This window comes from Collinsella sp. LCP19S3_D3, from assembly GCF_052121455.1.
Taxonomy (GTDB): domain Bacteria; phylum Actinomycetota; class Coriobacteriia; order Coriobacteriales; family Coriobacteriaceae; genus Collinsella.
In genome coordinates this window covers 1-57,671 of the sequence record NZ_JBQKEF010000006.1, presented here as the reverse complement: position 1 = coordinate 57,671, position 57,671 = coordinate 1, and the positions used below count along the sequence as shown (strand labels likewise).

The window sequence follows — 57,671 nt, the reverse complement described above, 5'->3', positions numbered from 1 at the left end:
AAAGCTCGGTTGCCACAATAACGCCCTTGCCCGCGGCAAGACCGTCGGCCTTCACGACCAGCGGAGCGCCCTGCTCGCGCACATAGGCGAGAGCCGAAGCCTCGTCGGTAAACGAGCCGTAGGCGGCCGTCGGAATGCCCGCGCGCTCCATGAGCTGCTTGGAGAACAGCTTAGAGCCCTCCATCTGAGCGCCCTCGGCACCCGGGCCAAAGCAGGGAATACCCGCCGCGCGCACGGCGTCGGCCACGCCCGCCACGAGCGGAGCCTCGGGGCCAATCACCACGAGTCCGCATCCGTGGCTCTGTGCAAACGCCGCCACGGCAGCAGGATCGCAATCGTCGAGAACCACGTTCTCGCCGCAGCTCGCGGTGCCGCCGTTGCCCGGGGCGATGTAGAGCTTGCCGGCGCGCGGTGATGCCGCGAGCTTGGCTGCCAAAGCATGCTCGCGGCCGCCGCTGCCCAACAACAGGATGTCGATGGTTTGAGTGTCCGCCTTCAAGGGTGCCTCCTCTATGGATTAACGGCCCGTCAACCATGCGGGCCCATTACAAGCAAATATACCCCTCGGCCGCCCGTCCGGGCTGCGAAGGGGTATATCGCAATAACCAAATAACGCCGATTACTTCCAGAATCGGTTGATGATCTGCTCGCGACCGGCGCCAACACCGACAAACGTCACGCGCGTGTGCGCCAGATCCTCGACAAATGCCACGTAGTCCTGAGCCTCCTGCGGCAGCTCCTCAAAGCTGCGGCAGCCGGTAATATCGCACTTCCAGCCGGGAAGCTCCTCGTAGATGGGCTTGGCATGCTCAAAGCGCACCTGGTGCTCGGGCACGCTGGTGTAGCGCTCGCCATCGACGTCATAGGCCACGCACACCTTAATGGTGTCGAAGACCGAAAGCACGTCGAGCTTGGTCAGGGCGATGTCGGTAAGACCGTTGACGCGCGAGGCGTAGTTGGCTATGGGACCGTCAAACCAGCCGCAGCGACGACGGCGACCGGTGGTCACGCCGTACTCATAGCCCTCCTCGGTCAGCGTATGGCCGGCCTCGGACTCGTAGGAAAGCTCGGTGGGCATGGGGCCTGCGCCGACGCGGGTGATGTAGGCCTTCATGACGCCCAGCACGCGATCGACGTTTTTCATGCCAACACCAGAACCGGTGATCGCGCCGCCGGCGGTGCAGTTGGAAGACGTGACAAACGGATAGGTGCCATGGTCGATATCGAGCAATGTTGCCTGGGCGCCCTCAAAGAGCAGGGTCTTGCCCTCATCGATCATGTTGTTGAGCAGCAGGCTCGTCTCGGTGATGTACGGGCGCAGGCGCTCGGCCATGGGCAGGTACTCTTCACAGATCTGGTCCACGGTGTAGGTGGGCAGGCCGTAAAGCAACTCGAGCTCGGGATTCACGCGGGCAAGAGCGGTTTCCAGCTTGTCGCGGAAGAGCTCCTCGTCCAGCATGTCCTGCATACGAAGGCCAATACGAGCCATCTTGTCCTGATAGCACGGGCCAATGCCGCGCTTGGTGGTACCGATGCTCTTCTTGCCGAGCTTCTGCTCAAAGGCGCCGTCCAGGTCGACGTGATACGGCATGATCACGTGTGCGTTGCCGCTGATCTTGAGGTTCTTGGTGGTGATGCCATCGGCCTCGAACATGTCGATCTCCTCAAGGACAACCTTGGGGTTGACGACGCAGCCGTTGCCAATCACCGACACGTGGTCGGCGTACATGATGCCGGAGGGAACCTGGTGCAGGCCGTACTTCTTGCCGTTGACAACGATGGTGTGCCCGGCGTTGTTGCCGCCCGAATAGCGCACGACGGCATCGAAGTCGCCGGCGATCAGGTCGCAGATCTTACCCTTGCCCTCATCGCCCCACTGGGCACCGACCAAAACGGTTGACGGCATGTTTACTCCTTACATACATGGACTGTCTGCGCGCCACACGGCGGGCAGAAGCACAAAACATCCCCAGTATACCCGTGCAACGGGCGCCTGTCCTACTCCTCGGTATGTACCCCATCAAGCTCATAGAACTTGGTAGATGCCGGCAGGAACATCAGGTCGACGTCGCCGATCGGGCCCGAACGGTTCTTGGCCACGACAATACGCGTGACGCCCTCGTCGGGTCGGTCGTCGCGCGAGGCCTCAGCCTCGTCGGCGGAACGGTCCAGGAACATGACGATATCGGCGTCCTGCTCGATGGAGCCCGATTCGCGCAGGTCGGAAAGCTGCGGGCGCTTGCCGGTACGGGATTCGACCTGACGCGACAGCTGAGACAGCGCGATCAGCGGAATCTTGAGTTCCTTGGCCATAATCTTTAAGCCACGAGACATCTCGGAGACCTCGACGGTGCGACTCTCGGAACGGCGTCCCGGCGGAGGACTCACCAGCTGCAGGTAGTCCAAGATAATGATGGCCTTCTCCTTGTTGTGGAGCATGCGGCGGCTCTTGGCGCGAATCTCGGTCACCGTGGTGCCGGGCGTATCGTCAATCAGAATATCGAGCTTGGACAAGGTCTGCGTGGCCTCATTGATATTGGCCCACTGCTCGGGGCTAATGCGACCCATGCGAAAATCACTGATCGAAATCATGGCATAGGCGCAAATCAGGCGCTGGGCAATTTCCTTGCCCGACATCTCCAGCGAGAAAAAGCCGACGGTGTAGCCCGCAGCGGCGGCATTGAGCGCCAGGTTTAGAGCGAACGAGGTCTTACCCACGGCGGGGCGGGCGCCGATAATGATGAGCTGGCCCTCACGGAAGCCCATAAGCATGCGGTCGAGTGACGGGAAGCCCGTGGGAACGCCCGCTGCCTGGCCACCGGCCTGGCACACTTCCTCGGCCTCGTTATAGGCCTCGACCATAAACTCGGTCAGTGTCTTGTAGCTCGACTTAACCTCGCGCGCCGTAACCTTGAGCAGTTTGCTCTCGGCCAGCTCAACGACCTCTTTGGTATCGGTGGGGGCGTTATAGGCCAGCGCGTTAATCTCGTTGGTAGCGCCAATCAGCTCACGCAGCATCGAGTCGCGACGAACGATGGCGGCATGGTGCTGCCAGTTGACGAGCGACAGGGTCTGACCCATCAGCTCCAAAATGTACGCCTCGCCGCCCACGGCATCGAGCTTGTTGATGCTTCGCAGGTAATCGATCAGCGAGATGGAGTCGATGGGGATGCGACTGTTGTACATATCGACCATCGCGGTATAGATGGTCTTATGAATGGGCCGGTAGAAATCGTCGGGCTGCAGTTCGACCTGGGCTTCTTCGACCACCTCGGGCGATAGCAGCATGGCGGCCAGTACGTTGGCCTCTGCATCTTGGTTTTGGGGGAGACCCAACTTGGAGCCGCGGTCCTCGACCGTCAGCCATGTCTCCCTATCGTCGTATGCCATGAGCATCCTCATTCATATCGCTTGCGAGCATCCATAGTATCAGCCACAGCTTTAAATCGAGGCGCGCCTTAATAATCATCACCGAACCAAACGGATGAACGGTCCCTTATGTGGGACTACATCTCCATGTATGACGTGACACCCACTCAGCGCAAAAAATAAAAGGGCGCCCCGGTCTCCCAGAGCGCCCTTCTTAGAACAAGATTGTTGCGTTGCAGCAAATGCTACTCGGCAGCAGCCTCGGTCTCGACCTCGGCGGTCTCGGCCTCGGCGACCTCAGCGGCCTCCTCGACCTCAGCCTCGGCAGCGAGCTCCTCGGCGGTAACGCCGACGAGAACGACAACCTCGGCCTTGATCTCGCGGTACAGCGAGATGGCAACGGTGTGGGCACCGGCAACCTTGATGGGCTTGCCGAGCTCGACGCGCTTGCGGTCGATGTCCATACCGAGCTGATCCTTGATGGCGTCAGCGATCATAGCGGCGGTGACGGAGCCAAAGAGGATGCCCTCGTCGCCGACCTTGACGTCAACGGTGACCTGCTTGCCCTCGAGGGCAGCCTTGGTCTCGTTGGCGGTAGCCAGACGGACGGCCTCGCGCTTGGCGATGTTGTTGCGACGCTCGTCAAGCTGCTTGAGGTTGCCCTTGGTGGCGGCAACAGCGAGCTTCTTGGGGAACAGGAAGTTCTCAGCGTAACCCTGAGCGACCTCTACGACGTCACCCTCGCCGCCCTTGCCCTTGATCTCATCGAGAAGAATAACCTTCATGATGCGTCTCCCTTCTTAGCCGCGGTCGCGGTTGCCACGAGAGGAAACCACGGGGACGGTGTACGGCAGGAGAGCCATCTCGCGGGCACGCTTGATGGCGTTGGCGATGTCATGCTGATGCTGCGTGCAAGCGCCAGTGACGCGACGGGGCTTGATCTTGCCACGGTCGGTCATGTACTTACGGAGAAGCTGAGTGTCCTTATAGTCGATGAACTCAGTGTTCTCCTTGCAGAACTGGCAGTACTTACGACGCGGCTGACGTGCAGAAAAATCATTAGCCATGTCAAAATACCTTTCATTTGGCAACTTCGGCGAACCGAAGCCGCCTCTCACTCAAAAATAGGTGAACAACCCTTAAAACGGGATGTCCTCATCGTAGACGTCGACCGCGGGCGGCGTAGCCACCGGTGCGGCAGGACGTGCTGCGGGCGCGGGAGCTGCGGGGGCGTAACCGCCCTGATCGTAGCCACCCTGGCCACCACGGGAGCTCATAAACTCGATCTCATCGACGATGACCTCAAGCTTGCTCCTGCGCTGACCGTCGCGCTCCCAAGAGCTGTAGCGCAGCTTGCCCTCGATCGCGACCTTGTTTCCCTTTGCCAGGAAACGGCTCACGGCCTCGGCGCGGGTGCCGAACATAGTGCAGTCGACAAAGTTGGGATAGTCCTCCCACTCGCCAGTCTGCGCATTGCGGCGGCGATCGTTCACGGCGACGCCAAAGGACAGAACCTGGGTTCCGCCGGCAGTGGCGCGCAGCTCGGGATCGCGGGTGAGGTTACCGGTGATGTTCACTCGATTGATGCTCATTACTCACTACTTCCTCTTGGGGCACAAGCCCAGTCCAAAACGACAGTCTTACTCCTGGTCGTCGCGACGGACGATCATGTGGCGGACCACAGCGTCGGTGATGCGCAGGACGCGATCAAGCTCGGCGATCTGGGTAGGATCTGCGTGGAAGTTGATGAGGGTGTAGTCACCATCGGTGAGGTCGTTGATCTCGTAGGCGAGCTTGCGCTTGCCCCACTCGTCAACGGAGTCGACCTTGCCAGCGCCCTCAGCGATCGTGGTATCGATACGCTTCATAACAGCGAGACGAGTCTCGGGGTCGAGCGACGGGTCAACAAAGAACAGCAGTTCATAAGCCTTCATATTGTCACCTCCTCTGGACAAATGTGGCTTCAGGTCGTGAAGGTGCGCCTGAAGCAGGAAAAGACTTGGTAATAGTATCTTTCAACCTCCCAGGCTGCAAGAATATGCAGCTACAACCTCATGACCTCCACATATGTCCATACTCGCACGGCCTTTCTTGCGTATTCCAACCAAATGCTGGCCAAGAGCTTGACGGATTTGAGGACAAGGGCGGGTACATGCCGACTTTCTGCCAGATAACCGCAAGTCGCTCGCAGCATGGCTGCGGTCGCAAAATGCACACCAGTGGCTCTCCGCGCACACAAAATCCACCGGAACTTAAGTATTTGGAGCAGATAGAACCCCTGTTTGGGCGGGCATCTCGGCATCGCACCCGTCAGTCCACCCCCCTTGCGTATTCAGCCAGCACGCGCTCGAGATATGCCAGGACTCCGGCGGTGAAGTAATTAGGCTTGTAATCGGCGTTGCTCGACTTGTTGTTCTTGATCACGACGTTGACCCCGGCGAGCTTCGAGATAGGCGTGTCGTGGCTCGCCGTGATCGCAATGATCTCGTATCCGAGCTCGGCAGCGTGGACGCACGACGGAAACAGGGCCATTCCGCTCTCATTCAAGACCAAAAGCACACCATCGCTCATCGCATCCGCCACGCCATGCCCATACGGCATCGCCGATATCCCCAGCTCGCCCAAGCGGATGAGCATATATTCGAGACAGATCTCGACATCGCCCACCGAATCGATGAGGACCGTCTGTCCAGCATGGCGCTTAAGAACCGAAACGACCATCTCCACGCTCTCAGCCAACGCCCCCACAGACTCCCCCGAGCCGTGGTAGTGCCTCAGCTGCTCCGTGAAGTCGCTCCAGCTCGCATAGCCCAAGCTCACCGCAGCGCGCGCGACCGTCGAGCGGGCGACACCCGTCGCCTCCGCTGTCTCGCGCACCGTGGGCCTCTTTCCCAGTCGAGCCCTCGACCGTACGTATTCGTACACCCTGCTCTCATTTGCCTTCATCTAAGCCAGCCCCCTACTGAGCCCCGAGTAGACGGCAAATGCCTTCTCGAGCAGTACGATCACTCGAGAAACGAACATGTCCGTCTCGAGGCCGTCATTTTGCGCAATCGGGACGACCATATCGGCATCGGTGTCGCTGGCGCGGCGCCTATCGTCCGAGACCACCACGATAAAGAAGCCTGCCCTCCGCGCGGCAGAGAGCATGCCTTTGCCGTAATCGTCCACCTGTCCTCGCCCCTCTCGTCCCGGCAGCTCTTTGTGAAAGTAGAAAAAGGCCACCCCGGGCTCCAGACCACAGGGGTCCGCCATGGCATAGTCGTAGGACGGAGGAACCGATAATCCAAACGAAGCGAGCTTGCGGCTCATATACGAGGCGATGAGCGCTGCGCACCGGCGGTCCCCCGAGAAGATGAAGTTGCCCTTGCCCCGGCACGCGAGAAACACATGCGCCAGGCTCCCCGCCTGCGCGTCGGCATCTCCCTCGACGATGCGCCGGGGGAGCAGCAGGGTGTCGCTCGACTGGGCGTTGAGGCGCACGTTGCAGGCAAAGTCGTTGAAACCGCGATATCCGAGCTTTTGAACCGCCTTGATAACAGTCCCTTTTGCCACATGGCACTCCTCAGCGAGCTCTGTGAGCGTAATCTCCTCGTTTTGCGCGACATGTTGCGAGATATGGCGAAACACCGCCCGCTCGAGCTCAGAAAGATGAACCACAACAACACCTCTTTTGCACTCCGAAACGCCAAAAAGCGGCTCCATCCACAAAGGAATAGAGCCGCATCATAACGCACATCTCGATAAGACGTCCTATTTGACGTCCTATTTGACTACTTAAGCTCGGGCCAGTACTCCTTGTTTGCCGCGATGTAGTCATCGAGCAGGGCGCGGGCCTTATCCGTGTCGTTAACCAGGCGGTTGAGCGTCAGCGCGTCGAGGGCTTTGCGGTAGCTCCCCTCGAGTGCAGCATCGGCCGTCAGCTTCTCGTAAGCAAACTGGTTCTCAAGCAGGCCTTTCTGGAAGGCCGGGATCTCGCCCACGTTAAGCGGCTCGAGGCCGTTGGTGCCGGCGATGCAGGGAACCTCGACCATGGCGCCCTCGGAGAAATTGGGGATGATGCCGTTGTTCTCGGTCATGCACAGGAACACATCGTGCGTGTTGTGGGCGAGGGCGTAGGCGAGGTCGACGATATAGGTGGCGTGGTCGTCGTCCTTGAGACTTTCAAGCGTAAAGGCGTACTTGGTACCCTCAAACTTGCCGTTGGCGATAACCTCGTCAATCATCTCGAAGATCATCTTCTCGTGACCGTTCATGACCTCATCAGCGCGGGTGTAGTCGGGGTTTTCCTCGGCAAGCATATGCTGATTGTACAGATAGTACTGGAGGTAGGTGTTGGGAAGCATACCGTCGCTGCACTCGCGGACCATCTTGCGCATAAAGTGGAAGGTTGCCGACCAGCTGGCATCGAGCTCGCTGAAGGCCTCCTCGGGAAGGTCCTCAGAGAAGATCTCGCGCAGGCGCGGCAGGTAATCCTCGCCGGTCTCCTTGTCGAGCACTGCCGTGAACCAGCCATAGTGGTTCAGCCCGAAGTAACGCGGCTCGATGGAGTTGCGGGGCACGCCGAGAGCGTCTGCGTACTGGTTCATGATGCCTACGGGCATATCGCAGATATTGATGACGCGCTTGTCGCCGGGGAAGACGCGCTTGGTAGCCTCGGCGACAATGGCCGCCGGGTTGGAGTAGTTGAGCACCCAGGCCTCGGGGGAGTACTTGCGGATGTTCTTGATGATGTCGCAGACAGCGGGGATGGAGCGCATGCCGTAAGCAAAGCCGCCGGCGCCGCAGGTCTCCTGGCCGATGCAGCCGTGCTTAAGGGCGATGTGCTCGTCGGAGCGACGCATCTTCATGCGACCGGCGCGAATCTGCATAAAGGCAAAGTCGATATCGGTAAAAGCTACCTCGGGATCGGTGGTGTCAATAACCTCGCAGCCGGGATAGTACTCATTCATCAGCAGGCGGCCGTACTCGCCCACCTTGGCCTGGCGATCGTATTCGTTATCGTACAGAACGACCTTGGACAGGGGAAAACGCTCCTGCTCGGCCACGAGCATCTTAAGGATACCCGGCGTATAGCGAGAGCCGCCTCCGACGATACAGACCGTGAACTTTTTGTCTTCCATGATGTTCTCCTTAATCTTGATTAAGTCGGGGTGAAGCCTTGGCCCCACCCCGGACCGACTAACTTGAGAGGTCCGCGTATAGGACCTAGGCTCTATGAGAGGGATTAATCCCCTTCACGGCCGAGCGCGTGGTTGACGGCGTCCGCAACCTCCTGGACCTTCATGCCCACGACGACCTGGATATTGTTGGGACCACCCTCGACGATACCGCTGTTCTGCACCTTGTTGAGAGTGTCCTTGTCGACAAGGCCCATGTCGTTGACGTCAACGCGCAAGCGAGTGAAGCAGTTCATGACGCGCTTGATGTTGGCGGGACCGCCAAAGCCCTCGATAAGCGTCTGGACATCCTCCGCAGAGACGGCCGAGGACTGCTCACCAGAGCCGATCTCGCCCGAGACATCGCTGCCAAAATCGTCCTCGCGGCCCGGCGTGACGAGGTTGAGCTTGAGAATCAGGAAGCGGAAGACAACGAACCACACGAGGATTGCAATTGCGCCGACAGGAATGATTACAAACCAGTGGGAGAGGTCCGCAGGAAGGGCGATCAGGCCGGGAACCGTCTCGATGAAGCCGGTAAGCAGCGCGCGCCACCCGGTTGCGAACAGGATGCACTGGAACAGGCCGTCGAGCGCTGCGTTGACCACAAAGAGAATCGGCGAGGCCCAGAGATACATGAACTCGAACGGCTCGGTGATACCGGCAAGGATAGCCACAAGGGCGGCCGGAACGAGCATGGCGCGAACCTGCGAACGGTGCTCGGGCTTGGCCACGCTGATAAAGGCGAGGACCGTGCCGATGGTGCCAAACCACTTGCCAAAACCGAGCAGGCTGAACCTGATGGAGGGATCCATGGCGGTGATAGATGCGGTGTTGCCAAGCTCGGCCATAAAGATGTTGTAAGAGCCAGAGACAGCCTCGCCGGCGATCTGAGCGGTGCCGCCCACGGCGGAGTACATAAAGGGCATCCAGAGCAGGTGGTGCATACCTGTGGGGATCAGGAGCTTGTTGAGGAAACCGTAGACCCACTGACCGGCGTAACTGGCGGAATACATGAAGCTCTGCAGGCTGTTGATCCAGCCATTGACGACCGGCCACACATAGCACATCGCAACGCCGAGCACGATCGCAATCACGAGCGTGATGAGAAAGACAAAGCGGGTGCCGCCATAGGTGCTGATGACCTCGGGGAATTTGACATCGCAGAACTTGTTAAACGCCCAGCCGTTGATGCAGCCCAGAATAATGCCGATAAACACGCCCATATCGACCACCTGCACGCCAAGGACCATGCCTTGGCCGGTACCATAGAGGCCGTTGGTGGCATCCACCAGCATGTTGTTCTGGGTGAGCCAGAAATTGTTGGCAAACAGGAAAATCAGGAACGTCGACGCCGCAATCACGGCCGCATCGCCCTTCTTCTTATTGGCCAAGGCGCACGTGAGGCCGATGCAAAAGATCAGACCGAGGTTTCCCACGACGCCCGAGTTGACGCAATTGTACAGAAGCTGACCGAGAACGTTGAGCGGGGCGGGCATACCGTCCATTTTGAGAATGACGCTGAAGGCGAGCAGGATGCCGGCAACAGCGAGAAACATGACCGGCTTGATGATTGCGCCCGAGAAGCGCTTCATCGCTCCTTGGATATCGATTTTCACCATATCCTCCCTAAATATGATTTGAATCAACCGATATTTGCAAAGGCTTAAACCTTTGCCACTGCAGCTGCCATTTAGAATACGGGCGCGCACTTCTCGTTTTAACGCCAGGTCGATCTCGTGTATTTGTCCCAGCTATCTCGACCTTTGTCCCACTTTTAAGCCGGCCGTGGGCGCAAAACGCCCGCTCGCCCCGCAACCGCGGTGTCGACGGCCGCGAGAGTCGATTCATCCAGGCCCCGCCGGGCACCAAGGCCAAGACGGAGGCAATTTTTGCTATCCGAAGATTTTTATTTGCCAAACCCCAAACTTCATGTACAATGAATCCCGCATTTAACGGAGAGTTGTCCGAGTGGCCGAAGGAGCACGATTGGAAATCGTGTAGGCGTCAAAAGCGTCTCCAGGGTTCAAATCCCTGACTCTCCGCCAGTTAATTCCAAAGCAGGCCTTTGTGCCTGCTTTGTTTTTACCCCACGCGGAGGGGTGGCAGAGTGGTTGAATGCGGCGGTCTCGAAAACCGTTTGGCCTGTATAAGGTCACGAGGGTTCGAATCCCTCCTCCTCCGCCATTTTGGTTGAGAAAGCTCCCAACAAAGGGAGCTTTTTTGTTTTGAATCCCTTACAGACAAATACGGCGGCGGAGGAGGGGTTCGAACCGGCCGGGGCATTCAACACCAACCCAGATCTCCAAACATGTACATCACCCTCCAAAGATGTCAAAAAATGTCGTTTTTGGATGCTGATGTACATGTTTGGAACCTGTGACCGCGCCCAGTTCCGACCGTTTACCGAGCAATGGGGTCACGACCTCCCACAACCATGTACTATGTACGGGCATTTTCCAATCCAACTACCCAAAGGAACCCACCTTGCCCGTCATCGCCACTGTAATCGTTACCGCACACGCCTCGGATGCCATGGTTGCCATCCCGTTTTGGCTCGAGATGTTCGCTGTCGTCGCGGCGTCGATTTCGGGTGTACTGGTTGCGCGCGAGCACAAACTCGATCTGGTAGGCGCCGTCGCGCTCGCCGTGGTCTGCGGTCTGGGCGGCGGTCTTTTGCGCGATATGACGCTCCAGGTGGGCAACGTCTACATCCTTAACCAGCCCATGGCGCTGCCGCTGTCCATCGCCACGGCGGCCATCATCTACATCTTCCCTGCCATCGTCGACAAGCCCGACAAGCTCATCCCCCTGCTCGACATCATCTCGGTGGGTATTTATGCGGCAACCGGCGCAGATAAGGCGCTCGTGTACGGATTTGCACCGGTCGTGTGCATCATGATGGGCTTTTTTACCGCGGTAGGCGGCGGCATGCTGCGCGATGGTTTTATGGGCGTGGTGCCGGGTATTTTCCAGCGCACCAACTTCTATGCCATCGCGGCTATCGCTGGATCGGCAAGCTATGTTTGCCTTGTCATGAGCGGCTTGGTCAGCAATGTCGTCGCGCTGGTCGTTTGCGTCGCAGTGACCATGGGCCTGCGCTGGCTCTCGCTGCGCTTTGACATCAAAAGCCCCACCGAGGACGATATCGCGCGTTTCCTACATCGTAAAAAATAGATAGCACGGCCCGGCCCATCGCAAGGTGACAGCCTATCTACAACCGGCCGCAGGCCCGATATCCCACGACGCCTTACGTAGGCAATTGCCCATGCAGAATACTGCAACCGCGAGTTTCTTTTAGAGCGAAGGCGCAATGGGTACCATATTGGGCGTATGCAAATCACCAAGCAAAGGATTCACCATGCCTCACAACCAACCCGCGGCGGCACAACGTCACAACATGCGCGGACACCTCATTATGGCCTTCGCGCTTATCGCGCTGGCGTTTACCGCGCTGCCTTCCATGGCATTCGCCGGCACCGACACCGCGGGCAATGTTTTCGTGTCCAACGGGGATTCCAGTCCATCCGGCGTCGGGGGCGATCTGTACTGGGCCGGTCAAATCCTTAGCCTGGACGACGCGTCCATCGACCGCGATATCATCGCCGCCGGCGAAAGCCTGTCGATTCGCGACTGCACCGTAGGCGGCGCCGTTCGCCTGGCGGCGCGCACCATCGATATCGCCAAGACCACCATTGATGGAAGCGTGACAGTTGCCGCTCAGCACGTCGTACTTAACTCCGGCAGTACCGCCAATTGCTTCTATGCCGCAGGTGAGACGGTTGCCCTGCGCGGCTCCGCCAAGTCGGCAGTGCTCGCGGGCAGTACGGTAACCATCGACGGCACTGTCGATGGCGATGTTGAGGTCTGGGCCGACAAGCTGGTGCTCGGCAAAAACGCCAACATCACCGGCACCGTAAACGCTCATGTCTCACAGGACCCCGAACGCGCCGACGGCGCCAAAGTGGGAGCCCTCAAGATCGACCGCACCGAGAACGAGGATACCTCCACCATCAACGACGTCATCGGCGGCATCGTTGCCGCAGCTCTTTCCACCTGCTTTGTCGCGATTCTCCTTGAGCTCGTCTTTCCGCGTGCGACAGCCAGCGCGGCCGGCATGCTTCACCAGCACCCCGCCCCGCTGTGGGTGAGCGGTCTTTTGGGCACGGTAGCCGCCGCTCCCGCCATCTTGCTGCTCATCATCTCGATTGCCGGCCTGTCGCTCGCCGGAGCCCTGATGTGCGGCGTCATCGGCATCGCCCTGGTCTCTGCGGCCTTTGCGGGCACCGCGGTCGCACGCATGGTCGGGCACAGCCAGAACCGCTACGCCATGGCCGCCGTGGGCGGCGCCATCGCCGGCGCCCTTACAGCACTTCCCCTTATGGGCAACTTTATCAGCGGCGTAGCCTTCGTCTTTATGCTGGGTTATCTCATTCAGATCATCTGGCGCAGCGCCCACGTCAAACCGCAACAGGCCCCCAACACCCCGGGCCTTCCCTCCGCCTAACCGCCAACCACCGCAAAGGTGCCCTTCCTCTTTGTGGTGGTACAAAAAGGGCGCCGGCCGCGATGGTCGACGCCCTTTCTTGTGAATGCTACAGAGCTCAGCGCTTATTTGTTGACCTGACCGGCGCGAACGGCAGCCTTCTTGCGATCGGTGGCGTTGAGCAGACGCTTGCGCAGACGGATGTTCTTGGGGGTGATCTCCACCAGTTCGTCATCGGCGATGTACTCCAGCGCCTCCTCCAGCGAGAAGGTGCGAGGCGGCACCAGCTGCACGGAGATATCGGAGGTCGAGGAACGCTGGTTGCCCAGGTTCTTGGTACGGGCGATGTTGACGACCATGTCGCCGGCCTTGCTGCGCTCGCCCACGATCATGCCCTCGTAGCACTCGACACCCGGCTCAACAAACAGCTGGCCGCGCTCCTGCAGCGTGCCCAGAGCGTAGGCAACGGCCTTCTCGGTGGTCATGGAGATCATGGCGCCGTTCTGACGGTTGCCGATCTCGCCGGCGTAAGGACCGTACTCCAGGAAGGTGTGATAGAACACGCCCTCGCCGTGAGTGACGTTCATGATGCGGTTCTTAAGGCCCATGATGCCGCGGGTCGGGATCTTAAACTCAAGGTGCGTCACGATGCCCGAGGTGTCCATGCTGGTCATAATGCCGCCAGAGGTGCCAAAGACCTCGACGACCTTGCCCGAGTACTCGTCCGGGCACTCGACGACGGCCTGCTCGACTGGCTCCATCTTGTTGCCGTTCTCATCCTTCTTAAACAGAACGCGGGGACGGCCGACCTGGAACTCAAAGCCCTCGCGACGCATGGACTCCATCAGGACGGACAGGTGCAGAATGCCGCGGCCCGAGACCTCGACGCCGCTCTTGTCCTCGAGCTCCTCAATCTTCATGGTCACATTGTTCTCGGCCTCATTGAACAGGCGCTCCTTGAGCTGACGGGCGCCCACAATATCGCCATCGCGGCCGACGAGCGGAGAGGTCGAAGCCTCGAAGACGATGGACAGGGTCGGCGGATCGATCTCGATAGGCTCGAGCTCGACGGGGTTCTCGGGATCGGTGTAGACATCGCCGATGTCGGTGCGCTCGATACCCACGACGGCGGCAATGTCGCCGGCGCCGACTTCCTGGCACTCGGTGCGGCCCAGGTAGTCGAAGGTAAAGAGCTGCTTGACGGTAGCGGTGGCGCTGGAACCGTCGTTCTTGACGACCAGGATCTGATCGCCCTGGCGAATGGTGCCGGAGTACACACGGCCAATGCCGATGCGGCCGACAAAGTTGGAGTGGTCGATGGTCACGCACTGCATAGCGAGCGGCGCGGTCTCGTCAACCTCGGGCGCGGGCATGTCGTCGATGATCATGTCGAGCAGCGGGTACATGTCCATGTTGCCGTCGTTGGGGTCAAGGCGGGCAAAGCCATTCATGGCGCTGGCATAGACCACGTGCTCCATGGCAAACTCGAGCTGGTCGTCGGTGGCGCCCAGGTCGGCCATAAGGTCCAGACAGTCGTTATAGGCCTTCTCGGGGTTGGCGCCCGGACGGTCGATCTTGTTGATGACGATCATGATCTTAAGGCCGGTGTCGATGGCGTGACGTAGGACAAAGCGGGTCTGGGGCATGGGGCCCTCAAAGGCGTCGACCAGCAGCAGGGCGCCGTCGGCCATGCGCAGCACGCGCTCGACCTCACCGCCAAAGTCGGCGTGGCCCGGGGTGTCGATGACGTTGATCTTAACGTCCTTGTACTCGATAGAGATGTTCTTGGCGAGAATCGTGATGCCGCGCTCGCGCTCCTGGTCGTTGGAGTCCAGGACGCGATCCTCGACCTGCTGGTTGGCACGGAAGGCGTCCGTGGCACGCAGGAGCTTGTCAACCATCGTCGTCTTACCGTGGTCGACGTGGGCGATAATGGCGATGTTCCTCAGATTGTCTACGCGCATGTAGTTCCCCTATCTTCTATCTATATACAAACGGCACGCGTATGCGACCCGTCCAGCAACACAACGCTCGGCGGGAATATTGAGCCTTTTACCGAAAACTCGTTTATTTTAGCGATTCTAGATGAGAGGGGTTTCCTCACCTGCAGGTTCAGGGTCGCTCCACATAAAACCATCGCCGGCGCCCATGCCCTCGTACAGCACATATGCCGAAAAACCGCTCTCGAGCGTGGTCTCGAAGAAGCTAACGAGCAAAGCGTCGTGATATCCACCCTCGATCTCCACACAGCCGGTGTAGCCGATGGCATAGCGGGCGATGCGGCCCAGGCCTTCGTCCTTGAGACCCATCTTGTGCTCGGAGATAAAGTTGGTGGCAGCCTCTAGGCATGCCTCCTCACCGTCCTCGTCGAGAGCCGCAAGATAGCGGTTGGAGGCGGCATCCTCGATCGCCACGACAACGCCCGGGTTTTCACCGGCGGCAAGGTCATCCAAAAACGCACCGATCAGATCGCACACCATGGCGTCGAGCTCGGCGGAGACGTTACCGGCGTCCTGCATATCCTGTGCCATCTTTTGACCTTCCCATCGCATTCGGCGTCGTTATAACTCCTGTGCCTCGGCCGCGATTCTGGCGGCAGCGTCACGGGCGCGAACCATATCCGCCGCGCGCTTGTCGAGCACCTTGATCTGGTTGGTCAGCATTACCGCATCGACCACGCCCCAGATCACCAGGCCCGTCGAAATCGAAAACCCAAGCGCACCAACTGTACCACGAAGCCGCGACAAGATTACCGCGGCAAGCGCGGAGACAACAACCATCTTGATATAGGAGTCACGGCGCTCGCGAAGGGTGCGAGCCTGCGTCACATACGCAATGCGCGCGGCCTCAAATGCCTCGACGCGCATATGGGCCTCACGCGCGATAGCGGCTGCTTCGGTCGACACACTGGTACCCATCAGCGCTCGCCGTGCATCGTGCTCAACCGACATTTAGAAATCATCGGGCGAGAGCGTGTGGACAAACTCGTCAAACTTCTCGAACTCACTCTCGTCGTCAACCTCGTCGGCAAGCGGGGAAACGGTGCCCAAGCGATTCATGATGTCGTCCTCCACAAACATGGGGGCATTGCTGCGCACGGCAAGGGCGATAGCGTCGCTCGGTCGTGCGTCAAGCATATGCTCGCCCCTATCGGTGTGCACGACGACCGTCGCGTAGAACACCGGCGGCTCGGCGCGCACGATCTCGATACGCTCGATCTTTGCTCCCACCACTTCGATGGTATCGAGCAAAAGATCGTGGGTGATGGGGCGATCGGTGCGGCCGGTATCGATACCGCGGCTGATGGCCGCTGCCTCGTAGGAACCGGTCTGGATGGAAAGAGAGCGCAGCGGCGCGGACGAATCCGACTTACGGCAACGCTCGCGCAAGACGATCAGCGATGGCACGGGACCGGCGGCCATGACGATGGTCTCTATGTCGACACGAACCATGGAACACCTCCGGTACGTTGTGATTGGCATGCGCGGCAGCTCCGCCGCATTGAATAGCTATACTACCCAATCTTTCGCCCAGCACACAAAATCAAAGTAGTTAATTTGGGACGGGGCTTTTTTAGCTACCCAGCGGCAGGTCTAGAAACTGAGGCTGCGCAGAACAGGGTAGCTAAAAAAGCCCCGTCCCAAATTAACTGCTCCAACGGGTAAGAAAAAAGCCCCGAGGCATTGCCCCAGGGCTCTTAACGTTTTGATGGTGGACCTGACAAGATTCGAACTTGTGACCTCCCGGTTATCAGCCGGACGCTCTAACCAACTGAGCTACAGGTCCATCATGGTGGAGGTTAGGGGGATCGAACCCCTGACCTCAGGCTTGCAAAGCCCGCGCTCTCCCAGCTGAGCTAAACCCCCACGGAGACAGTAATAAACACCCCAGCGGCGACTCGGCTCTCGCTGGGGTGTTTATTGCGAAAGAAAGTGGTGGACCTGACAAGATTCGAACTTGTGACCTCCCGGTTATCAGCCGGACGCTCTAACCAACTGAGCTACAGGTCCATCGCGCAAGGGATATATTAGACGAGTCGTTACGCACGCGTCAACAACTTTTTTGAAAATCTTTAAAGGGTGTCGGCCCCGGCTGCCCGGCGGCATGCGAAGTCGCCTGCTCGGACAGTCCTGCTCGCACGGAGAGCACATTAAGTGCTCTCCGGCTCATGCGGAACTCGCGATCGACTTCGCATGCCGCCGGGCAGCCGGGGCCGACGTGGGGTTCAAAGATTGTCAAAAAAGCGGTCGGCGCACTGCGCGCCGACCGCCGATATATGGGGTCTGATGATTTTTACCAGCTAGGGCCTCTTACTCGTCTAGGAGATCCTCTGGTATGTCGTTGCCGTCGCTTGGGTCGACTGGGGCCTCTTCGGTGACGTCTGCGGTCTCGGCACTTTCGACCTCGGGCTTCTCTTCGGCGGCCGTCATGCGGGCAACGGCGCACACGCGGTCGTCATCGCTTACGGTCATCATCTTGACACCCTGCGTGGTTCGACCGGTCTGGCTGATCTCGTCGGTCTTGACGCGAATGACCGTCGCGCCCTCCGTCACGATAAACAGCTCATGCTGCGGGCCGACCGCCTTCATGGCCGCAAGGTTGCCCTTGCGCTCGGTCATTTGGATGGTGTAGACACCCTGGCCGCCGCGGTTTTGCTCCGGATAATCCGAGACCGGCGTGCGCTTGCCGTAGCCGCACTCGGTAATGACAAACAGGTCGCCCTCGCCGTTGGTGACCTCCATGCCCAGGACACTCACGCCGTCCTTCATGCCAATGCCGCGGACACCGCTGGTGTCGCGGCCGGTAGCGCGAACCTGGTCCTCGGGGAACATGATCGCCTTGCCCGCAGTGGTGGCCATGATAATCTTGTCGCCCTCGCGTACTCGGCGCACGGCGAGCAGCGCGTCGTCGTCCCTCAGGTTGATGGCGATTAGGCCATCGCGGCGGCTGCGATCATAGGCGCTCATCACGGTCTTCTTGACCATGCCGTTCTTGGTGGCAAACATCAGGTACTCATCGGCGGGGAACTTACGACAGCTAATGACGCTCGCGATCTTCTCGCCTTCCTCAAAGGGAAGCAGGTTGACGATTGCGGTGCCACGCGCCTGGCGCGTACCAACCGGCAGCTCGTGCACCTTCAGACGGTAGACCTTGCCCTTGCTCGAGAAGAACAGCACATACTCGTGGGTGGACGCGATAAACATCTCGTCGATAACGTCGTCCTCTTTAAGGTTGACGCCCGACACGCCCTTGCCGCCGCGCTTCTGGGCGCGGTAAGCGGCCACCGGGATACGCTTCACATAGCCGGTGTGGGTGATGGTCACGACCATGTCCTCGTCGGCGATGAGGTCCTCGACGTCCAGATCCTTCTCGACCTGGCTGATCTCGGTACGGCGCTTGTCGCCAAACTTCTTGGAGATCTCGCGCATCTCTTCCTTGATGACGCCCAGAATCTTCTCCTCGTGCGTCAGCAGGTCCTCGTAGTAGGCGATAGCACGGCGCAGGCCGTCCAGCTCTTCCTGGATCTTGTCGCGCTCCAGGCCGGTCAGGCGACGCAGCTTCATCTCGAGGATGGCCGTGGTCTGCTCGGGCGTAAAGCCAAAACGCTCGATCAGGCGGCTGCTGGCCTCGGAATCGGTTTGCGAGGAGCGAATGATGCTAATGACCTCGTCGATATGGTCGAGGGCCATAAGGTAGCCCTCAAGGATATGTGCACGGGCCTGGGCCTTTTTAAGGTCAAAGTGGGTGCGGCGGGTGACTACGTCAACCTGGTGGTCGATGTAGTGCTGCAGCATCTCGCGCAGGCTCAGGCATTTAGGAACGCCATTGACGAGCGCCAGATTGTTGGCACCAAAGGTGGTCTGCAGCGAGGTGTACTTATACAGGTTGTTAAGTACGACCTGCGGGATAACGCCCTTCTTGAGCTCAATGACCAGACGGATGCCCTTTTGGTTGGACTCGTCGCGCATGTCCGAGATGCCCTCGATGCGCTTGTCGTTTACGAGCTGGGCGATCTTCTCCTGCAGGGTGCCCTTGTTGACCATGTAGGGAATCTCGGTAAAGACCAGGCGGCTGCGGCCGGTCTTGGTGGACTCCACATGGGCCTTGGCACGCACGGTGATGGAACCGCGGCCGGTCTCGTAGCTCTGCCTAATGCCGGCGCTACCCATGATGATGGCACCGGTGGGAAAGTCCGGGCCGGGCATAATCTGCATGAGCTCGTCGACGGTGGCGTCGGGGTTGTCGATCAGGTAGCAGGTGGCCTCGATCGCCTCGGTGAGATTATGCGGGGCGATATTGGTGGCCATGCCTACAGCGATGCCTTGGCTGCCGTTAACCAGCAGGTTGGGGAAGCGTGCGGGCAGTACCACGGGCTCGGCGAGCGACTCGTCGTAGTTGGGCTGCCAGTCGACGGTATCCTTCTGCAGGTCGCGGAGCAGCTCCATGGCGGGCTTTGCCAGACGGCTCTCGGTGTAACGCATAGCTGCGGCACCGTCGCCGTCGATGTTGCCAAAGTTGCCATGGCCGTCGATAAGCGGCGTGCGCATGGAGAACCACTGCGCCAGACGAACCATGGTCTCATAGACCGCGAAGTCGCCGTGGGGGTGGTACTTACCGATAACTTCGCCGACCGTCCAGGCCGACTTCTTGTGCGGGCGGTTGGGGTAGATGCCGCTCTCGTTCATGGCGTACAGGATGCGGCGGTGCACCGGCTTTAAGCCGTCGCGCACGTCCGGCAGGGCGCGTGCCGTAATGACCGACATCGAGTACTCGATAAACGACTGCTTCATCTCGCGGCCAAACTCCGAAATCTGGAGCTGGCCGCCGTTGATGTCCTCGCCGGCCGAGGCACCGCGATCGACCGCGCCAAAGCTCTCCTCGAGCTCGGCGTCGTCATCCTCTTCCTCTTCATCCTCGACATCGGGGTTGTAGGAATCCGGATCGCCGTCCTCGCCCTGCTCGGCGCGGGCGAGCAGGCGCTTCAGATCATCGGGCATACCGGCGTCGCCGGCCTCGTCCATACCCTCGTTGTTGTTGATATCGTCTGCCACGTTACCTCCTCATGGTTTGCGTGGTCCATTAGTTCCCTACCACGGAGACGGCTTTTCCAGGTGCCGCAGATTCGCCCGAAAGAGGAGGGAAGCGTACTTGGATACGCAACCGACGATTGAGGGCGAAGGTGCGGTGGCTGGGAAAGCCGAACAGGTTAGGCATCTAAGAAGCGTGCGTCATGCGCATGCTTTTCAATGTACTCGCGGCGATAGCCCACCTCGGAACCCATGAGCTCGCGTACGGCACGGTCCGCCACCACGGCATCCTCGATCGTCACGCGCTGCAAAATGCGGGTCTTGGGGTCCATCGTCGTCGAGGCAAGCTGCTTGGGGTCCATCTCACCCAGGCCCTTGTAGCGCTGGACGGTATAGCCCTTGCGCTTCTTGGTGATCTTGCCATCCTTGGCCTTGCCGTCCTCGTCGTTGTCGTCGGGGTTCAGGCCCAGGCTCTGAATGGTGTCGCGCAGAATCTCGTCTTCGGGCTGTCGGCCGTTGGGATACACGTAGTGGATCTTGTTGCGCACCTTAATGCCAAAGATGGGCGGGCAGGCAACATAGACATAGCCGGCATCGATCAGCGGGCGCATGTACTTGTAGAAGAACGTCAGCAGCAGGATGCGGATATGCGCACCGTCGACGTCTGCATCGGTCATGATGATGATCTTGTGGTAGCGCGCCTTGGTGATATCGAAGTCGCCGCCGTCGCCGGCGCTCGTCGTGACGCCGCAACCGATCGCGGTGATCAGCGACTGGATGGTGTCGCTCGAGAACGCACGATGGTCACCCACGCGCTCGACGTTCAGAATCTTGCCGCGCAGGGGCAGAATCGCCTGGATGTCTCGGCGGCGGCCGTCCTTGGCCGAACCGCCTGCCGAGTCTCCCTCTACGATGAAGAGCTCGGTCAGCTCGGCATCGCGCACCGAGCAGTCGGCGAGTTTGCCGGGCAGCGACGCCGTCTCGAGCAGGCTCTTGCGACGGGTCGCCTCGCGCGCCTTGCGGGCGGCGCAGCGGGCCTTGCAGGCCTGCTGCGCCTTCTTGACGATCTCGCGGGCGGGCTTGGGGTGCTCCTCGAGGTAGTCGGCAAGACCGTCGGCCACGATCTTGAGCGTAAGCGCGCGCATGTAGGAACTACCGAGCTTGGCCTTGGTCTGGCCCTCAAACTGCGGATCGGGCAGCTTGACCGAGATGACGGCCGAGAGACCCTCGCGCACGTCGTCACCGCTCAGGTTGGCCTCTTTCTCCTTAAGCAGGTTCTGCTTGCGGGCGTAATCGTTAATCACGCGGGTGAGGGCGGTGCGGAAGCCCTCAAGGTGCATGCCGCCCTCGGGGGTGTAGATGTCGTTGGCAAACGACATGACGTTCTCGCCATAACCGGCGTTCCACTGCAGGGACACCTCGACCTCGCCCATCTTGGCCACGGGCGCATCCGGGTCCGATTTGCCCTCAATGTAGATGGGCTCCTTAAAGGCCTCGGGGACGTCCTTGCCGTCGTTGAGGAACTTGACGAAGTCGATGATGCCGCCCTCGTAGCAAAACTCCTCCACGCGGGGAGCCGCCTCACGCTCGTCAGTCAACACGATCTTGAGGTTCTTGTTGAGAAACGCCGTCTCTTGCAGACGATTGTGCAGTGTATCGAAATCGTAGACGCAGGTCTCGAAGATCTCGTCGTCGGGCCAGAAGGAGACGGTGGTGCCCGTCGAATCCGAGGTGCCCACGACCTCCATCTTCTTGACGGTCTTGCCGCGCGAGAATTCCATCTCGTAGATATTGCCGTCGCGGCGCACCTGTACGACCACGCGCTTGGACAGGGCGTTGACAACGGAGATGCCCACGCCGTGCAGACCGCCGGAAACCTTATAGGCCGAGTTATCGAACTTACCGCCGGCGTGAAGGATCGTCATGACGACCTCGAGCGTCGGAATCTTTTTGACAGGGTGCTCGTCGACGGGGATGCCGCGCCCGTTATCGACGACCGTAATGGAGTTGTCGGCGTGGACCGTCACCTGAATCTCGGTGCAGAAACCGGCCATGGCCTCGTCGACGGAGTTGTCAACGATCTCCCACACCAGGTGGTGCAGACCGCTGGCGCTCGTCGAGCCGATATACATGCCCGGGCGCTTACGGACGGCTTCGAGACCCTCGAGGATCTTAATTTCGCCGCCATCGTAATCGTTTTCGTTTGCCACACGTCCTCCTTCGGTTAAGAAAATCTGTATAGCCTTACTATTTTATCGTAAAAAATACCCTCGGAGACGAGGGTATTTGCCTATACAAGGCCACCAGATGCGATTTAAGACTCTTTTTTGCTTTGCACGCCCTTGGCCCACTCGGCACTGGCCCTCATGGCGTTCTGGAGGGCCTCACGCAGTTTTTGGTCTTCGATGGGCGATACCTGGCGCTCGATCTCGGCGCGCTCGGCTTCATTCAGGTCGGCATGCGGCGCGGGCGGGCGCTCGGGCGCGACCGGGCGCAGGCGCTCTTTTGCCGCGGGCGGCGTGTGGCCGGGGCGGGTCGTCTTAAATACCAGGCCATCCACATGCGCGCCGGCACGCTCCATGCGTGCGCGGATTATCTCGCGCAAAAGTGTCATCTCCTGTGTCCACGAGGGCGAATCGAGATACACCAGCAGCTCGTTGGACTCGGGAAGATAACGTAGCCCCGTCACGTGCCGGCCCTCGCGCGTGCCCGAGCACACCGCGTTCCAAGCACGGTAGACCGTACGCGATTCCTCGGCGGCCTCCATTTGCGCACGACGCTCGGGCGTAGCCGACGCCAAGATGCGCTGGCGCTCGGCACCCAAAAAGTCACTGAAGGCAGCCGTGCCGTTCTCACGCTCGTAATTAGCATGCCTCACCCATGCTCACCACCTTGGCTCGATCAAGTAACTCATCGGTAAAGTATCCCAAATTGGTGGTGGTTATGACTGTCTGGATGTCGTCGCCGATCAGCTGCAAAAAAGCGGCGCGGCGATCGCCGTCGAGCTCGCTCATCACGTCATCCAAAAGCAGCAGCGGGGCGGTACCCAGAATATCGCGGGCTACGGCCACCTCGGCCACCTTCCAAGCCAGGACCAACGTACGTTGCTGACCCTGACTGGCAAACGAGCGAGCCGAGCGGCCGGCGACCGAAAACTCAACCTCGTCGCGGTGCGGACCCACGAGTGTCACGCCGCGGCGGATTTCCTCGTCGGCGCGCTCGTCGAGCGCCGCGAGCATGCGCTCGTATGCCCAGCCCCTCAGCTCCTCGCGGTCATCGGTCTGGGGCAGCTCTCCCAACGTGGACGCATAGGCCACATCGGCCTCCTCCCCGGACGCAACCAGCCCGTAGGCATTGCGCACGTGGGCGGCCAAGCGATCGAGCAGGGCCAAGCGGTGCACCAGCAGGGCCGATCCGGCGCGGGCAATCGACTCATTCCACGCACCGAGCATCTCACGGCAGCACCATGTCTCTTTGAGCAGGGCGTTGCGCTGCGTCACGCAGCGGCCGTAGGCGCCTGCCAGATCGGCATAGCGGGCGCTCAGCTGCACACCAAAGTCGTCGAGCGCGGCGCGACGCACGCTGGCACCGCGCTTAACCATATCCAGATGATCGGGGCAGAACAAAACACTCGGCAGCACGCCGCGCACACCAGAGGCGGCACATCGCTTGCCGTTGCGGCTAAACGAACGCTTACCGTCCTCCACGCATAGGCCCATGTCCAGCACGCGGCCATCGCCCTCGAGCCTAAGCTCGGCCTTGCACAAACCCGTGCCGTCGTGCACAAGCTCGACGGCAGTGGAATGCCTAAACGAGGCGCCGCTCGTTAGCAGCTGCAGCGCCTCTATGAGGTTGGTCTTTCCCGCCGCGTTGGGCCCCGCGAGCACCGTCACGCCATCGCTCAGTTCCAGGCGATAGCTATCGAAGCTGCGGTAGCGCGCGACGGAAAGATCGCGGGCGAACATGGCCATAGGGCGCCGCTAGATGCGCACCGGCATGACCAGGTACAGATAGTTGATCTTGTCGTAGGACTTAAAGATGCCGGCCTGCGAGTAGCTCTTGAGCTCCAGCGTGATCTCCTTCTCCTTGGACAGGGCGTTGAGACAGCCAAAGATGTAGTGGTAGTTAAAGGCAATGGTGCCCGACTCGCCCTCGGCCTCGACGTCGATCGTCTCCTGCGCCAGATCCTGGTCATTGGAGATGGAGGACAGGCCCATCTGGCCGTTCTCGACATCGATCTCAAACTTGACGGCGGGGTTGGCGCTCGCGATGACCGCCACTCGCTTGAGGGCGGCATTAAAAGCCGCCACGTCGATCTTGACGCTCGTTACGCACGAATCGGGGATGAGCTGCTTGTAGTTGGGATACATACCCTCTATGCGGCGCGACACGTAGGTGGTGTTGCCGGCTTCAAAGACAACCTGTGTGTCGGTGGCACCGATCATAATGGTCGCCTGGCTCGCCATGATGCTCAGGGCGTCGTTGAAGGCATCGGCCGGCACGTTGAGCTCAAAGGAGCCCTCGAGCGTCGAGGTCTCCACCTGCGTATCGCACACGGCCAGACGGAAGGAGTCGGTCGCCACCAGGCGCACGGTGTTGTTTTCGACTCTCATATGCACACCGCCCAGGATGGGGCGGGCCTTGTCGGTCGAGGTGACGCGCCACACGCGGCTGACCATCTCGGACAGAATGTCGGTCGGGAGCTCAACGGCGCTCTCGATGGCATAGGCCGGGAACTCGGGGAAATCGTTGGCATCGAGCGTATTCAGGCGGAAGGAACTCTTCTCGCAACCGATCAGTACCTGGCGCTCCGAAAGCTCAAAGGTAACTGGGGCATCGGGAAGGGTCTTGGTGATGTTGGAGAGCATCTTGCAGGGGATTACCATCTCACCTTCCTCTTCCACATGTGCCGCGATGCGGTGACGAATCGAGATAGTGTAGTTAGAGGTCTGGAATTCCAAGATGCCGTCTTGTGCCTTGATGAGCACGCCCGACAGAATAGGGAGGGTGGATGCCGAAGCGACACCCTTCATGACGACGCCGATTGCTTGCGTAAGCGAGCTCTGGCTGACGGTGAACTTCATCTTTTAATACCTTTCTATAGATATAAATATCTTAATAATAGTAATAGTACTGACGAAACTGTTGATTACTCCCAAACATGCAGGTCAAACCTAAAAAGAGAATCGACAGTTCCCTGTGTGCAACAGGGGTCGTTTTCCACGTTCAAAACCTGCGCAAAACTTTTCATCGGAGCGGGCTGGGTTTTAGACACCTTATGCCCGCGGTTTCGACAAGTTTTCAACAGGTGTGCCTATTTCCCTACGAGCGCAGTGTAATTTTGTCTCGTAGCGATTTGAGGTCCTCGGTCACGGTCCGGTCTTCCTGAATCATCTTCTGGACTTTTTTGTAGCTCGTGCTGACGGTCGAGTGGTTGCGGTTGCCAAACTCCGCACCCACGGCGGTGGTTGTCATCTCGCACATCTCGATCGCTAGGTAGATGGCGATATGGCGCGCCTTGGCGATATTGGCATTGCGGCGCGGACCAATGAGCTCCTCATGCGTCACGCCGTACTGCTCCTCGATAACAGACTGAACTGTCTGCACGTTGATCTTTTTGGCCGACGTGTCGAAGTACTGGCTGGCGATGGCATCGATGTCGTCGAAGCTCAGCTCGCTACCCTCGCGCTCGCGGTCGCCCGCCTCCCCGGCGCAGCGCTCGCAGAAGCTCTCGAGCTCACGGATGTTGGTGCCCGATACCTCCGCCATGTGTTTAAAGTGCTCGTCAGTCAGATGTCCGCTGTCGCCACCGTAGGCCGCCAGCAGCGAGTCGTCGCCCGCCTCGGGCGCCGCCGCGATCGTGTTCTCGTAATAGCGCTGCAGAATCTTGTACTTCATCTCGTAGCTGGGCTCTGCTACCAAGCAGAGCATGCCGGCGTTAAAGCGGCTGGTCAGGCGCTCGTCCATGTTCAGGTCCTTGGGCGCACGGTCTGCGGCAATCACGACCTTCTTGTTGTTGCGGATAAACTCGTCCATGAGCTGGAAAAAGTAGTCCACGCTCGCGCGTTTGCCGATGATGTTTTGGATGTCATCGATGATGAGCACGTCCACGCCGTGGTATGCCTGCATGATGGGGGCGTTACTCTTCTTTTGGCGGTCGAATTCTGTCATCAGATCATCGATGTATGCCTGTGAGTTGGCGTATTTCACTTTGATCTCGGGCGACTTCTCGGCGAGCTCGTTTTTGATGGCGAGCAGCAGGTGGGTCTTGCCTAAGCCCGATTTGCCATAGATGAACAGGGATGTGCAAGTACCGCGTTCGTCTGCGAGTGCGGCGAATTTAAGCGCCGAACGATAGGCGTGGCTGTTTTCGGGGCCATAGACAAAGTTTTCGAAGGTGAATTTTGAGTTGGCCACGAGGGGCGCGCCATCGGCGTTCTGCTCGCCCGGCGCAGCAGCCGCAGGCACGCTCACAGGCGATGTCGAGACTGGTTTTGCGCTCCTGGCGGGTGCCACGCCCTTCATCTGATTCATCATGCGGCGGAAATCGTCGGCCGACAGCGTGTTTTTGATCGCGATGCCCGGTTCTTCGCCCGGCGCCGCGTCGTGCGCGACGGGCATGTGTGAAACGCTGGGCGCGGTTGCTACCGGCACGGCTGTTGCGTGGGGCATGGTTTCACGGGAAACATCGCCCGCATTGGTCTCCGGAGCCGCCACGGGGGCGACGGTCGTCAAAGGGGGAGTGACGGGTGCCGCCCCTGTGGCGCCTGTCGTGGGACCCTGCGGGGCCACGATGTTGAGCGCGATCGGCGCAAAGGCAATCTCTTCTAGGTAGTGCTCGATAGTCGGCTGGTGCTTTTTGAGCTGCGCAATGGCAAAGCGCGACGGTGCCTCGATGGTCAAGGTGTCCTCGGTCAGGCTCACGGCACGCGATTGCCCCAACATGTTGATGAGGCGTGCATCTTGGCCGTCGCGCTGGCAAAAGGCGATGGCATCCTCCAGGATGATGCTTGCTTCCTCGTCCACTGTCTCTCCCGTTCCTTAACTTTGGGCACGCACGCGAGCGCTGCCGAGTTCGGTCAGATGGTATTTCTGACCGTGTTTGATTACCAAGCCGGCCTGCGCCAAGTCATTGAGTGTTCGTGACCACGTGGGCGCGGAGTTTCCAAATGCTCGCGCCAAGTCGGTGGCGCCGCACTCTTGGTTTTGAGCCAGATATCCCAGCGCCGCGTTGCCGCGCTCGCTCACAAATACGTCCGGTTGCGGCTGTGCGTATTGATTCGCCGCATTAGGATACATCATTTGAGCTGCTGGTTGTTGAGAACTCTGCATGGTTGGCATCGGCTGTTGAAAACTTTGCGGCCACTGTTGGTATGGCTGCGGCGGCATCTGCTGGGCCCAGGGATGGTACGGCTGCGGCATCTGCTGATACGGCTGCTGATAGCCCTGGGGATACTGCTGCATATATTGCTGGGAGTATCCCTGCTGCGGCATATATTGTCCCGGATATGCCTGCGGGTACGGTTGGAAGCCCATCTGCCGAGCTCCTTGCATGCCCGTCACCTGCTGCATCGCGGCTGCATCCAAATCGGCCGGGACCATGGACTCTGCCGAGCCTCGAGTTGTCGTCTGTCCCGCGGGCTGGGGGTCCTGCATGGGCGGCATGCCGGGTTGATGCATCTGCTGCGAAACCATGGGCCGTTGCAGTGGGGACGCGGCCATGGTTTGCTGCGGAGTCATCATTGCTTGCTGTGGAAATGCTCCCGGCAGTGGGTATTCCGACCCCTGGGCCTCGGGGCGCACGGCTGCCCCGCGCCCTCCCGCGCGCTCAATTTCCTGCACGCGCTTGGGGTCGAGGCTCACCGTGACGACGGTGCCGTTGCCCATGTTATCTTCGATGGAGACTGCCCCGCCGGCGTTTTCCAGGTATTCCTGCACCATGGGAAAACCTGCCCCGGTGCCGCGTATATACCGCTTCATCTTGCTGTTTGCGCTGGTGACGCCAAAGTCGAAGGCGCGCTCTTTGTCGTCGATGCCCGGACCTTGGTCGGCAAAGCGGATAGTTTCCCCGCCGTCCAGGATCGAGATAATGGGCTCGGCAAAGTGGGCGTGGATAAAGTTTTCGACAATCTCGCGGATAACCATGAGTGAGATGTGTCCGCCTTGCTCTTTCATGCACTGGTAGACGGTGTTAGTCGTCTCTTCCAGATACGTGCGGATGTCTTGCGGCTCGATGACGATCACGCGCGGGGTCGAAAGCATGTCGTCATAGACGGCGATGCGCGCCGCATACATGGTTTTCGGTGTCTGTTTCGATGTCTGCTCGCCCTCTTCGCGCTCTTCGCGTACGCCGTTGATGTGCTCGTTGTCGGGTGCCGGGTCACCGGAATCGACCATGGTGTAAAAGTCGTCAGACATGCCGCTCGCAATCTTTCAAAAGGTTTCGGATAAATAGTAGCTCACCGCGCAATGTTTCTCATCTTTCGACAAGTTTTCAAAACATGTTGAAAACTTTGGAAAATGGACGAAAAGTTCTCAACATTGCCAACATGACCTGTCGAAAACTCGGTGAAATATCGTGAAAAGTTGGAGTCATACTCAAAAACTCATCCGGCTTATGGCGGAACCGTGTGAACTGCGCAACCTTTTACCTTTGATTTCTTGACATTTGAACATTGATTTCCCTACAATCTTCAAGCTCACGTGTCTATATCTGCGTCCGCGCCCTCGCGGACACTCGAAATGCAGCAGGAGGAACTTAAGATGAAGCGTACGTATCAGCCTAATAAGCGTAAGCGTGCCAAGACCCATGGCTTCCGTGCCCGTATGGCCACCAAGGGTGGTCGTGCCGTGCTCGCCCGTCGCCGCGCCAAGGGCCGCAAGCGTCTCACTGTCTAGCAGCGATACACACATCTCGCATGAAGACTATTAAGTCTCGGCAAGATTTCGAGCATGTGTTCAGTCAGGGGCGTCGTTTCAATCATCCTCTGATTCGAATGACCATATGTGAATCGGTTGGCGAAGGCGACTCTGGAAGGGTCGCCTTCGTTGGTGCTAAACGACTCGGTTGCGCAGTTGTGCGCAACCGTTCTAAGCGTGTGATGCGCGAGGCCGCCCGCAGCTGCGGATTTCCCGTTGCGGGTTATGACATCATCTTGTTCGCGACCCCCAAGACGAGGATCTCGTCGCCGGAGGAAATGAACGAGGCATTGCGTTCGCTTGTGATACGCGCCGGCGTTGCCGGGGAGGAGCGATGAGCAATCACGTTTTGCGACGTGTTGCCATCGCTCCTATTCGCATATATCAACAGGTTATTTCGCCCTTATTGCCTGACGCCTGCATTTATTATCCAACGTGTTCTCATTACGCCGTCCAGGCTATCGAGAAATACGGTGTTTGTAGAGGCTGCTGGCTTGCCGTGAGGCGCATCGCTCGCTGCAATCCCCTGCACGTCGGCGGTTATGACCCTGTGCCCTAGCGGGCACTCGCTATCGGAGGAAAAATTACATGTGGGATTGGATCGTTAACATCCTTTTCGAGCTGCTCAAGCTCATCCAGACCTTTGCGGTCGACTGGGGCCTGTCCATCATTATCCTGGTGGTCATCGTCCGTCTGCTGCTGACGCCGCTCATGCTCAAGTCGACCAAGTCGACGGCCCGTATGCAGGTGCTGCAGCCCAAGATGCTCGAGATTCAGGAGCGCTACGCCGACGATCCCCAACGTCAGGCCGAGGAGATGCAGAAGTTCTACAGCGAGAACAAGTTCAATCCGCTGTCCGGCTGCCTGCCGCTTCTGATTCAGATGCCTATCCTCATCGCCCTGTTTACGCTTCTGCGCAACCTGCCGCAGTACTTTAACGAGGGCACCTTCTCGTTCTTCAACATTCTGCCCGATCTGACTACCACGCCGAGTGCCTCTTTTGCCGATGGCTTTATGGTCGCACTGCCTGCGCTGGTTTGCCTGATTCTGTTTGCTGTCCTGACCCTGATTCCGCAGCTGTACATGTCGCGCAATCAGACTGGTCAGCAGGCCCAGAGCATGCGCATGATGGCCGTCGTCATGACCGTCATGATGCTCTGGATGGGTTGGAGCCTGCCCGTTGGTGTTCTTTTGTACTACGACGTGTCTTCTGCCTGGCAGGTCATCCAGCAGATCTTTGTGACGCAGAAGGTTATCGAGAAGGCTAAGGCCGAAGAGGAGGAGCGTCTTAAGAACGCCCCGCTGCAGGTTGAGGTCACGCGTCGCGAGAAGAAGCCGCGCCCGCACAAGAAGAAGTAGCGGTATAGTAATCTTATTTAGGTACCTAACTTTTGGAGTACGTTATGTCTGAAGAGATCGTCGAGGATATGCTTGAGGAGGTTGCCCCGCAGGCCGCGGGCGATTATCTCGAGATTGCACAGCGCTACAAGGCTGGTGAAGAGCTTACGGACGAAGAGCTCGACACCATTGCCGATGTTGCGATTTCTATTCTTCGTTCCATCCTTTCGCATTTCGACGCCGCCAACTCTCCTATCGATGAGTATGAGGGCGACGAGGGCGAACTGATTCTTGATGTAACGGCTCCCGACCTTGCCGTCCTTATTGGTCGTCATGGACGCACCCTTGATGCCCTTCAGGTTATGTTCTCGCTGTTGGTGAGTCGCAAGCTTGGCTTTAGGTATCCGGTCGTCGTCGACGTCGAGGGATATAAGAGCCGCCGCCAGGACAAGGTTGCCTCTATGGCTCAGTCTGCTGCCGAGCGGGCAGTGCGCACTCACAAAAGCGTTTCGCTTCCGCCCATGAATGCCTACGAGCGCCGTCTGGTTCATATTGCTCTTCGCGGCAACGACGCCGTCGACACGCATTCTGAGGGTTCTGACCCCGATCGTCATGTTGTGATTGTTGCTCGATAACCTAAACGAGCTTATCTTAAGGGGGCGTGGTTTCCACGTCCCCTTTTTTTGTCAAAAGTTCTTGATACACTGATTTTTGTCAGATAGGAGTTTGTCTTGTTTGTACTAACCGATGAGCAGACAAGCCAGATGCTTGGTCATCTAATTTCGTATTGCGAAGACTATTCTTTGAAGGTCTCCAATGATGCCCTACGCTCCTGTATTGAGCATCTTGATCTTGTTTTGGAGGCTAATAAGACCACCAATCTTACGCGCATCCTAAATATCGAAGATGCGGCTGTTCTTCATATTCTTGATTCGCTTGTGTTGCTTCCCTATATAGACATAGCTCCAGAAGGCGCGTTGTTAGACATGGGTACTGGTGCTGGGTTTCCTGGTATCCCTTTGACAATTGCTAGCGGACGTAAGGCTACCTATATCGATTCGGTTGGCAAGAAGGTTGATGCCGTCAACTCATTTGTTGAGGCTCTCGGTCTCAAGCATGCTCACACGGTTCATGATCGTCTTGAAGAATATGCCCGAAGCCATAAGAAACAGTTTGCTGTTGTTACTGCTCGTGCACTTGCACCGTTACCAGTTCTCGTCGAGTACGCTTCACCATTTCTAATAGATAGTGGTCTCTTTGTTATTACTAAGGGAAACCCGTCAGACGTCGAACTTCAGTCTGGTCTAAATGCCGCTACCATATGCGGGTTCACCACGCTTATGACAGATGATTTAGATTTGCCAAATGGCTTGGGTCATCGCGAGTTTATCATTCTAAAAAAATCTCGTCCGGCATCTATTTCGCTTCCACGTGCTAATGGCATGGCGAAGAAGAATCCGCTTGCCTAGATGTTTCACGTGAAACATAATGGATAGTAATTACTTGTTATGTTTCACGTGAAACATAACAGATGATGAATCGGAATGTTTCACGTGAAACATCCTCCGTTTAACAGCTTAAAATACACCAGGAGGGACCGTGGGATTTCGCGACGTTAAGCGTTCAAAGAGCGCAAAAGACACGCGTATCATTGCAATCATCAATCAAAAGGGTGGTGTGGGTAAGTCCACCACAGCAGTAAACCTTGCAGCAGCACTGGGTGAACAGGGTCGAAAGACGCTGATTGTCGATTTTGATCCACAGGGTAATAGCACGAGCGGCTTTGGAATCGAAAAAGAAGAACTCGATAACTGCATCTATGATGCATTGCTGAATGATGTTCCGGCAGAATCGCTTGTTCTGGATACAAATTGCAGTAAGGTATTTGTAATTCCGGCTACTATCCAGCTTGCAGGTGCCGAAATTGAGCTTGTGAGCGCAATTGCACGAGAAACACGCTTAAAGGATCTGCTTGAGCCTGTTAAGGATGAGTTTGACTTTATATTTATCGACTGTCCGCCTTCACTTGGCTTGTTGACCATTAATGCGTTGACGGCGGCGGACAGTGTTCTGATTCCGATTCAGTGTGAGTATTACGCACTCGAAGGTGTCACCAAGCTGCTTGAGTCGATGAAGATGGTCAAAACACGCCTAAATAAGAGCCTTGATACCTATGGCGTGCTTATGACGATGTATGATTCGCGAACATCGCTCTCAAATCAGGTTGTCGAAGAAGTGCAGTCGTACTTTGGCGATAAGGCATTTAAGACCTTGATTCCGCGTACGGTTAAAATATCAGAAGCACCGTCGTTCGGTGAGCCGGTAATTACGTATGCGCCGCAAAATAAGGGTGCAAAGGCGTATATGAACCTTGCCAAAGAGGTGATCAAGCGTGCCTAGTCCTAGGAAGCGTGGCGGTTTGGGTCGCGGACTCAATGCATTGGTCTCCGAAGCAGAATATGAGACCGGTGGATCTGCGACGTCCGCATCCAATACTGCTTCGGAAACTAAACTTCCAATCGAAGATATCGTTCCGAATCCCAACCAACCCAGAATTCATTTTAATGAGACCGAGCTTCGAGAGTTGAGTGAGTCGATTCAGGAGCATGGTGTTCTTCAGCCACTTCTTGTACGCAAGCACGGTAATGGCTATGAGATTATCGCGGGTGAGCGCCGTTATCAGGCTTCTAAGCTCGCTGGACTTGAGGAAGTTCCTGTCATCATAAAAGATGTTGATGATGAACAGATGCTTGCGCTTGCATTGATTGAAAATTTGCAACGCTCTGATCTCAACCCCGTCGAAGAGGCTAAGGGGTATCGACAGCTCATCGATGCGAGTGGTATGACTCAAGAGGCCTTGTCGAAGGCTGTCAGCAAGTCTCGCTCCGCAATCACCAATTCGCTGCGCCTACTTGATCTTCCAGGGGTTGTTCAGCAGATGATCTTTGAAGGTAAGCTGACTGCTGGCCATGCTCGTGCAATTCTTGCAGTTCCATACGAAGATGCACGCATTAAGTTAGCTGAGAAGGTTGTTGCAGAAGGATTGTCCGTCCGCGCGACAGAAAATCTTGCTCCGTTGTTTTCTGCCGGAGAGACACCAAAAACGCCTCGAACCGCAACGCCTCAATCCTTTAAGAAGGCGGCACGCGTTCTGCGTCAGGTGTTTAACACGAACGTTCGCGTAAAGAGCTCGCGCGGCAAGAACAAGATCGAGATTGAATTTAAGGATGAAGAGGAACTCTCTCGCATTCTTGGCGAAATCATTCAGTTTGATCAAGGAGGTCAGGATGAGGAATAAAGTTCTGACTGCTGTCGCTTTGGCTGCAACTGTTGCAGTTGGCGCTTTTGCCGGTTATAAGATTGCGACAGATGATGAATTGCGTGGTCGTTTACTTCGTGGAGCGCAGGATATCGTTGATACCTCAAAAAAGAAAATGGATGTTATGACTGAGGATGTTGCCATGCGTACGGCTCAGATGACTAAGAATCCCAAGATCAACCAAGATTGGGTTAATCATCAATGGGAAATTGTAGGCTTTTAGGTACCTAACAATGACTCATCTATTCTGAAGGGTTCCTTGTCTGATCACCAGTACAGGGATCCCTAATATCGTCCTAAATAATGCTGGACAATCCTATGATGCAGATAATCGATGAATATGAAACAGCCCCGGTTGCAATTAAGCAACCGGGGCTTTCTGATGTTTCACATGAAACGTTTGGGCTGGTCTCCCCTACGCGTTCTTCTGAACTTTGAAACGCTGCTTGAGTTGGCCACAAGCCGCATCGATATCGTTGCCACGAGAGTTGCGGATCGTGGTCTCGATACCACGGGACTCAAGACGGCGTTGAAGGTCTTCTACCTTATGGATCGGTGACGGCTTGAGCGGGCTGCCCTCAATATCGTTGAGCTGAATCAGGTTGACGTGGCACAGCGTGCCCTCGCAGAAGTCGCAGAGTGCCTGCATTTCGGGGTTGGTGTCGTTGATGCCCTCGATCATGGCATATTCATACGTCGGACGGCGGCCGGTCTTCTCGGTGTAGAGCTGCAGTGCCTCGTGAAGGCGCAGGAGTGTGTATTTCTTAACACCGGGCATGAGCTTATTGCGTGTGGACTGGATAGCGGAGTGCAGCGAGACAGCTAGGGTGAACTGCTCGGGAATGTCGGCAAACTTACGGATGCCAGGAATAACACCGCTGGTAGACACGGTGAGATGGCGCGCTCCAATGCCGATACCGTCGGGGTCATTAAGGATGCGCAGCGCCTTAAGAACCTCATCGTAGTTGGCAAAAGGCTCGCCCTGGCCCATGAACACTACGCTTGTCGCGCGCTCGCCAAAATCATTGGAAACGTGAAGTACCTGGTCGACGATTTCCTGGGCGGTCAGCGAGCGCCTGAGGCCGTTGAGACCGGTAGCGCAAAAAGCACAGCCCATTCCGCAGCCGGCTTGGGTGGATATGCAGACAGAGAGCTTGTTACGACGGGGCATGCCGACGGTCTCGACAGAAATGCCATCGTGGTACTCGAGTAGGTATTTACGAGAGCCGTCCTTGGACACCTGCTTGGTGAGCTCGGTCGGCGTGTCGAAGGCAAATGCCTCCTTTAACTGCTCGCGGAAAGCCTTGGGAAGGTTGGTCATATCGTCAAACGAACAAACGTTCTTCTCAAAAACCCATTCAATGAGCTGCTTCGCGCGGAAAGCGGGCTGGCCGAGTTCGGCCACGAGCTCGCGAATATCGTTTTGGCTCGAGTCGCGAATGTCCTGAGATTTAGTCCTGGGATTCATGGAAGCCTTTCGATTTTGGGGAAACGTAGGGGGTATCGCTACAATATGGTATCAGCTGCAGAAATCATAGAGGAGGAGTCTGCCCATGCCGGGTAAAAGCCTAGAGAACATGCACGTAGCGGTCTTGGCGGGCGGCCATTCCGCCGAGCGCGAGATTTCGCTCAATTCGGGAAAGAACGTCGTGGTGGCCCTAAAGGAGGCTGGCTACACTTCGGTGGAGCTGCTCGATACGGCTGCCGATGATTTTATGGTGACTATGGCAACTGGCGATTTTGACGTGGCGTTTATCGCCATGCACGGCGCCGGCGGCGAGGATGGCGCCATGCAGGGAGCCATGGAGACGCTGGGTATCCCCTATACGGCGTCGGGTGTGCTCGCCAGCGCGTGTGGCGCCGATAAAGAGGTTTCAAAGCTTCTGTATGCCAAGGCAGGCATCCCCATTGCCCCCGGTTTGGCGCTTGAGGCGGGCGACGAGGTTGATATCGATCGCATCGTTGAGATTTGCGGCGAGCGTTGCTTTGTAAAGCCCGCCGTCAACGGCTCCAGCTACGGCATCTCCCTGGTACACGAGCCCTCTGAGCTGCCTGCCGCCATCGCCAAGGCCTTTGAGTACGGCGATAAGGTGCTGGTCGAAAAGTGCATCGAGGGAACCGAGATTACCGTAGGCGTCTACGGCGAGGATGACGTGCGCGCCCTGCCGATCGTCGAGATTCGCAAGCCTGAGGACTGTGAGTTCTACGACCTGGATGTGAAGTACGTCGATCCCACGGATATCCACCGTATTCCGGCGCAGATTTCGCCCGAAAACTATGCTCGTGCCCAGGAACTAGCCTGTGCGGCCCACAAAGCCCTCGGCTGTCTGGGCATTTCGCGCAGCGATTTTATCGTGAGCGAGGACGGCCCCGTCATCCTCGAGACCAATACGATTCCCGGTATGACCGATACGTCGCTGTATCCGGACGAGATTCGTCATACCAAAGACATGACCTTCCCGCAGGTCTGTGACAGTCTGATTCGCATGGGTCTCCGTCGAGCGGGCATTGCATGCTAATCGAGGACGCTGTATCTCCTGGAACGCCGCAGTTTGTCATTGATTCCTATGCAACGCTCGCCGAGCGTGCCCGCACACAATCGTTTGGCCTTATCGAGGAGGATGTTATCGTCCTCGATACCGAGACCACGGGTCTTTCGGTCCAGGACAACGAGCTTATCGAGATTTCCGCGGCCCGTCTTTCGGGCCGCGAGGTCGTTGACCGCTTTGACACGTTTGTGCATCCCAAGCAGCTGATCCCTGCCGAAATCACTGAGCTCACAAGCATCACAAACGCCGATGTGGCCGATGCCCCCTCGGCTGTAGAGGCCGTGGCTGCGCTCGCCGATTTTGTGGGCGGGTGCCCGGTTATCGCGCACAATGCCACGTTTGACCGATCATTCATCGAATCGGTCAAGGGCGGTGTCAACGTCAGCGACATCTGGATCGATTCGCTGGCGCTGTCCCGTATCGCGCTGCCGCGCCTGGCATCGCACAAGTTGTCCTTTATGGCCGATCTGTTTGGCTGCGACTCCGTGTCGCACCGCGCAAACGCCGATGTCGATGCCCTGTGTGGGGTGTGGCGCGTGCTGCTGGTTGCCCTTACGGACTTGCCGCAGGGCCTTATGGCGCGTCTGGCGGATATGCACGCGGATGTTCCTTGGTCCTATCGTCCCATTTTCTCGTTTTTGGCAGGTCAAAACCCCGGCTCGATTTTCTCGCTTGCTGCCGCCCGCGCCGACGTGCTCAAGGCCGATCGCGCCGATGATCGCGTGGATGCCGACGAGCTGCCGGTTCTTAACATGCCGAGCCGCGAAGAGATTGAGGAGGATTATGCCCCCGGTGGTCTAGTCAATCGCATGTATCCCACTTATGAGCCGCGCGACGAGCAGATTGCCATGGCGCTCGAGGTGCGCGACGCGTTGGTTACGGATACGCATCGCGTGATAGAGGCCGGTACGGGCGTCGGTAAATCGATGGCGTATCTCGTGCCCTTTGCCGAGGCCGCCCGCCGAAACAACATTACCGTTGGCATTGCGACCAAATCGAATAATCTTGCCGATCAGCTTATGTACCACGAGCTGCCAAAACTCGCCGAACAGCTGGACGGAGGCTTGTCATTCTGTGCGCTCAAGGGATATGACCACTATCCGTGCCTGCGTAAACTCGAGCGCATGAGCCGAAGTCAGACCGAGATTACCACCAAGCGCGATCCTGCCGACACGCTCACAGCGGTTGCGGTGATCATGGCGTATGTGTGCCAATCTGCCGATGGTGACCTCGATTCGCTCGGCATTCGCTGGCGCAGCGTCAACCGCCCCGACTTTACGACGGCCTCGCGCGAATGCGCTCGCCGCCTGTGTCCGTTCTTCCCCGATAAATGCCTCGTCCACGGTGCCCGTCGTCGCGCGGCGCATGCCGATATCGTGGTCACAAATCATTCCCTGCTGTTTCGCAACGTTGCGGCCGAAGGGAGAATTTTGCCTCCCATCCGCCACTGGGTAATCGACGAGGCCCATTCCATCGAGCGCGAGGCGCGCCGCCAGTGGGCGCGCGTGGTCTCGGCAGACGAATCTCGCGTGCTATTTGAGCGCCTTGGCGGGTCGAGCTCCGGTGCATTGAGCCAGGTATCTTGTGATTTGGCGACATCCGAAGGCTCCACGCTTTATCTGGGGCTCACCGCGAAGGCGACGTCTACGGTCGCACGCGCGAGCATGGCACTCGCCGAGGTGTTTGACGGCGTGCGTGAGCTCGGCCGTCGCGCTCGCGGTGGCTACGACAGCGCAAATCTGTGGATTGGCCCCGAGTTGCGCGAGTCGGATGACTGGCATGACTTCTTGCAGTCTGCCAGCGCTGCTATCGATGCCCTGGAGCAGGCGGATAAAAATGTTGCCGCGCTGGTGCAGGCTGTCGCTGCCGATAAACCCGAGGTCGTCGTCGACCTGGGCGATATTTCGCGCCGTCTGCACGAGCTGGCCGAGAACCTCAAGCTCATCATTGACGGCACCGACGAGCATTATGTGTACTCGCTGCAGGTCAACCGCCGCCTACGTGCGGGCGGAGAATCCATGACCGCCGAGCGCATCGACATCGGCGAGGCCCTGGCGAACGAGTGGCTGCCCGAGGTGCATACGGCCATCTTTGCCTCGGCAACCATGACGGTGTCCAAGAGCTTTGAGCACTTTAACCATGCCGTAGGCCTCGATCGCATTGCCGCTTCGGCATCCTCGTCACTGCACCTGGATTCGAGCTATGACTTCGATTCGAACATGGCCGTAGTCGTGGCGGGGGACATTCCCGACCCTCGCGACCGCGAGGGCTATCTGTCCGCGCTCGAGCGCGTATTGGTCGATGCCCATCTTGCCATGGGCGGGTCGGTACTCACGCTGTTCACCAATCGCCGCGATATGGAAGACCTGTACGCTCGGGTTGAGCCCAAGCTGGCGCGTGCCGGCCTGGAACTCAATTGTCAGCAGCGCAATTCGTCTCCCCGTCGCTTGCGCGATCGCTTTATCAACGAGTCGACCTCGTCGCTCTTTGCTCTCAAAGCATTTTGGGAGGGCTTCGATGCCAGCGGCGAGACGCTGAGATGCGTCATTATCCCCAAGCTGCCATTCTCGAGCCCCACCGATCCTCTCTCGTGCGAGCGCAATCTGCGCGAGGACCGCGCCTGGGTACGCTACTCGCTGCCCGAGGCGGTTCTCGAGGTCAAGCAGGCGGCCGGTCGCCTGATTCGTTCATCGACCGATTGCGGCGTGTTGATTTTGGCCGACCCGCGTCTGGTGACGAAGGGTTACGGAAAGAAATTTCTGACATCGCTGCCTACCAGCTCGTATCAGCGCATCGAAACGGCGCAGATCGGCCACTATCTTCAGTTATGGCGCCAAGCGCACGAACGCCATCGCTAAGAACGGAAGGCCATTGCCTCGGCGGCATCACATAGACGCTTTGAAAGGGCGGGGTCGTCTGCGATGCGGATGGCTCCGCCCGCTGCGATAATCTGGCTAAACAGCCAGTTTTCGGAGCTATAGCAAACGGTCACGCTTGCCGTACCCTCCCCATCGGCTTTAATTGACCTGATACCTGCCCACCTCACGCGTTCTGCCATATCGAGCGGCATCAGGAGCTTAACGCTCTGGCTTGCCTGTGCAAGGGAATCGTGCAGGGACGTGGTTTCGGTCGTGTGACGCACGACGGAGTCTTCCGTCAGCAGAAGCTCCTCGATCTTGTCCATACGGTAGGAGCGCTGCCCGTCTGCCTCGACATCCCAGGCAATCAGGTACGTTTGGTCGCCGTTGGTCGTAATCTTTAGGGGGTCGATCAATCGCCTGCGTGGATGCTGGTCGTCCAGGGAGCGGTAGGTGACGAGGCATCGCACGCCATCCTGAATTGCACAACAGAGTTGCTGCCAATAAGATCCGCGGGCGACGGTATCGTCAACGCGTTGGTTGTATCCGAGTTCCGCCGGAAGGAGTGCGCGCCGGATGCGCGCCGCCGCGCACTCCTCGATTCCGAGTGACTCCAATTCATGATTGAGTACGGCGCCCTCGGCGGCACTCAGGCGAAGCGGCAGCACACGGCCCGCATCGCCGATGAGAACCACACGTTCATCGTGGCATTCGCAAATGATGCGCGCGCCCGATTCGCGGTCTGCGAGCGTCGAGATGATGCCGATGATCTCGTCGAGCGAAGCTCCGGAGATATCGAAGCGACTGCAGATTTCGTCTCGCGTCATGCCCGCCTCGCCGGCGGCATAGAGTGCCTCCATAATGTCGATGGAGCGCGAGAGCCTTTGTTCGCTGGTGAGCTTACGCACGGCCATGAGCGCTCACTGTCCTTTCGATGAGGCGGTTCCACGCCTGCTTGAGTTCGTTGGGCGCTACGGGCCTCATACCGTCAACGCTGTGTTCCATGCAAAATGACGCCGCCGCATTCAGGTCGCGAACGTCAACGGTCCAGGTCCAGCCGTCTTTGGCGTGCTCGAGCCTTCCTCGCCCACGTGTGAGGCCGTGGACCATGTCGGATTGAGCCTGCGGAGCAAACGAGAAAGTTGCCGTGACGGGCTGGCAATCGGAGAAATCGAATTCAAAGAAGAGGTAATCGTTGAGATTGAAGTCTGCGGGAATGGCGTAGGCCCGCGATGGACGCCACGCACGAACGATGCGATCGCAGCGAAAGGTTCTGATTTTTCCGGTGGCGTCATCTAGGCCGCAAAAGTAGGCCGTTCCTTCGCGCTCGAACATGCCGTAGACGCAAACAGTGCGTTGTCGTTGCTCACCCCGTCCGTTTTGATACAAAAAACGCAGCGCGCATCGGTCGGCAAACGCGCTCCATACCGCATCGACCGTCGGCGAGTGAACAACGGGGGGCTCGGCCGTATTCGTCTCGCCGGTAAGATAGGCAATTTTGGAGCGTATGTCGGCGAGCGGGGTCGCAAAGGCCGAAGAGCCCGTGGTGAGGGTCTGATCGATAGCGTTTAGCAGAATGTCGGCATCGTCTGCGGTGATCAAGCCGCCCGCGGCAAACGTATGCTCACGGTCGATTGTCCAGGCGCTCTCCTCGGTCTCCTGGGCACCCGCGGCGCGAACTTCCTTGATCACAATGCCCCGCTCGAGCAGCTTGTCGCGGTCGCGGCGAAATTTTCGCTTATCCGAGTCGACGTTGCCCGATCCGTAGCCTAGGTCAGAATCCAGCACGATCTGCTCGGTAGTTACGGGCTCGGGGGAACTGTTGAGGACAAAGAAAAGGTTGAGGATACGCTGGGCGGTTTTGTCGAAACCGGGTTCTGGCGCATTTGTTTTGTTTGTCGCGGTCATATCGCTTACCGTCATAGAATCCTCGCATGGGAAGGTTATTTGATGCCATGATTTTAATCCGATATGGAGATTAGGCTATATCCTTGTCCGCTCAGTGCGTTAAGATGCCCAGATTTCGGCCGATTGCGTTCGCTCGGGGTATACTTTCGACTATATACGGTTCTAATGTGCAAGCATTGGGCCTATTTGTCGGATTATGGATGTGGAGCGCACATGGCGAACACCCAGAACTATATCAATCATCTGCTACAGGGCACGGGCATCACGCCGGCGTGCAGCGAAGAAGAGCGTTTGGCTGCCGAGGATATCGCCCAGATCTTCCGCAATCATGGCTTTGATCCCGAAGTCCAGGAATTTAACGCTCCTGCACCCAGCAGGCTGGCATTTGCCGTCACAGGCATTCTGTCTTTTGCCGGCGCCCTGCTTATGGGTATTGGCGGCAGCATCGGCTTAATCGGTGTTCTGCTGGCCATCGTCGGTGCCGTGTTGTATGTGCTCGAGCGTACCGGTCGCCCTGTTATCTCTCGCCTGGGCAAGACGGGCGTGAGTCAAAATGTCATTGCCTATCACAAGGCCACAGGTCCGCTTGCATCTCCGCGCAACCGTCCGGTGGTTGTTGTCGCCCATTACGATTCTCCGCGTGCCGAGCTCCTCGCTCGCGAACCGTACGCGCCGTATCGCGCGCTCATCGCCAAGATGCTGCCGGTCGCCACGATTGTCCCCGCTGCCGTCGCCATTCTGCGTATTCTGCCGCTCCCCGGCGCTTTGAAGGTTCTGCTTTGGATCGTTGCGATCCTCGCCTCTCTTGTGGCGCTCGCCAACGCGGCCAATATCATTGCCAACCGTTTTGTTCTTCCCTATACGTCCGGTGCGGTCTGCAATAAGTCTTCTGTAGCCGCGATGCTCGGTGTCATGGATAACGTTGCCCCTTACCAGGGCGAAAACGAGTTCCCCAACGACATTCCGTTTGATGACTATTTTGGTGAGCAAAAGCGTCGTGCCGAGGAGATGGCGCGCGCGGCGGCTGAGTATGCCGCTGTCCAGCAGCAAAACGACTACGGCAACACGATCGAGTACGAAGAACCCTCCTACAACGAGGACGAGTTTGGCCAGCCGATCGCTCCCGAATCCGAGCAGGGCGAAGTTTTTGACGAGCAGATTGATGGCTTTGAGGGTGCCTCAGCTGACGAAACCCTGATTGGTGTCATTGCTCCCGAGGCTCAGGCTGAAGCCGAGGTTGCTGCCGAGCCGGTCGCGGATGAGGATGACGTCGAGTCGATTGGGGCGCCCGCTGTCGCCGAGCCGAGCGAGCCCGAGCCCAAGCTGTATCGCAATGCTGCCGGTAATATTCGCTTTGGTTCTGATGCCATTCGTGCCCTTGGGATGCTTCCCGAGTCGTGCACGCTTGATTACGAAGAGGGCGAGGAGCCGACGGTCGATCCCGAGCCTGCTTCGGTTGAACCTGTCGCCGCGCCTGCCGACGAGCCCGTCGTCGATACCGAGCCCGAGACGGAACCCGAGCCCAGCCCTGCACCCGAGCCGGACACCGCTGCACCCGCTCCGGTTGTTCAGGATGTGTACGACGATTCCGCCAGCGATTACGATGAGTATCCGCAGCGCGTTTCCTATGAGAGCGATACCGATTTTTCGGCCGATCTACCGGTCGCGACGCCCCATGCCGATATAGCATCTGCGTTCTCTTCGATTGGAGCCAGCGCTTCAAGCTTCTTTAAGGGCGCACTCGCTAAGGGTAAAAAACTTGTCGACGACCTTGAGGAAAAGCGTGCCGCTGCGCGCGAGGTGGCAGAGCAGGAGGCTATTGCCCACCAGCAGGCTGCCGAGGCCGAGCGTGAGCGTGCGGCGCGGGAATTTGAACAGCATGAGGCTGAGCAGCCTGCCGCGACGGAGGTCGCCGAGGCTACGACGTCCTTTGAGGCCCAGCAGCCAATCGACGCCACCGAGACGCTCGATGCCACGAAGTTCGATGCCACGATAACGTTCGAGAAGCAGGGTACTGCCATCGCCGAGCCCCTTTCTGTTTCCGATGAGTCCCAGGATGCTGCAGATGAGATCGAGGCGCCCGAAGCCGAGCCGGCTGAGAGTTTCGATGCCGAGCAGGTTGAGAACGTTGACGCCGAGCCGAACACCGCCGACGAGATTGAAGCCGAAGCGACGGTCGTCGTTGAGCAAGAAGAGACACCGGTGATTTCTAACGCCGATGAGTCCAGGCCGTACTCTACGCAGATCTTTACCATGCCTGCCCCGAGCGATCCCGGCTCCACGGTTGCCAACCCCGCATCGGCGCAGGTCGAGACGGTTGATTCGCTCATGGCACAGATTTCGTCCAAGGCCGCACCGCGTCCGCAGATGAATATCCCCGATCCCGCTTCTGCTCCGGTGCTCACACCTTCTTCTTCGCCGCTTGCCTCGGTCCCCGATCCATCGCTGCCCTCGATGCAGCAGGCCAACGTCGCATCCCGCACATCCCTCTTCGATCTCCCCGACCCCTCGGCTCAGGCCGACGATCCTTTCGCGACGGCTCAGGGGCCCGAGCCCACGTCGGCGCCGGTTGCCCCCTCCATGCCCGTTTCTTCGGGCGCTCAGCCCATCGAAACCATCTCGGCTCCCGTCGTCAAGGAGGCAAAGCCTCAGAAGCGCGGTCTGGGCGGCTTGTTCGGACGCAAAAAGAAGAATGAGCAGAACAGCATGAGCGACTGGCTGGGCGTCGAGGATGACTACGATGCCAAGAAGTCTGGCCGCGGTATCGGCTCTTGGGATAACTTTGAGGACGATGATAACGGCTGGAAGGGCGGTGCCACCTCTTCTGACGGCGCTTCTGCCGAGGACATGCTTTCGGCTGTTGCCTCCATGGGTGATGACGAGCTGCTTGGTCATGATATCTGGTTTGTGGCAACGGGTGCCTCGGATTGTGACGGCGCCGGTATGAAGGCGTTCCTCGAAGCCCATCGCAATAAGCTGCGTGGTGTGTTCTTTATCAATCTTGAGTCCATTGGAGCCGGTAGGCTTTCGGTCGTGACGGTCGAAGGCGAGCAGCAGTTGCTCAAGGGTGATCGCCGCATCATGAATCTGGTCAGCAAGGTGTGCAAGTCGTTCCACGTTGATTGTGGCGCGTTTGAGATGCCCTATGCCAAGACCGATGCCTATGCCGCGCTCGAGGCGAGCCGTCGCGCCCTCACAATTGCCGGTGTCGATGGCCCGCGTCTTGCCTGCGCGCGCACCGAAGACGATTTGCCGTACAACGTCAACCCGACGAACATCGCTACGGTGTCCGAGGTTGTCACCGAGGTCATCCGCCGTTCGTAGCGGACCTCTAAGGAGTTAGCGTGTTTTCATACATCAAACGCCATTGGCCCGTCTATGTGGTTCTGTTTTTGATCGCCATCGCCATGGGTCTGGGGGCCGCATATATCGTGGGCGCTAAGGGGTCGACGCCCAGGTCCACGATGAGCGAAGAGGTGGAGCAAGAGCAGAGTTTGGGTGCCGACGGCATTTCGGATGGCGATCTGGAACTTGTTGACGGCGGGTCTGCGTCTACGGAATAGCCTTTGGTTACATACGCCAGATAACGGGCGAGCCGGCATATCGGCTCGCCCGTTATTTCTACTTACTCCTCTTTTGATGCCGAGCTTAGCCAAGTGAGCCAAATTGCTGTGCCACCGGCGGTCAATAATGCGGTGAGAAAAGAGATGATGGGTGCATTGCCCGTATTTGGAAGATCCTGCGGAATGGCGCATTTTTGAACAACACGATCTTTATCGTGCGACTCGAGTTTTTCGCCTCCTCCGTTGCGGCAAAGGTCAACACGGGCACTGTTGGCGAGTGCGGTTTGGGGCGTATAGGATGAGGTTGCACACATCCGGATGATTGCTCCGTGTAAATCCGATTTGAGGGATGCCGCCGCGTCGTCAAGGTCGTCATGCTCGTCTTTAAGCCCATTGCGATTCCAAGAATCGTTGTCGCGCCGGGTCGTAAAGTCTGCGGAAACCGAGCCATACTCAAAGCGAATCCCCGTGATAACATCGTCGTCCGAAAGCGTAAGGTCCTTTACTTCGAGGGTGGAAGACTCCGTGGTCGAGACATCGGCTTTCCAAAGACTCCAGCCATCGTAATCGACAATCCGCACATCCTCGCCCAGCCGCTCTTTGACCTCGGCTGTCTCGAGCCACGGGTTGGTGTGTTCATCGTCAAGTGTGGCGTTGGCCTTTTCCTTTATGCCCAACTTGTCTGCCGGTGACGTTCGATACCAAACATTGCAGAGCCCGTTTAAGTCGCCGACGGCGATCGGGGTTTTAATGGCGACAAGTTTGGCCGTGCCGTCTTTGGCACATTCGAGATCGTCGGTGATGGTGAACTCGTCGACCCAGGTGCTCGATTCGTTTTGAGCGTCGATGGTGTAGGAATAGGAGCCCTTTCTGTCGGGTTGCGTCGCCGCCCGGTTTTTACCGTCGCCGTTCGCCACTGTTCCCTTTACGGTTGGCCGCGCGATTTCTTGTCGCTTGTCGACGCTCCCCTTAATCTCAATCGGTGCATCCGTCATGGTTACGGCCTGGATCTTCCCCGTATCCTCGACTTCAAAGGATACGTCTTCAGCGAGGTCATAGGAGCGCGGGGACATTGTTTCGCGTAGGGTATAAGAACCGGGTTCAAGGTGCTCCACGCGATGGGGCTGCTCGGATGATATCCAAGAATCAATTTCTGTTCCATCGGCGTCGCATAAGACCAGTCGGGCGCCTTTAACTTCATGCTTGCCTGTCATATCGACCTTGGAGAAATCGACCTTGGTGTAATCATTAGGCAATTCAATCTGCGACTCGACCACGGGGACCTTCTGGTCGATATAAGTAAGCTCAACGATATGTGCTGTCCGATCAAGTAGATAGCCGTCGGGAGACTGGGTTTCAACGACTTCGTATCGTGCCGTTCCGCAACCCAGCGAAAGGTTGTCTACGCGAGCTTTTCCCTGTTCATCAGTTGTGACGGCGGCAACGGCTTCACCGGCAAGGGCGGCAATGTGGCCATCGGGACAAACGATATCGTCGGCAGCGCGAATTTCAAACTTGGCACCAGATAGGGCACTGCCGTCTACTGCGTCAGCCTTCGCGATCTCGATGCTTCCGGTTGCCGCGCTGTTGAAATACGAGACGGCGGCGATAGGTGTGAGATCTGTATCGGCAGGAATCGTCACCTTCAGTTCGTCGCCCACAAGGTAGGGCGCTTTGGCTGCGACTTCTCGTACGTAATATGTGCCCGGCTTGAGCGATTCTGGCAACGTGACGGTGCCGGTCGCATTGGTGGTAAAGGTGTTCATAACGTTGTGCGTCGGATACCAGCATGTTTGAGAGATGGGTTCACGGTTGCTGTTGAGCAGCTGAAAACTAAAGCCGGCAAGGGGGACGGAAGCTCCCGTCTGGGCATCGCGTTTGATGATTTGGAGATGTGTCGAAAGGGTGTGATTGTCCACTATGTACTGAAGCTTGGCTCCGTCGGCGATTTGCTCGGGCGCGATGGTCCAATCCTCTGCCCGCTTGAAGCCTGTGGGAACAGTTTCCGGGACCTCGCGAACGGTATACCCCTCACGATCGTAGGGGATGGCGCCGTGGACGCCGTCCGGTCGTGTGCCCGCGCCAAACCAGGCCTTGGGCTGGTCTTTGGTGGATGCGAAGCCATAGACATTTGTCGTCAATGTGCCTACGACCTGCTTAGAGCTGTTGCTGACAATTTCAAAGACGACGCCTTCCGCTGGCTGTTCTAATCCCGATTGCTCGCCGTTCCCGTAATCCTTGAACTTGGAAATCTCGAGGTCAAACGCAATATGAGTATTGGGGATGCGGCGTTCGAGCTCAACGACGCCCATGTCGTTTAGTTGATTGGGACCGACCGTATAGGTCCAGCTGTCATGGGGGAGCAGGTAGCCCTCTGGTGCTTTCGATTCGTAGAGGGTAAAGGTTCCCAGGGGAATGCCGCTTAAGGTCGCCTGGCCATCGCCTTCGGTCGTGAAGGTGCGCGTCCACCCAGGGGTAGATTGCGAGACACAGGTAAATTCGGCTTTGGCGAGCGAGGTTCCCGCCTGCGCTCCGGCATTCGTGGCGGCATCGCTTTTGACGACACGCAGCGTGATAGAACCTGGCTGCTCGTTGATTGTGACATGTCCGACGCTCTTTCCGGTGGTAAAGGCAATGCGATCGCGTCGGGACAGATAGCCTGTCGGCGCTTTGGTTTCGATTAGGTAGTATGCCGTGTTGGGCAAAAGTGTTGCCCGTGCACGACCGTTGCCGTCCATTTTGATGCTGCCGACGTGTTTGTCTGTGTTTTCCTCAAAGATGTTAAACGTCGCCCCACCTAACTGATACGTATCGTTCCCGCTGGTAATGACAGTGTCTGCAGATCTTTTCTCAAAGGATACGTTGATGGTGGGCAAAACGTAGAGCATATCCTGGTGCCGGCCTTCGTTAGAGACGGGTCCGTGATAGCGTCTGGCGCGATGCGGGTCGGCCTTAATATTTCCGGCTTTTGCGTTGTCGTAGAGCCAGCGCGCCGCCGCGACAACCTCGGCGTCTTGATCGAACTTGCCGCTTTTGGCAACGCCGGCGTTGTTTGTATACGCAAAAGAGCCATCGGGGCGCGTGGTTCCTTTGAGCATCCACACGGCAATCTGGGTTGCGGCGCGGGCGCGTTCGGCCGTTAGGTTATGGCCGCCAAATGATGTGGAGGAAGGGTATCCATGGCAGATGACGGCGGCAAACTCGTTGTCGAGCCATGTCCAACCCTGATTGTAGGTCCGCCAGGGTCCTCCCGGGCTGCTGGGGCCGGGGCAGTCTTGGTTCATGCAGTAAGAAATTGAGGCGTCTTGTGCCTCGTACTTGCCAATGCCAAACGGTCCGCACATATCGCTGATGGTGCGAAAACTAAGCGTATCGTTTCCATCGACGGCGCAGGCGGTACCAGGCGTGGCGCAGGCTAGAAACAACAAGAGGAATAGGAGCAGCGGTGCTGTTGCGATTGCGCTGTGGACAGAGTGCGTGGGTGCATTGGACATGGCTGCTCCTTATCCTTTGTGCGCCGCGCTGGGAGATTGCGGCGCGTGGGATGAGATTAGCGCCGGGGGTCATACGGGTAAGTACCGCGAGCTGACCAAGAACTTGCCAAGTTCCCAACAAATGGAGACCGGTTTTAGATAATCAAACAAAAGAGCAGGTAGAAGACGGTGTAAAACAGGTTACTCGAGTCCCTGTTTTCGCAATTCGAGCAACAAGAAGATGATTTTCCATGCGTAAAACAAGGGTTAGTGCCCTTGTATCAAACAAGACAACCGCGTTATACTATCCCCCACATATGCGGGCATCGCCAAGTGGTAAGGCATCAGCTTCCCAAGCTGACACTCGCGGGTTCGAGTCCCGTTGCCCGCTCCAGTTAAAAGTACAAGCACGGCACCATCACGGTGTCGTGCTTTTTTCAATAAAGTGCCGGGACTCGAACCCGACAGGGTGTGAACGTTAGGCAAATGGCAAAATGTTAGGTTAATACCTGCTGCCTATACTTGCACCTGCGCACGGTACAATGGTTGAGTTACGACCAACGTGCCAATAACCAAAAAGGAGCCGCTATGATCGATCGCTATACCCGCCCGGAGATGGGACACATCTTCTCCCTCGAGAACAAGTACGCCATTTGGCAGGAGATTGAGGTTCTGGCCTGCGAGGCCCAGGCGGAGCTCGGCAAGATCGGTATTTCTAAAGAAGAAGCTCAGTGGATTCGCGACCACGCCAACTTTGAAAAGGCGAAGGTCGACGAGATCGAAGAAGTCACGCGCCATGACGTCATTGCCTTCCTGACCAATATGAAGGAGTATATCGACGCCGATGTTCCCGAGGGCGAGCCTAAACCCAGCCGTTGGGTTCACTATGGCATGACCAGCTCTGACTTGGGCGATACGGCCCTGTGCTATCAGCTCACCCAGGCCTGCGACCTAATTATCGAGGACGTCAAGAAACTCGGCGAGATCTGCAAACGTCGCGCTTTCGAGGAGCGTAACACGCTCTGCGCCGGTCGCACTCACGGCATCCACGCCGAGCCTATGACCTTTGGTATGAAGTTTGGCTCTTGGGCCTGGGAGCTCAAGCGCGATCTGGATCGCCTTGAGGACGCTCGCAAGAACGTCGCCTTCGGTGCCATCTCGGGTGCCGTTGGCACCTACAGCTCCATCGAGCCGTTTGTCGAGGAGTATGTCTGCGAGCACCTGGGTTTGGTTCACGACCCGCTGTCCACGCAGGTTATCAGCCGCGACCATCATGCCTACCTCGCCGGCGTCCTCGCTACCACGGCGGCCACCTGCGAGCGCATTGCTACCGAGGTTCGCAATCTGCAGAAGACCGATACACTCGAGGCCGAGGAGCCGTTCCGCAAGGGTCAAAAGGGCAGCTCCGCCATGCCGCACAAGCGTAACCCCATCACCATGGAGAAGGTCTGCGGCCTGTCGCGCGTCGTGAAGTCCAACGCCCAGGTCGCCTTCGACAACGTCGCCTTGTGGCATGAGCGTGACATTTCGCACTCTTCTGCCGAGCGCGTCGCCCAGGCCGATAGCTTTATCGCGCTTGACCACATGTTCCAGTGCCTTATCCGTGTTATCGATGGCCTCCAGCTGTATCCGGCTCGCATGATGGCCAACCTCAACAAGACCCGCGGTCTCATCTTCTCCTCCAAGGTTCTGTTGGCCCTCGTCGATACGGGCATTACCCGTGAGGACGCCTACGCAATCGTGCAGGAAAACGCCATGGCGACCTGGCATGAGGTGCAGGACTGCGTTTCCGGCCCCACCTTCAAGGAGCGCCTCGAGGCCGATCCGCGCTGCACCGTCAGCCAGGAGAAGCTCGACGAGATCTTTGATCCGTGGGACTTCCTCACCCGCATCGATACGGTCTTCGATCGTCTGGAGCAGCTGAGCTTCGAGTAGGTTCGGGCATAACGTTAGCTTTTTAGGGCGCTTTGCTGGTAATGTGTGTTGCCGGTAAAGCGCCTCGTTGCATTTATGGAAAGACGGGGATAATAGTCGTCTCGAATGACATTCTGAGAAGGAGATCGCATGATTTCGTTTGATTACAAGCCCCAGGGCGTGTGTACTCGCAATATTCACCTCAATCTTTCCGATGACGGCAGCAAAGTGCTGGGCGTTGAGTTTACCGGCGGCTGCAACGGCAACCTCAAGGCCATCTCTAAATTGGTCGAAGGTGTTTCTTCCGATCGTGTGATTGAGGTGTTGGCCGGCAATACGTGCGGCACGAAAAAGACCTCCTGTGCCGACCAGCTTACGCGTGCTATCGAGGCCGCGCGTGCCGAGATTGCCTAATGAGTATTTTTGATCGCGTTAAGAATGGGATAACGCGCCGAGGATTTGTGTTGGGTGGTGCTGCCGCGAGTGCTGCCACGCTGCTTGCGGGGTGCTCGAAAAAAACGGGCACCAGCGATGATGCTGCCGGTGAGCCGCAGGTTATCAAAGATGATTCCAAGATCGTCTCGATTACCGAAGAGTATGAGGCCGTCGACATTGATCTTAAGCCGACGGCGTCGTGGACGTTGCCATTGGGGACGCTCCTGTATTACTGCGATGGCGGTTACGCTGCGGCGATGATGGCGCCCGCATCTGCGCTGCATGCCAACACGCTTGGCGTGTTCAACATGGGGGACGGCTCACTCACCACGTTGATTGACGATCCTGTCGAGGGTTCCGGTTATGCGTTTTACGACGTTCGCGCCACCGATAGCGTGTTTGCGTGGGTTGAGATGAACTACGCGAATTCGTCGTGGAAGCTCTATGCGCAAACCCTGTCGGGCGCGGCACTTACTGGTAATGCCGTTGAGCTTGATCGCGGCGGTGAGGACTACGACCCTCCGTTGTTTACCGCCTTTGACTCGTCGGTCATCTGGTACAAGATGCCTTCGACCGGTGGCAATAAGACCGGCAGCGATTCATATTGCTACCGCCGTTCGCTCGATGAATCTAAAGCGGAGGCAATCTGGAAGTCGACAGGCCGCTTTGCGTCTGCACCGCGCGTGAGCGATGGCATCCTGACTATCTCACCCCGCGTGCGCAATGACGAGGGCGTCTATTACGGCATGACGGCGATCGACCTGACGGACGGCAACAATACCAAGAGGGCTCAGCTGGTCCTTCCTTCGTCGGTGTCACCTTTCGAGGCCGTATATATGGGCGATACGTTTGTGTTCTCCATTGAGGCGACCTATGCCGGCGTGGGCGGCCTGGGCAATATGGGTACCTACATTGGTAACGAGGGCGGTCCGTATCAATTTCTATCGCGCGAACCGCTTGCGTGCGCCGCCGGCAGGAAGGGCAAATATCTGGTTAAGGTTCAGGCGTCGCATTTTCTGATCGATACCTCCGCTAAAACCTATGGTTCGCTGCTGTCGCCCGACCGCGCTCTCGAATATGGCGATTATCCAGCTACGGCGGGAAAATCGAATACGTTTTTAACCTATGCCACGGTGCGCAATAGCCAAGGAATTCCCGAGACGGTTACCGCTCGCCTGTTCTCTCTTTAGCGCCGAGGGGTTAAAAAGGCGCCAACGGGGGAATAAGCCCATTGTAACCGTGAGTACCGCCCGCCGAGCTGTCGCGCCCATGCGATGCCCGGTGGGCTCAGGTGCGTTAAAATGGGCTTGTTCTTAGCTAATTGAGACAGGGGGGCCGTGTTATGGCTTCAGATGCAAAAAAGATTCTGCTGGTCGAGGACGAGAAGGCGATCCGTGACGCTGTCGCTGCCTATCTCGAGCGCGAGGGCTACTGGGTTGTTGGCGTTGGCGATGGCCAGTCTGCGATCGAGGAGTTCGAGAAGCACCAGTTCGACCTGGTTGTGCTCGACCTTATGCTCCCCAAGATCCCCGGCGAGCGCGTTTGCCGCACTATCCGCGATACCTCGGATGTGCCCATCATCATGCTTACCGCCAAGGGCGAGATCGAGGATCGCATCATCGGCCTCGAGCTTGGTGCCGACGACTACCTGATCAAGCCGTTCTCGCCGCGCGAGCTCGTCGCCCGCGTTCGCGCCCTGTTCCGTCGTGCTCACCAGGCAGACGAGCCCGCCGTTGAGGTACTCGACTTTGGCGATCTGGTCATCGATATCTCGGGCCACAAGATCTTGGTCGAGGGCAAGGAAGTTGATTTGACCGCTTCCGAGTTTAAGCTGCTTACCACGCTTGCTCGCCATCCCGGTCGCGTCTATAACCGTATGGAGCTGGTCGAGAAGGTGCTCGGCTACGACTTTGAGGGCTACGAGCGCACCATCGACAGCCATGTGAAGAACCTTCGCGCCAAGCTGGGCGACGACCCCAAGAAGCCTAAGTGGCTCTATACCGTTCACGGCGTCGGTTATCGCTTCGAGGCTCCGGCCAAGACCGATAAGTCGGACGAGAAATAGGTAAATCACATATGACACCTGCGCGCTTTGAAATCGGACAAAAGCACAAGCAGGAGAACGAGGCGGGTTCCAAGGCAAGTTGGAACACGCCTCGTTCCGATTCACGGCCGGCGATGAGCTATCCCTCGCGTATGGCTTTGGCTTTTGCCCTGACATCGCTCATGACGGTATTGGTGCTGGTGGGCGTTGTCTCCGTTGTGTGGGGCACCGTCTTTTCGGATTACACGCGCTCCAATATCGTCGAGATCGCCAATTCTGCTGCCGAAAAGCTTGCGACGTCGTATGAGGAAAACGGCAATTGGACTGCGGGCGAGCTGCGCACGGTCGCGACATCGAGCTTGGTGTCCGACGACCTGGGTATGCAGGTCGTCAACAAAAAGGGCGTTGTCGTTTATGACGACTCATGGCCTTCGGCAAGTGCGACCGCCGATGTGCGCGAGAGCGAATTGCCGTCGAGCAGCTCGAGCGGTAAAAAGGCCTCGCATAGCCCGGTCTCGTCAGCGCCCACCGACTCCGATAGCGTTGCCAACGTCGAAATCGTTACGTCCTCTGGCGAGCATGTCGGACAGGTAAAGCTATGGGCTATCGGCTCCGACGCTCTGCTCACTAAGGCAGATTCTGCGTTTAGGGAGAAGACCTTTAACGCCATGGCTCTTGCCGCGGTTGTTGCAATCTGCATCTCGGTCGTTATCGGATCGCTCGTGTCGCGCATGCTTACCAAGCCGATTCATCGTATTACGAGCACAGCCAAGCAAATTCGCGACGGCGATCTGTCTGCTCGTACGGGCTTGCGCGGCGATGACGAAATCGACCAGCTGGGTGAGACCTTTGACGAGATGGCCACCTCGCTCGAGAAAGATATGAAGCACGAAAAGCGCCTGACCTCGGATGTCGCACACGAGCTTCGTACACCGCTCATGGCCATGCTTGCAACGGTCGAGGCCATGCAAGACGGCGTGTACCCCACCGACGACGAGCATCTGGAGACGGTCGCTTCCGAGACGCGTCGCCTGGCTCGTTTGGTGCAGCAGATGCTTGACCTATCGCGTATGGAAAACAGCACGGCTCCGCTCAATCTCGAACCGGTGGACATGGTTCCGTTCGTGCGATCGATTGTGAACGGCCAGGAGCGTCTGTTTGCCGACCGTGACCTTCGCCTTCGCTTTGCAGATGAAACCCAGGGGCACGACGATGTCGTCGAGGCCGATCCCGACATGATCACGCAATGCGTCATCAACCTCATGAGCAACGCCATGCGCTACACCCCCGAGGGCGGTTGGGTCGTAGTGTCGGTGCTCAGTGACCGCAAGCATGTCAGTATTGCCGTTTCGGATACCGGTATCGGTATTGCCAAGGACGATCTGTCGCGTATCTTCGGACGATTTTGGCGCGCCGATGCCAGCCGCGCCCGCGAAGCTGGCGGCCTGGGCGTCGGCCTCGCCGTAACTAAACAGATCGTCGAGCGTCACCATGGCTACATATCCGTGGAGTCGGAGCTTGGAAAGGGTACGACTTTTACGATTCATCTGCCCCGCGAGCACACGGCGGACGCGGCATCTACTACAATGGAGCACTAGCTTTTCGCTATTCGGTGAAGGAGGGACCGCGTCCCTGCCGCTCCGAGTTTGCGAAAACGTGCGGGAAAGAACCCGCATTTCTATCGTATTTAGGTAAGGAGTGACTCACGTGACAACGATGGAGCGTCGTCCGGATTCCCGTGGCAAGGTTCGTGATATCTACGATGCCGGCGAAAACCTGTTGATGGTCGCCACCGATCGCATTTCTGCGTTCGACTTTATTCTTCCCGACGAAATTCCGTTTAAGGGAGAGGTGCTCAACCGTATCTCGGCGTTCTGGTTCGACAAGTTTGCCGATATCGTCCCCAATCACCTCGTCTCCATCGATCCGGCGGATTTCCCCAAGGAGTTTGCCGAGTATCGTGACTATCTCGCAGGCCGCGCCATGCTGGTTAAGAAGGCCCAGACGATTCCTATCGAGTGCATCGTCCGCGGCTATCTGACCGGTTCGGGCAAGAAGACCTACGACGAGAACGGCACCGTCTGCGGCATCCAGCTGCCTGAGGGCCTGACCGAGGCCTCCAAGCTCCCCGAGCCGCTGTTCACCCCGTCCACGAAGGCCGAGATCGGTGATCACGACGAGAATATCTCGTTTGAGCGTTGCTGCGAGATCGTTGGCGAGGACATCGCCACGCAGATCCGAGATCTGTCTCTTAAGATCTACAAAGCTGCCGCCGAGTATGCAGCGACCCGTGGCATCATCATTGCCGACACCAAGTTTGAGTTTGGTGTCATCGATGGCAAGGTCACGCTGATCGACGAGTGCCTCACGCCCGACTCCAGCCGTTTCTGGCCTGCCGCCAGCTACGAGGAGGGTAAGATTCAGCCTAGCTACGACAAGCAATTCGTCCGCAATTGGCTCAAGGCCAACTGGGATATGACGGGGGAGACCCCGCATCTGCCCGCCGAGGTCATCGATGGCACGTCCGAGCGCTATCGCGAGGCCTTCCAGATCATCACGGGCTCCCAGTTTACAAGCATGAAGGAGAACGCGTAAGTGAGTACCCGCAGCGCCACGAACAAGCGCACGCAATCCCACGAGGTTACCGGGGTTGCGCGCAAGTCCGCCGCATCCGCCAAGCCAGCTCGTCAGGCAGCGAGTTCTGTTCGCGTCGTGCCGGCATCATCCAAGGCACGCCGCAAGGAGCTCGAGAAGGGCGAGAGCCTCGAGGGCCTCTCTAAAGAGGAGAAGCGCGCCCGCAAGGCTAAGCGGCGCGCCAAGGAGGACCGCATCTACACGGTGTCGAGTATCCTTCTCAAGCAGGATGAGGACTACACCAAGCGCCGCCGCATCTGGTGGGCCGTGCTTACTATCGGCATGGTGCTCGTCGTGGCCATTTGGTCTTCGCTGTACTTCGCTCCCGCTGGCATGGTGTCCAGCCCCGTCCAGATGGCCGGCATTGTTTTGTCCTACATCGTCATTCTGGGTGACTTCATCTACGACTTCGTGCGCATCCGTCCCTTGCGTAATATGTATCGTGCGCAGGCCGAGGGCATGTCCGATAACAAGCTCAACGCTATCATCGAGCGCTCGGCTGCCAAAGAGGACAAGAAGGCCTCCAAGAAGAAGTAGTAGCGTTACAACCTATAGATATCGCTAAGATATAAGGCGCGTCGTTTTTTGCGGCGCGCCTTTTTACTGTCCTGTAGATAGATGGAGTGGCACATGATTCGAGCTGCCCTGACGGTCGAAGAGGCTCTGGAGGGTATGAAGTCCCTGGAGCCCAAGATTAGAAATTATGCGCGTCTCGTTGTCCGCAAGGGCGTCAACGTTAAGCCCGGTCAGGAGGTCGTCGTTCAGTCTCCCGTCGAGTGCGCGTCATTTGCGCGCGTGGTGGTTGCGGAGGCTTATGACGCCGGTGCCGGTCACGTGACGGTCATCTGGGCTGACGATGCCGTGACGAGGCTTACCTACGAGTATGTCGAGAAAAGCTATTTTGAGCAGACTCCCGAGTGGAAGCGCATGCAGCTGGATTCGTTGGCTCAGGACGGAGCCTGCTTTATCTTTATTGAGGGCACGGACCCTGCTGCCCTCAAGGGCATCGATCCCGCTAAGCCTGCCGCAGCTTCTAAGGCGAGGAACATGCAGTGTAAGGTCTTCCGCCGTGGACTGGACTACAACATTAACCCGTGGTGCATCGCCGGCGCTCCGGTCGCTGCTTGGGCGCGCGAGGTATTCCCGGGAGACGCCGATGAGGTTGCAGTCTATAAGCTGTGGAATGCGATTCTGCACACCGCTCGTGCTGATGGCCAGGACCCGGAGAGCGACTGGGAGCTCCATGACGCCACATTCGAAAAAAACCTGCGCTTCCTAAACGATAATCAATTTGATTGCCTGCACTACACCGCTTCGAATGGAACTGATCTGACGATTGGAATGACGAAAGGCCATGAGTGGGCCGGCGGCAAGGGAAAAACTCCCGACGGTCACCCTTTCTTCCCCAACATTCCCACCGAGGAGGTCTTCACCTCGCCCGATCGTATGCGCGCCGACGGCATCGTGTACTCGGCTATGCCGCTCATTCACCACGGCAATAAGGTTGACGATTTTTGGATTAAGTTCGAGAACGGCCGCGTAGTGGACTATGACGCTCGCGTGGGTAAGGCAACGCTTGCGAGCATTATTGAAACCGATGAAGGTGCTGCTCATCTGGGCGAGGTCGCGCTTATTTCCAAGAACACACCGATTCGTGAAAGCGGCATTCTATTCTACGACACACTCTATGACGAGAACGCCAGTTGTCACCTTGCGTTGGGTGTCGGTTTTCCCGAGTGCATCGAAAGCGGGTATGACATGTCCAAAGAGGAACTTCTGGAGCATGGCGTCAACGTTTCGAGCACGCACGTTGACTTTATGATTGGCACGGACGACATCGATATTACGGGCATTACACCTGATGGACGTGAAATTGTGATTTTCCAGAACGGCCAATGGAGTTGGGAATAGTCTCAGACCGTGGTACAATGCCATCCGCGGGCCGTTAGCTCAGCTGGCAGAGCAGGGGACTTTTAATCCCAAGGTCCAGGGTTCGAACCCCTGACGGCCCACCATAGAATAGAAAAGCGACTGGCGGATGCCGGCCGCTTTTTTTGTTGCCGGTGCACGGGTTCGAACCCGAAAGGGCGCGGAGCTGAGGAAACGCGTCAGCGTTTGCCAGCGCAGCGCGCGAGGCGCGGAGGCGCCGAAGCGGCCGCCCGCGCAGCGGGCCCGAACCCCTGACGGCCCACCATAGAATAGAAAAGCGACTGGCGGATGCCGGCCGCTTTTTTGTTGCCGGTGCACGGGTTCGAACCCGATCTTCTCTATATATAAGGACGCCTGGCGGCCAAAACCAGCCTTTTACCGACAGGAAACCAAAACCAGATGCCGTTAGAGTAAAGTAGCGCACCAGAGATGACCGATACCTCAACACCTATAAACCAGCTGGTCATCGCCAATACCGGAAGCCGATGCTTCAGATATGACTTCAGTGGAACAGCTGAAGGATCAATTTATTTGTGAACAAAATATGGAGTGCGTGATTCCCGCCCCGCGGGCCCCTCCGGTCTGGCAATATATCTCCTTGCCGCGCGGCCCGGTCGGACCGGATGAGACGCGCAGGCGTGCACCTTGAGAACCGGATACTGCGAGGATGGACACACCAGATGTGTCGCATCCGGGCAGACATCGAACCATTTGAAATGGTCTGACTTGGATTCGTTTTTCGCAAG

Annotated in this window: 49 protein-coding genes and 7 tRNA genes (1 of these 56 running past the window's edge); 27 read left to right on the top strand and 29 right to left on the bottom strand. The window is 57.9% G+C overall.

Going from position 1 to position 57,671, the window contains the following annotated elements:
• The 11 genes from purD to ACTQXM_RS03800 form a co-directional block, all read right to left on the bottom strand.
• Positions 1-499, bottom strand: partial view of a phosphoribosylamine--glycine ligase gene (gene purD / locus ACTQXM_RS03850; protein WP_154516747.1) — the start only. Its footprint begins 806 nt before the window's first position; only the first 499 of its 1,305 coding nucleotides appear in the window; it begins with the start codon at positions 497-499; its stop codon lies beyond the left edge, outside the window.
• 120 nt (positions 500-619) lie between these two features.
• A complete protein-coding gene (locus tag ACTQXM_RS03845) occupies positions 620-1,906 on the bottom strand; it encodes an adenylosuccinate synthase (protein WP_427717940.1) in 1,287 nt (428 codons plus the stop codon).
• Positions 1,907-1,998: 92 nt separating this feature from the next.
• Complete coding sequence (gene dnaB, locus ACTQXM_RS03840; protein ID WP_427718155.1) at positions 1,999-3,396, bottom strand: replicative DNA helicase; 1,398 nt, start codon at positions 3,394-3,396, stop codon at positions 1,999-2,001.
• Between the two features lie 218 nt (positions 3,397-3,614).
• The gene (rplI, locus tag ACTQXM_RS03835; RefSeq protein WP_154516756.1) at positions 3,615-4,154 is read right to left on the bottom strand and encodes a 50S ribosomal protein L9; all 540 of its coding nucleotides are present in this window, start codon (positions 4,152-4,154) and stop codon (positions 3,615-3,617) included.
• 15 nt (positions 4,155-4,169) lie between these two features.
• A complete protein-coding gene (rpsR, locus tag ACTQXM_RS03830) occupies positions 4,170-4,436 on the bottom strand; it encodes a 30S ribosomal protein S18 (RefSeq protein WP_006235829.1) in 267 nt (88 codons plus the stop codon).
• A 72-nt stretch (positions 4,437-4,508) separates the two neighbouring features.
• Positions 4,509-4,961, bottom strand: coding sequence for a single-stranded DNA-binding protein (locus tag ACTQXM_RS03825; RefSeq protein ID WP_006235830.1), 453 nt, complete (start codon positions 4,959-4,961; stop codon positions 4,509-4,511).
• Between the two features lie 48 nt (positions 4,962-5,009).
• Positions 5,010-5,303, bottom strand: coding sequence for a 30S ribosomal protein S6 (gene rpsF / locus ACTQXM_RS03820; protein WP_006235831.1), 294 nt, complete (start codon positions 5,301-5,303; stop codon positions 5,010-5,012).
• Positions 5,304-5,679: 376 nt separating this feature from the next.
• Positions 5,680-6,246, bottom strand: coding sequence for a hypothetical protein (locus ACTQXM_RS03815; RefSeq protein ID WP_441537046.1), 567 nt, complete (start codon positions 6,244-6,246; stop codon positions 5,680-5,682).
• A 69-nt stretch (positions 6,247-6,315) separates the two neighbouring features.
• Positions 6,316-7,029, bottom strand: coding sequence for a hypothetical protein (locus tag ACTQXM_RS03810; RefSeq protein ID WP_441537045.1), 714 nt, complete (start codon positions 7,027-7,029; stop codon positions 6,316-6,318).
• A 113-nt stretch (positions 7,030-7,142) separates the two neighbouring features.
• Entirely contained in the window at positions 7,143-8,492 is a 1,350-nt protein-coding gene (locus ACTQXM_RS03805; protein WP_441063252.1) for a family 4 glycosyl hydrolase, read from the bottom strand.
• Positions 8,493-8,596: 104 nt separating this feature from the next.
• The gene (locus tag ACTQXM_RS03800; protein WP_441063254.1) at positions 8,597-10,150 is read right to left on the bottom strand and encodes a PTS transporter subunit EIIC; all 1,554 of its coding nucleotides are present in this window, start codon (positions 10,148-10,150) and stop codon (positions 8,597-8,599) included.
• A gap of 335 nt (positions 10,151-10,485) precedes the next feature.
• Between ACTQXM_RS03800 and ACTQXM_RS03795 the strand changes: the two genes are divergently transcribed.
• The 4 genes from ACTQXM_RS03795 (at position 10,486) to ACTQXM_RS03780 (ending at position 13,035) form a co-directional block, all read left to right on the top strand.
• Positions 10,486-10,576 (top strand) — tRNA-Ser (locus tag ACTQXM_RS03795).
• A gap of 48 nt (positions 10,577-10,624) precedes the next feature.
• Positions 10,625-10,715, top strand: a tRNA-Ser gene (locus tag ACTQXM_RS03790).
• A gap of 300 nt (positions 10,716-11,015) precedes the next feature.
• Entirely contained in the window at positions 11,016-11,705 is a 690-nt protein-coding gene (locus ACTQXM_RS03785; RefSeq protein ID WP_229770653.1) for a trimeric intracellular cation channel family protein, read from the top strand.
• A 184-nt stretch (positions 11,706-11,889) separates the two neighbouring features.
• Positions 11,890-13,035 carry a polymer-forming cytoskeletal protein gene (locus ACTQXM_RS03780; protein ID WP_441537044.1) on the top strand — a complete coding sequence of 382 codons (1,146 nt, stop codon included), beginning with the start codon at positions 11,890-11,892 and terminating at the stop codon, positions 13,033-13,035.
• A gap of 104 nt (positions 13,036-13,139) precedes the next feature.
• Here the strand turns inward: ACTQXM_RS03780 and typA are convergent, their stop codons facing one another.
• The 14 genes from typA to ACTQXM_RS03710 all read right to left on the bottom strand — a co-directional run bounded on the left by typA (position 13,140) and on the right by ACTQXM_RS03710 (position 28,460).
• The gene (typA, locus tag ACTQXM_RS03775) at positions 13,140-14,978 is read right to left on the bottom strand and encodes a translational GTPase TypA (protein WP_154516764.1); all 1,839 of its coding nucleotides are present in this window, start codon (positions 14,976-14,978) and stop codon (positions 13,140-13,142) included.
• Positions 14,979-15,095: 117 nt separating this feature from the next.
• Entirely contained in the window at positions 15,096-15,545 is a 450-nt protein-coding gene (locus ACTQXM_RS03770; RefSeq protein ID WP_154516767.1) for a hypothetical protein, read from the bottom strand.
• A 30-nt stretch (positions 15,546-15,575) separates the two neighbouring features.
• Positions 15,576-15,965: a hypothetical protein gene (locus ACTQXM_RS03765; protein ID WP_441537043.1), complete on the bottom strand. Its 390-nt coding sequence runs from the start codon at positions 15,963-15,965 to the stop codon at positions 15,576-15,578.
• Positions 15,966-16,466 carry a bifunctional nuclease family protein gene (locus tag ACTQXM_RS03760; protein ID WP_441042203.1) on the bottom strand — a complete coding sequence of 167 codons (501 nt, stop codon included), beginning with the start codon at positions 16,464-16,466 and terminating at the stop codon, positions 15,966-15,968. It lies immediately after the preceding gene.
• A gap of 257 nt (positions 16,467-16,723) precedes the next feature.
• Positions 16,724-16,800: transfer RNA gene (locus ACTQXM_RS03755), tRNA-Ile, on the bottom strand.
• Positions 16,801-16,804: 4 nt separating this feature from the next.
• Positions 16,805-16,880, bottom strand: a tRNA-Ala gene (locus ACTQXM_RS03750).
• A gap of 67 nt (positions 16,881-16,947) precedes the next feature.
• Positions 16,948-17,024: transfer RNA gene (locus ACTQXM_RS03745), tRNA-Ile, on the bottom strand.
• A gap of 300 nt (positions 17,025-17,324) precedes the next feature.
• Entirely contained in the window at positions 17,325-20,036 is a 2,712-nt protein-coding gene (gene gyrA / locus ACTQXM_RS03740; protein ID WP_441537071.1) for a DNA gyrase subunit A, read from the bottom strand.
• A 185-nt stretch (positions 20,037-20,221) separates the two neighbouring features.
• The gene (gene gyrB, locus ACTQXM_RS03735) at positions 20,222-22,252 is read right to left on the bottom strand and encodes a DNA topoisomerase (ATP-hydrolyzing) subunit B (protein ID WP_441537042.1); all 2,031 of its coding nucleotides are present in this window, start codon (positions 22,250-22,252) and stop codon (positions 20,222-20,224) included.
• Between the two features lie 104 nt (positions 22,253-22,356).
• Positions 22,357-22,920 carry a DciA family protein gene (locus ACTQXM_RS03730; protein ID WP_441537041.1) on the bottom strand — a complete coding sequence of 188 codons (564 nt, stop codon included), beginning with the start codon at positions 22,918-22,920 and terminating at the stop codon, positions 22,357-22,359.
• A complete protein-coding gene (recF, locus tag ACTQXM_RS03725; RefSeq protein WP_441537040.1) occupies positions 22,907-24,013 on the bottom strand; it encodes a DNA replication/repair protein RecF in 1,107 nt (368 codons plus the stop codon). The genes ACTQXM_RS03730 and recF overlap by 14 nt, the downstream gene beginning before the upstream one ends.
• 9 nt (positions 24,014-24,022) lie before the next feature.
• The gene (gene dnaN / locus ACTQXM_RS03720) at positions 24,023-25,126 is read right to left on the bottom strand and encodes a DNA polymerase III subunit beta (protein WP_427729028.1); all 1,104 of its coding nucleotides are present in this window, start codon (positions 25,124-25,126) and stop codon (positions 24,023-24,025) included.
• Between the two features lie 238 nt (positions 25,127-25,364).
• The gene (locus ACTQXM_RS03715) at positions 25,365-27,068 is read right to left on the bottom strand and encodes a DnaA ATPase domain-containing protein (protein ID WP_441537039.1); all 1,704 of its coding nucleotides are present in this window, start codon (positions 27,066-27,068) and stop codon (positions 25,365-25,367) included.
• Positions 27,069-27,083: 15 nt separating this feature from the next.
• Positions 27,084-28,460, bottom strand: a complete 1,377-nt coding sequence (locus ACTQXM_RS03710; RefSeq protein ID WP_441547606.1) for an ATP-binding protein — start codon at positions 28,458-28,460, stop codon at positions 27,084-27,086.
• Between the two features lie 345 nt (positions 28,461-28,805).
• On the opposite strand from ACTQXM_RS03710, the gene rpmH reads away from it, so the two are divergent.
• From rpmH to ACTQXM_RS03665, 9 genes are all read left to right on the top strand, one after another.
• Positions 28,806-28,940, top strand: coding sequence for a 50S ribosomal protein L34 (gene rpmH / locus ACTQXM_RS03705; protein WP_019127408.1), 135 nt, complete (start codon positions 28,806-28,808; stop codon positions 28,938-28,940).
• Between the two features lie 20 nt (positions 28,941-28,960).
• Positions 28,961-29,299: a ribonuclease P protein component gene (gene rnpA, locus ACTQXM_RS03700; RefSeq protein ID WP_154516785.1), complete on the top strand. Its 339-nt coding sequence runs from the start codon at positions 28,961-28,963 to the stop codon at positions 29,297-29,299.
• On the top strand, positions 29,296-29,520 hold the full coding sequence (yidD, locus tag ACTQXM_RS03695) for a membrane protein insertion efficiency factor YidD (RefSeq protein ID WP_154516787.1): 225 nt from the start codon (positions 29,296-29,298) through the stop codon (positions 29,518-29,520). The genes rnpA and yidD overlap by 4 nt, the downstream gene beginning before the upstream one ends.
• Before the next feature lie 29 nt (positions 29,521-29,549).
• Positions 29,550-30,320 (top strand): YidC/Oxa1 family membrane protein insertase, encoded by a 771-nt coding sequence (locus ACTQXM_RS03690; protein WP_441056460.1) that lies wholly within the window; start codon positions 29,550-29,552, stop codon positions 30,318-30,320.
• A 44-nt stretch (positions 30,321-30,364) separates the two neighbouring features.
• The gene (locus ACTQXM_RS03685) at positions 30,365-30,934 is read left to right on the top strand and encodes a Jag family protein (protein ID WP_154516793.1); all 570 of its coding nucleotides are present in this window, start codon (positions 30,365-30,367) and stop codon (positions 30,932-30,934) included.
• Between the two features lie 96 nt (positions 30,935-31,030).
• Positions 31,031-31,768, top strand: coding sequence for a 16S rRNA (guanine(527)-N(7))-methyltransferase RsmG (gene rsmG / locus ACTQXM_RS03680; RefSeq protein ID WP_441537037.1), 738 nt, complete (start codon positions 31,031-31,033; stop codon positions 31,766-31,768).
• A 130-nt stretch (positions 31,769-31,898) separates the two neighbouring features.
• Positions 31,899-32,699: a ParA family protein gene (locus ACTQXM_RS03675; RefSeq protein ID WP_427729019.1), complete on the top strand. Its 801-nt coding sequence runs from the start codon at positions 31,899-31,901 to the stop codon at positions 32,697-32,699.
• A gap of 19 nt (positions 32,700-32,718) precedes the next feature.
• A complete protein-coding gene (locus tag ACTQXM_RS03670) occupies positions 32,719-33,597 on the top strand; it encodes a ParB/RepB/Spo0J family partition protein (RefSeq protein WP_441537036.1) in 879 nt (292 codons plus the stop codon).
• A complete protein-coding gene (locus ACTQXM_RS03665) occupies positions 33,587-33,841 on the top strand; it encodes a hypothetical protein (protein WP_441537035.1) in 255 nt (84 codons plus the stop codon). Before ACTQXM_RS03670 ends, ACTQXM_RS03665 begins: the two co-directional genes overlap by 11 nt.
• A 192-nt stretch (positions 33,842-34,033) precedes the next feature.
• Here the strand turns inward: ACTQXM_RS03665 and rlmN are convergent, their stop codons facing one another.
• Positions 34,034-35,086, bottom strand: a complete 1,053-nt coding sequence (rlmN, locus tag ACTQXM_RS03660) for a 23S rRNA (adenine(2503)-C(2))-methyltransferase RlmN (protein WP_441537034.1) — start codon at positions 35,084-35,086, stop codon at positions 34,034-34,036.
• An 85-nt stretch (positions 35,087-35,171) separates the two neighbouring features.
• On the opposite strand from rlmN, the gene ACTQXM_RS03655 reads away from it, so the two are divergent.
• A complete protein-coding gene (locus tag ACTQXM_RS03655) occupies positions 35,172-36,137 on the top strand; it encodes a D-alanine--D-alanine ligase family protein (RefSeq protein ID WP_427748142.1) in 966 nt (321 codons plus the stop codon).
• A complete protein-coding gene (locus tag ACTQXM_RS03650; RefSeq protein WP_441537033.1) occupies positions 36,131-39,025 on the top strand; it encodes a helicase C-terminal domain-containing protein in 2,895 nt (964 codons plus the stop codon). Before ACTQXM_RS03655 ends, ACTQXM_RS03650 begins: the two co-directional genes overlap by 7 nt.
• Here ACTQXM_RS03650 and ACTQXM_RS03645 read toward each other — a convergent pair.
• A complete protein-coding gene (locus ACTQXM_RS03645; RefSeq protein ID WP_441537032.1) occupies positions 39,022-39,939 on the bottom strand; it encodes a helix-turn-helix transcriptional regulator in 918 nt (305 codons plus the stop codon). The two genes, ACTQXM_RS03650 and ACTQXM_RS03645, sit on opposite strands and share 4 nt — an antisense overlap.
• Entirely contained in the window at positions 39,926-40,948 is a 1,023-nt protein-coding gene (locus tag ACTQXM_RS03640) for a helix-turn-helix transcriptional regulator (RefSeq protein ID WP_441537031.1), read from the bottom strand. The genes ACTQXM_RS03645 and ACTQXM_RS03640 overlap by 14 nt, the downstream gene beginning before the upstream one ends.
• 198 nt (positions 40,949-41,146) lie before the next feature.
• Here ACTQXM_RS03640 and ACTQXM_RS03635 point away from each other — a divergent pair, with 198 nt between their 5' ends.
• On the top strand, positions 41,147-44,257 hold the full coding sequence (locus tag ACTQXM_RS03635; RefSeq protein ID WP_441537030.1) for a hypothetical protein: 3,111 nt from the start codon (positions 41,147-41,149) through the stop codon (positions 44,255-44,257).
• Positions 44,258-44,277: 20 nt separating this feature from the next.
• A complete protein-coding gene (locus tag ACTQXM_RS03630; RefSeq protein WP_427729007.1) occupies positions 44,278-44,496 on the top strand; it encodes a hypothetical protein in 219 nt (72 codons plus the stop codon).
• A 62-nt stretch (positions 44,497-44,558) separates the two neighbouring features.
• Here ACTQXM_RS03630 and ACTQXM_RS03625 read toward each other — a convergent pair whose 3' ends face one another.
• Positions 44,559-47,990 carry a SpaA isopeptide-forming pilin-related protein gene (locus ACTQXM_RS03625; RefSeq protein ID WP_441537029.1) on the bottom strand — a complete coding sequence of 1,144 codons (3,432 nt, stop codon included), beginning with the start codon at positions 47,988-47,990 and terminating at the stop codon, positions 44,559-44,561.
• Positions 47,991-48,288: 298 nt separating this feature from the next.
• Here ACTQXM_RS03625 and ACTQXM_RS03620 point away from each other — a divergent pair.
• From ACTQXM_RS03620 to ACTQXM_RS03575, 10 genes are all read left to right on the top strand, one after another.
• Positions 48,289-48,363 (top strand) — tRNA-Gly (locus ACTQXM_RS03620).
• A gap of 194 nt (positions 48,364-48,557) precedes the next feature.
• Positions 48,558-49,904, top strand: coding sequence for an adenylosuccinate lyase (gene purB / locus ACTQXM_RS03615; RefSeq protein WP_154516820.1), 1,347 nt, complete (start codon positions 48,558-48,560; stop codon positions 49,902-49,904).
• 129 nt (positions 49,905-50,033) lie between these two features.
• Positions 50,034-50,297: a TIGR03905 family TSCPD domain-containing protein gene (locus ACTQXM_RS03610; RefSeq protein WP_427717875.1), complete on the top strand. Its 264-nt coding sequence runs from the start codon at positions 50,034-50,036 to the stop codon at positions 50,295-50,297.
• Positions 50,297-51,508 (top strand): hypothetical protein, encoded by a 1,212-nt coding sequence (locus ACTQXM_RS03605; RefSeq protein ID WP_441547604.1) that lies wholly within the window; start codon positions 50,297-50,299, stop codon positions 51,506-51,508. The genes ACTQXM_RS03610 and ACTQXM_RS03605 overlap by 1 nt, the downstream gene beginning before the upstream one ends.
• Before the next feature lie 152 nt (positions 51,509-51,660).
• The gene (locus tag ACTQXM_RS03600; protein ID WP_006236208.1) at positions 51,661-52,383 is read left to right on the top strand and encodes a response regulator transcription factor; all 723 of its coding nucleotides are present in this window, start codon (positions 51,661-51,663) and stop codon (positions 52,381-52,383) included.
• Between the two features lie 11 nt (positions 52,384-52,394).
• Positions 52,395-53,960, top strand: a complete 1,566-nt coding sequence (locus ACTQXM_RS03595; RefSeq protein ID WP_154516828.1) for a sensor histidine kinase — start codon at positions 52,395-52,397, stop codon at positions 53,958-53,960.
• A gap of 118 nt (positions 53,961-54,078) precedes the next feature.
• Positions 54,079-54,957 (top strand): phosphoribosylaminoimidazolesuccinocarboxamide synthase, encoded by an 879-nt coding sequence (locus ACTQXM_RS03590; RefSeq protein ID WP_154516897.1) that lies wholly within the window; start codon positions 54,079-54,081, stop codon positions 54,955-54,957.
• Positions 54,958-55,533 carry a hypothetical protein gene (locus ACTQXM_RS03585; RefSeq protein ID WP_427717870.1) on the top strand — a complete coding sequence of 192 codons (576 nt, stop codon included), beginning with the start codon at positions 54,958-54,960 and terminating at the stop codon, positions 55,531-55,533.
• Positions 55,534-55,626: 93 nt separating this feature from the next.
• Complete coding sequence (locus ACTQXM_RS03580; RefSeq protein ID WP_441537028.1) at positions 55,627-56,907, top strand: aminopeptidase; 1,281 nt, start codon at positions 55,627-55,629, stop codon at positions 56,905-56,907.
• 28 nt (positions 56,908-56,935) lie between these two features.
• A tRNA-Lys gene (locus tag ACTQXM_RS03575) sits at positions 56,936-57,011 on the top strand.
• Positions 57,012-57,671: the final 660 nt, after the last annotated feature.

Bases quoted from the DNA above. Each gene is read 5' to 3' on its own strand.
- ACTQXM_RS03765 (WP_441537043.1), bottom strand. From the start codon at position 15,965: ATGTCGGTTGAGCACGATGCACGGCGAGCGCTGATGGGTACCAGTGTG.
- ACTQXM_RS03590 (WP_154516897.1), top strand. From the start codon at position 54,079: ATGGAGCGTCGTCCGGATTCCCGTGGCAAGGTTCGTGATATCTACGAT.
- dnaN (WP_427729028.1), bottom strand. From the start codon at position 25,126: ATGAAGTTCACCGTCAGCCAGAGCTCGCTTACGCAAGCAATCGGCGTC.
- typA (WP_154516764.1), bottom strand. From the start codon at position 14,978: ATGCGCGTAGACAATCTGAGGAACATCGCCATTATCGCCCACGTCGAC.
- rpsF (WP_006235831.1), bottom strand. From the start codon at position 5,303: ATGAAGGCTTATGAACTGCTGTTCTTTGTTGACCCGTCGCTCGACCCC.
- ACTQXM_RS03605 (WP_441547604.1), top strand. From the start codon at position 50,297: ATGAGTATTTTTGATCGCGTTAAGAATGGGATAACGCGCCGAGGATTT.
- ACTQXM_RS03600 (WP_006236208.1), top strand. From the start codon at position 51,661: ATGGCTTCAGATGCAAAAAAGATTCTGCTGGTCGAGGACGAGAAGGCG.
- ACTQXM_RS03710 (WP_441547606.1), bottom strand. From the start codon at position 28,460: ATGTCTGACGACTTTTACACCATGGTCGATTCCGGTGACCCGGCACCC.
- rnpA (WP_154516785.1), top strand. From the start codon at position 28,961: ATGAAGACTATTAAGTCTCGGCAAGATTTCGAGCATGTGTTCAGTCAG.
- ACTQXM_RS03805 (WP_441063252.1), bottom strand. From the start codon at position 8,492: ATGGAAGACAAAAAGTTCACGGTCTGTATCGTCGGAGGCGGCTCTCGC.
- gyrA (WP_441537071.1), bottom strand. From the start codon at position 20,036: ATGGACGAGGCCGGCGACGCCGGTATGCCCGATGATCTGAAGCGCCTG.
- rplI (WP_154516756.1), bottom strand. From the start codon at position 4,154: ATGAAGGTTATTCTTCTCGATGAGATCAAGGGCAAGGGCGGCGAGGGT.
- ACTQXM_RS03640 (WP_441537031.1), bottom strand. From the start codon at position 40,948: ATGACGGTAAGCGATATGACCGCGACAAACAAAACAAATGCGCCAGAA.
- ACTQXM_RS03610 (WP_427717875.1), top strand. From the start codon at position 50,034: ATGATTTCGTTTGATTACAAGCCCCAGGGCGTGTGTACTCGCAATATT.
- ACTQXM_RS03665 (WP_441537035.1), top strand. From the start codon at position 33,587: ATGAGGAATAAAGTTCTGACTGCTGTCGCTTTGGCTGCAACTGTTGCA.
- ACTQXM_RS03760 (WP_441042203.1), bottom strand. From the start codon at position 16,466: ATGGTTCGTGTCGACATAGAGACCATCGTCATGGCCGCCGGTCCCGTG.
- ACTQXM_RS03655 (WP_427748142.1), top strand. From the start codon at position 35,172: ATGCCGGGTAAAAGCCTAGAGAACATGCACGTAGCGGTCTTGGCGGGC.
- yidD (WP_154516787.1), top strand. From the start codon at position 29,296: ATGAGCAATCACGTTTTGCGACGTGTTGCCATCGCTCCTATTCGCATA.
- ACTQXM_RS03685 (WP_154516793.1), top strand. From the start codon at position 30,365: ATGTCTGAAGAGATCGTCGAGGATATGCTTGAGGAGGTTGCCCCGCAG.
- ACTQXM_RS03625 (WP_441537029.1), bottom strand. From the start codon at position 47,990: ATGTCCAATGCACCCACGCACTCTGTCCACAGCGCAATCGCAACAGCA.
- ACTQXM_RS03825 (WP_006235830.1), bottom strand. From the start codon at position 4,961: ATGAGCATCAATCGAGTGAACATCACCGGTAACCTCACCCGCGATCCC.
- purB (WP_154516820.1), top strand. From the start codon at position 48,558: ATGATCGATCGCTATACCCGCCCGGAGATGGGACACATCTTCTCCCTC.
- ACTQXM_RS03645 (WP_441537032.1), bottom strand. From the start codon at position 39,939: ATGGCCGTGCGTAAGCTCACCAGCGAACAAAGGCTCTCGCGCTCCATC.
- rpmH (WP_019127408.1), top strand. From the start codon at position 28,806: ATGAAGCGTACGTATCAGCCTAATAAGCGTAAGCGTGCCAAGACCCAT.
- ACTQXM_RS03780 (WP_441537044.1), top strand. From the start codon at position 11,890: ATGCCTCACAACCAACCCGCGGCGGCACAACGTCACAACATGCGCGGA.
- ACTQXM_RS03770 (WP_154516767.1), bottom strand. From the start codon at position 15,545: ATGGCACAGGATATGCAGGACGCCGGTAACGTCTCCGCCGAGCTCGAC.
- ACTQXM_RS03635 (WP_441537030.1), top strand. From the start codon at position 41,147: ATGGCGAACACCCAGAACTATATCAATCATCTGCTACAGGGCACGGGC.
- ACTQXM_RS03690 (WP_441056460.1), top strand. From the start codon at position 29,550: ATGTGGGATTGGATCGTTAACATCCTTTTCGAGCTGCTCAAGCTCATC.
- ACTQXM_RS03650 (WP_441537033.1), top strand. From the start codon at position 36,131: ATGCTAATCGAGGACGCTGTATCTCCTGGAACGCCGCAGTTTGTCATT.
- recF (WP_441537040.1), bottom strand. From the start codon at position 24,013: ATGGCCATGTTCGCCCGCGATCTTTCCGTCGCGCGCTACCGCAGCTTC.
- rlmN (WP_441537034.1), bottom strand. From the start codon at position 35,086: ATGAATCCCAGGACTAAATCTCAGGACATTCGCGACTCGAGCCAAAAC.
- ACTQXM_RS03595 (WP_154516828.1), top strand. From the start codon at position 52,395: ATGACACCTGCGCGCTTTGAAATCGGACAAAAGCACAAGCAGGAGAAC.
- ACTQXM_RS03800 (WP_441063254.1), bottom strand. From the start codon at position 10,150: ATGGTGAAAATCGATATCCAAGGAGCGATGAAGCGCTTCTCGGGCGCA.
- ACTQXM_RS03845 (WP_427717940.1), bottom strand. From the start codon at position 1,906: ATGCCGTCAACCGTTTTGGTCGGTGCCCAGTGGGGCGATGAGGGCAAG.
- ACTQXM_RS03580 (WP_441537028.1), top strand. From the start codon at position 55,627: ATGATTCGAGCTGCCCTGACGGTCGAAGAGGCTCTGGAGGGTATGAAG.
- rpsR (WP_006235829.1), bottom strand. From the start codon at position 4,436: ATGGCTAATGATTTTTCTGCACGTCAGCCGCGTCGTAAGTACTGCCAG.
- dnaB (WP_427718155.1), bottom strand. From the start codon at position 3,396: ATGCTCATGGCATACGACGATAGGGAGACATGGCTGACGGTCGAGGAC.